The organism is Pseudomonas sp. B21-028 (genome assembly GCF_024749045.1).
Lineage (GTDB): Bacteria > Pseudomonadota > Gammaproteobacteria > Pseudomonadales > Pseudomonadaceae > Aquipseudomonas.
The window spans coordinates 2061388-2118935 of sequence record NZ_CP087184.1 but is presented as its reverse complement, the minus strand read 5'-3'; the positions used below and the strand labels follow the sequence as shown (position 1 = coordinate 2118935).

Here is a 57548-nt window from a genome sequence, read left to right as displayed (position 1 = left end):
TCGACTTGCACGTAAGCGTCTCGGGGTTTCTGGATCGTGTTCATTTCAGGCCTCGCGGTTTCCGGTTTCGATGGCCCTCAAGCTACCCCCGGGATTTCCTCGCACCTATCCAGAATTGGCAATTGCGCCAGCCCTTGCCCCCTTGCCGAAATTGGCTATTGGCCCAGACGTTATGCCCTTAGCTTCTGCCTCGTAGACCACCCAACGGGCACGTCTCGTCATCTATGAGGAACTTGAAAATGGCTAAAACAATAACGGTAATCGGCACCGGCATGATGGGCTCGGGCCTGGCCAGCACACTGCTGGCGGCCGGTCGCAACGTCACGGTATGGGACGGTCGCCCTGAAGCCACGCGTCATCTGGTCGCCAAGGGCGCGACGCTGGCCCACTCCTTCGTCGACGCTGTGCATGCCAGCGAACTGACCATCATGATCATCAGCAGTGCGGCCGGCGGTGCAGCGCTCATCGAGCGCAATATTGCCGACCTGGACCTGAGTGGCCGCTTCATCGCCAACCTCAGCACGGCAATGCCCGAAGACGGCGAGCGCTACCGAGCCGTCGTTGAAAGCCACGGCGGCACCTTCATCAACGCGGCGATTTCGTCGTACCCGGATCTGATTGGTGGCCCCTACACGGCCATCCAATACGCCTGCGCGCCGGCCGTGTGGGAAGCAATCGCGGACACCGTAAAACCCATGGCACCCCAGGGCACGATCTATACCGGGGAAAACCTGAGCGTGCCGCCCATTGTCGACGCGGCGATGACAGGCAGTTTCTACGCCGTCGGCCTGGCCGGATTTCTCGAAGCGGCGGCCTACGCCAAGACGCAAGGTGTGAATGCCGGGCAGTTGTCCGAGTTTGCCGACAAGATGCTGGACCTGCTGCGTTACAAAGTGCAGAAAAGCATCAAGGAAATTGAAGCGAATGAGTTCGGCACCATCCAGGCGACGGTCAACGTGTATCTGGATGCCGTCATCCAATGGCGGGACGCGCTGAAGGCGAGCGGCCTACGGGCCAGCCATATTTCGGCCTTGGCCGATGATCTGACCGTTGCCCGGGACGCCGGTCATGGTGAGCTGGGGTTCAACGCCCAATATCTGGTTGCCAAGGTAAAGAAATAATCGCTCAGAGCTCTGTGGCGAAGGAGCTTTTTTCGCAGGGCTGTCCAGCAGCCCTTTTCCCGGCACCGCGCCACTCAGTGCGGATGCCGGTGCGCCCCCAGACGCCCCACTGTCTGTGAAGGCAGTTCCCCAAAGAACTCCTGGTAATACTTCGAAAATCTCCCGAGATGACTGAAACCCGCATCGAGCGCCGCGCCCTGGATGGTTTCCAAAGGCGACTGCACGAGCAGCTTGCGGGCCGTGTTCAATCGCACCGACCTGATGTAGTTCAGAGGCGTCATGCCCAGGACGTCCTCAAAGCTGTACTGAAGGGTCCTGCGGCTGATCCGCAGATGATTGCACAGGTCCAGCACGCCAATATTTTCATCCTGCAGATGCCGGGCAAAGAACTCGCAACTCCTCTCAACGATATACGTGCGCGTGGACGGCGGAACCACGAAGCGAGAAGAACCGGTGTCGAAGTCCAGGATCTCCTGCACGCAGGCGAATACATTGGCGAGGCTCGAACGATCGGCCGCGTCCGCGCAGCCTGATTGCACATGGCTCAGATGCAATTTCAGGTTCAATTCGAAATCGATCTGCGTTTCGGAGGACGGCTGGATAAAACGCTCAAAGGGTTTCGCGTCGATGTTCAGGTGGCCATCGGTCCTGAACCGTTCCAGGAAGTCCGATTTCTTCACCGTCAGCATCAGGGCTTCGATAGGTGCCCTCGACACGGAGTGAAACGAGCGACCGGAAGAAATATGGAAGGTACTGGCGTTCACGTATCGGCCATTGAGCAATACGTCTTCTCTGGACCGCACGTTGACGATGACGATTGAATCGAGCGGCACATGGCAGATCTGCTCGATGTAGGGGCTCTCCATCGTCTCACGGGTGACTTGCACTTTTCCCGCAATTGAATGGCTGGCTATTGCCCCGTGAAAACGGGCTCTTTTCTCAAGCTGGTGATAGCGATTGTCATCCCACTCTTCCAAGCCACCGGCATGTTCGAACGCATCATGGGATTCCAGGAAACGGAACTGGGTGTCGGCTTGACGGGTTGGCATGGGCATGACACGGGACTCGCAGATACAGGGTCGACGTTCATCTCGTAGCAATCTTCATACCGCGAAGGACTCACGAGGAGCCTTCAGTGCATCAGGACAGGTCCCGGATGGCCGCTCAAGGTCTATACCAAGCCCCTGGTACATGACCACGAATGCCCCTTTTCAGAATAAAACCCGTCGTTGTTCGAGCAGTCGCGCCATCACCGGAACAAAAAATTGGTCATATGACCCAGTTTGATGTGTTTTTACTCAACAGCATGCGTTCGTTTCGAGAAGAAACGACACACTCATGGGCAAACACGCTTTCCGCCTGGCGTTGTTATTCGTCGCCGTTATCGATTGCCAAAAATGGATACGGCGTAACAGGGGGCGGGCGTAGGCTGGACTCAAGGGCGTTGTCGGACACATCCCGACAGCGCCCGGAAACATTGATTACCGCTGTCATAATAATTCTTCCAGAACAGCCAAAGCGGACGGCATCACAAGAACTCGTCCAGAGAGCTACGACATGAGCAAAGCTGACGTTGAACACAGCACGGGAATGATAAGTACAAGCGCGAGCTTGAACAGGGATCTGTTGAAACAACTGGAGGCCCTGAACCAGGCCGAACACACCTCTTCCGAATGCTGGAGCAGTGGTGCATCACTGGTTCGAGAGGCGTCTTTATGGATCCTCTTCGGGGCTGCCCTGTGGGTCGGTACCTTGCTGGCTGTAGGAGCAAACGCATGAACAGTTCAAACAGCGTCGAACAAGAAGCCCTGGCGGGCCGCTTGCCCGTTCTGGCCGGCAATCGGGTCTACAAGACCTACGGTTCTTTCCTTTGGACATGCTGCGCATTCAGTGCAGCGACCTGGGCCTTCCTGATCGGCAGCTACCTGCCGTTCGTGGGGGATTGGCGACTGGGGGTGATGGGCTACACCATCGGCTTGATCATCGGCATGGCGTTGGTGTCGCTGGCCTCCGGCGTCCCGAGTTTCAAATACGGCACCGACCCCATCGACACCGCCAAACCTTCGTTCGGCTACCGTGGCATCGTCATTCCGCTGTTCGGGCTGCTGGCCACGTTGATCGGTTGGTCCTATGTGGTGGAAGCGCTCACTGCCAGGGGAGCCGCGAACGTAGCGGCCACTATCACGGGCAGTCAGGTGACGGGAGACTCCCATGAGCATCTGGTGATTGGTGTCGCACTGGCGGCGCTGCTCCTGGTCTGGGTCATCGCGAGCAAGGGGCCGAAGTTGTTCGAACGCCTCAACGGTTTCATCGGGCCTTTACACATGCTGATCACCTTGGTGATGTTCGGCATCCTCGTGCACAAATTCGGTCTGGAAAACCTGTGGCACAACCAGTTGCCAGCCGACCAGATGCTTTCCCACGACCCTGTCCAGGGCTTGGCGCTGGCCGTCGAGTTTGGTGTTTCCAACGCCATGACCTGGTGGCCGGTCATGGGCGGCCTCACCCGTCTGGTCAAACATAAGAATCACGTCATGGGGCCGTCCATTATCGGCGTGGGCATTCTCGGCGCCGCCGTTGTTTCCACTGTCGCGGCGCTCGCGGCCATCAGTGCCGGCACCTATGACCCGACGATCTGGATGATCGCCGTGGGCGGGCCGATATTCGGCTCGGTCGTCATGACCATCGTGCTGACGGCCAATATCGCCACCATGGTCGTGATGATCTATCTGGCAGGGGTCTCGATCCAGCAAGTGAAGTTTTTCGCGCGCTTGAAGTGGGAGTTGCTTCTCGCCTTGTTGCTGTTGCCGGGCTTGTACTTCGCGTTCGAAACCGAATGGTTGTTATCCAACGTGATGAGCTGGCTGTCCTATAACGGCGTGATGTTCGTGGGCATCTCGGGCATTACCCTGGTGGACTATTTCGTCTTGAGACGTGAACAGCTCGACGCGCCCAGCCTGTTCGCCACTCATCACAGTCATTACGCCTATTGGGGTGGGGTCAACTGGGTGGCCGTCGTGATCAGCATCGCTGCAGTGGCGGGATACCTCGCGCTGTACAACCCGGTAACGGTGGCGATGAGTGAATCGTTCCGATACTTCGGCGCCTCCATACCGGTGATTGCCATATCCGGGCTGGCCTATTACCTGGCGGCCCGTATGATCCTGGCTCCCCTGGGCAAAGGTCATTACGCCCGCGCAGTGGTCTTGAGCCAACCCACGCTGGATCCCCAACCCAAACCCGGGACCTTGAAAGTCAGCCTTTGACTGCCACTGGGGGTGCGCTTCAGGCACCCTCGCTTTGGCCTGGAGGCGCAGGCATCAAGGTCATTGACCAGAAAGCGATGGCGGTTTCAATCAATTGCTCGCGCATGCCAGTCGTGGCGTTCACTTGGTCCTGATAGAAAAAATTGCCATCGATCTGGGTGGCGATCAACGCGGCGTAGATGGAGACCTGAGCAGTGGGCAATGCAGGGTTGACCTCTCGGATGAGCTGGCGGAAGCCTTCGAGAAACCTGTCGTATTGGTTGGCCATCAGCGCCTTGATGGCCGGGTCGTGACTGGCCAGCGCCCCCATCTGGAAGAAGAACCTGGCCGTTTCAGCGTCGAATGTCGCGGCCGAATTTTCACGTATCGCCACGGCCAGGCGCTCCATCGGCGTCTCTGCAGATGAACGCTCTACCAACAGGTCGACCCGGTGAACGAAGAACTCGAGCTTTGCCTTGATCATTTCAAAGCAGAGCTTTTCGGTACTGCCACAGTAATGTTGGAGGTTGTTCAGGCTGATGCCCAGTTCCTTGGCCACTTTCCTGGCTGAAAACTGTGCATAGCCATCCCTGACAAAGATCATTGCAGCGACTTCGTTGATCTCTTCGATTCGCTTGAGTCGTTTCCCTACCCGACTGTAAGGACTGGTCGCTCCCACGTCTTCGGACTCCAGGCTTCGTTCACGCGCCATTACGAACTTCCTTTGCGGATTACAACCTTTAACAATTTTTCCCGGTAGAAACCTAAACACATTCAAGAGCAAGCCGATAGGTTTCGAATATCCCATCTCCCAAGGATTGAACATGATTACCCTCGATGCCCAGCGCTCCAGTGCTCTCCCGCTCCTCACGACCAGCGTAGAACCCAGGAAGTCCACGGATGAAGTGGCACAGGCGCCTGCGAACAAATCGTCTGGCGGCACGCAGGTCGAGGGGGTGAAGGTTTCGCTGTCTGGCGTCGGCCTTCAAAAAGCCGCGAATGAGCGCGCCACCAATGCCAACAAGGATATTGAAGAAAGCGGACTGCCTGATCAGGCACAGAAGATCCTGAAAATGATTCGGGAGCTGAAGCAGAAAATCGAAGAAAAGCAGTTAGAAATGCAGGCACTCATGGCCGATCAAAGTATGTCCCCGGAAACCAAGCAGGCGAAAGTCGGCGCGTTGCAAGCGACGCTCTCGACACTCACCGCCAGCCTGGTGACAGCGAGCGCCGCTCTGGACAAACTGAGCAAGAATGGAACCCTGTCTGCTGCCCAGGCACAACAGGCCACCAAGCTGGCCATGAAAAGCTGAACCCGCTTCCCCGCCCGCGCCTCGACATCTTCCATTGCCGATATTGGCTAGGTCGCAAAACCTCGGCCAAGTAGGGTTGCCTCAGTTCATTCATACGGGCTGAGGAAATGAAAAATGAAAAGACTTGAAGGAAAAGTGGCGCTGATTTCCGGCGCCGCGTCAGGCATCGGCGCGGCCAGTGCCATACGCTTTGCAGACGAAGGCGCCGGGATCGTCATTTGCGACATCGACGAGACAAAAGCCGGATCGATGCTGGAAACCATTCGGGCTTCAGGAGGCAAAGTCCTGTTCTGTCGTCTGGACGTTCGGGATGAAAGCCAATGGGCTGCCGCTTTTACGGCAGCACTGACGCAGTTCGGGAGCGTCGATATCGTCATGAACAGCGCCGGCATAGCCGTAGCAGGCAATGTGGAAAGCATGAGTTTCGATGAGTGGAACAAGGAACTGTCGGTCAACCTTCATGGGACTTTCCTTGGCATGAAACAGGCATTCAAGCACTTACAGGAAAGAGGCGGATCGATCATCAACCTGTCTTCTATCGAAGGCATCGTGGGTCATCCTGAATACGTGGCCTACTGCGCCGGGAAAGGGGCCATTCGCAACCTCACCAAATCCGCCGCGCTACACGCTGGACGCCAAGGCTACCGAATCCGAGTCAACAGCATTCATCCTGGATACATCACCACGCCGATGGTAGGCAACGACCCCGTCGAACTGGAGCGATTGCGCAGGCTGCACCCTATCGGCTTTCTGGGAGAAGCAATCGACATTGCGAACATGGCTCTCTTCCTGGCTTCAGATGAGTCACGTTTTGCGACGGGCGCGGAGTTCGTGATCGATGGCGGATTTCTTGCGCAATGAGCGGATGGCATTCTCATCCCCAGTCAGAGCTTTCCTTCGTAGTACTGGGCCATGTGATCAACGAACACGCGGACCTTGAGAGGTAGATTCCGGGCATGCGGGTACAGCGCATAGTAATGCCTCATCCCCAGGGTGTATTCCGGCAGAATCCGCACCAACCTTCCCTTCAGCAGATCGTCCCGTACCGTCGCCAGGGTAAACGCAGCGATTCCCCCACCGGACAAGGCGCACGCGTGCAAAGCGGTGATGGTGTCCGTATGAAAAGCACTGTCGCAATCCAGTGTCATTGACTCCCCTCCTTCGCTGACCAACGACCACTGGGTAGCCGACGCATACGTCAGTAACCGGTGCTCATTGAGCTCAACGACGCTGCGCGCAAGACCGTACTTGGATACATAGCCCGGCGCCGCCACCAACACCTGCGGTGACACGCTGAGCAAGCGGGCGACAAGGCTGCTATCGGCCAGCGGCCCGCAAATCCGCAACGCCACGTCGAAGCCATCGGCCACCAGGTCGACAAGGGGATCGGAGCAGGACAGATCGACCCGAATGTCCGGATAGCGTTGCTGGAAGGCCGGCAACCAATGAGCCAGCTCCAACGTACCGGTTACCAGAGGCACGCTGATTCGCAGCAGTCCGGAAGGACGCTCCTGCTCCTGGGTGGCGGCGCGGGAGGCGGCCTCGACGCGGTCCAGGATATCCACGCAAGCCGCGTAGTACCTTTCGCCGGCCGCGGTCAGACTCATGCGCCGGGTATTGCGATTGAGCAGACGCACGCCCAGCGCGCTTTCCAATTGCTGCAAGTGTCTGGACACCGAGGAGTGAGTGGTGCCCAGCCGCTCGGCTGCGGCTGAAAACCCCTGGGTCTCCACAATGCAACGGAACACGCCCATGGCGAGCATCTGATTCATATCGACTTAACGCACCGGCAACTTGATGATCTGCTCGGTGGTCATGACATCACCGAAGGTATCCTCGACTTCGGCCAACGCGGCCTTGTGCAAGGCGTCTTTGTCGATCGCCTCACCGTTGACCCGGGTAATCGCACGAGTTGCCGACGCATCGGAGGCGACCAGTACGTTGTAGCCCAGGGGCGCCGCATCCCGGGCGGCACCCGCCACGCACGCGTGGGTCATGAGACCGGAAATGATCAGGTTCTCGATACCGGCGCGCTTCAGACGCGCGTCCAGGTCGGTACTGCCGAAGACGCTGACGGTGGTTTTCTGCAACACCACATCCTGGGCCCTGGGCTGCATATCCGGGTGGAACTTCACGGTCTCACCGTCCTTCGCGAACACTGCAGAACCTGCAGGGGCGATGTGCTGGACATGGAAAACCGGCATCTTGTGGTCATCGGCAAAGGCAATCAGCTTACGGGTATTGGCCAGCGCGGCAGCGCCATCAGGAATCGGCATCTTACCGGTGAAGTATTCGTTCTGAAAATCAATCACAAGTAACGCGGTTTTACCAACGGGCAATTGGCTGGTCGGCGTTGCGCCTGACATGGCCCGAATGGTTGGGTGGTTTTCAGCGAGTGCGCCGCTGCTGGCGACAATGCCGGAAAATGCACAGGCGGCGAGAAAACGGCGGGTGAATCGTTGCATGGGAATTTCCTTCCTGGTTGTTGAGGAAAGGAATGCTAGAAGGAGGGTCCGGTGCTTGAACACAGCGGGGATGGCACAGAACCTGTTCGGGATCTGCACAAATAAAGCGTGCTGCGACGGAGGGAACCAGGGTGATCGGAATTGAGTAGGCAAAGGAGCGAAATCAACGGACCTGTAGTTCTCAAGTACCTGAAACGGTGCCGCCCACAACTATCCGTTTCCCGACCTTCTCCCCCACCTCCAACGCCTGCCCATCCCGTTGCTTACCCTGCCGAGCCTGCCCCACCAGCCGGGGAATCAATTCCCCCTCGGGCAAGTGCTGCCAGAAACGCCCGGGCATGTGCTGCCGCAGCGCTTGCGGATTGACCCGCGCCGGGTTGAAGGTATGCCGGTAGTAAGTACGCCATAACTCGGCGTCAGGGTCTTCAGCGTGACGCGCCCATTGCTGCCACTGCAAAGGACAATGGCGCTGGTAGTCCAGGGTCTGACCATCGAAGCGGATGCCATCGCGAGGTGTTGCTATCAGCCAGCGTTGTCGGCCCAGCCGCTCGGCAAAATGGCCGCTCGCGCTTTCGAGGATGTCATGGGCCGGCTCGTGAAATGCCACGAGGTCCAGTTGCAACTGCTCGGCGAGCGCCTTTGGCAAGGGTGTGAAGCGCACAAACGCATGGAGGTGATGGGCCTCGCGGCTGACTTGCTTGATCCGTCGCTGCAATTCACTGCCCAGGCGATCACCGGCGAGCATCGCCGTGCGGTCGCCATGGGCAACGCGCCAGAGCACTTCGTACAACAGGCTCCAGCGTTGTTCACCCTGGTAACGGCCGGCCTGTTCGAGCTGGATCAACAAGGCCGCCGGCACGCGCGCAGAGAACGGACCCGGGCCTGGCGGCAACGGCGTCGGCACGGCCAGCAGGTCAGCCACGGGGCCTTGGGTCCAGGTCACCTCAGCGGGGTCGATGCCATGGCCGAGCAGCTTGCGAGCCTGATCGCGCCATATCAGGAAATCGTCCTGGCAATCCAGCGCGATCATCCCCACAAGCCCATTTGCGTGGGCCCTTGGGGCTCACGCAAGCGCGCCCGCAGCAGGCCGCTGCGCATCTGAGCCTCGGCGGGCCGATAGTCGCTGGTGACGATGAACGGTCGCGCCTTTTCCAACACGCAGCGCAACTGCACCAGATCGTCGTAGCGGATCCGCCGTTCCCGGCGCAGCGCCACCAGGCGTTGCACGCTGCGCAGGCCAACCCCTGGAATACGCGCCAGCAACGCGGGTTCGGCACGGTTGATGTCAAGGGGGAATACTTCACGGTTCGCCAGTGCCCAGGCCAGCTTCGGATCGATGTCCAGGTCCAGGTTGCCGGCGCCACCCAGGATTTCTCCCGCCTTGTAGCCGTAGCCGCGCATGAGAAAGTCAGCCTGGTACAACCGGTGTTCGCGCAGCAACGGCGGCGCTGCCAACGGCACGCTGGCGGGGCTGTCGGGGATGGGACTGAAAGCTGAATAGTAGACCCGCCGCAGGCCGTACCCCTGGTAGAGCGACTCGGCGTTCTGCAGGATCGCATGATCGTCCGTGGCATCGGCCCCGACGATCACCTGGGTGCTCTGCCCGGCCGGGGCGAAGCGAGGCGCGCGTACTTCCCCCGCCACCGCTTGTTGCCCTTGATGGATGGTGCCCATGGCCTGGCGGATCGTGACCAGTTGCTTCTCCGGCGCCAGGCGCTTGAGACTGGCTTCGCTGGATAACTCGATGTTCACGCTGAGGCGATCGGCCAGTCGCCCGGCCTCCTCGATCAGCAGCGGATCGGCATCGGGAATGGTCTTGAGGTGGATATAGCCCCGGAACTGATGCACCTCCCGCAACAGGCGCGCCACGCGTACCAGTTGCTCCATGGTGTAGTCGGCCGACCGAATGATGCCGGAACTCAGGAATAGTCCGCTGATGCAGTTGCGACGATAGAAATCCAGAGTCAGGCGCACCACTTCCTCCGGCGTGAAGCGCGCCCTCGGCACGTTGCTGGAGCGGCGGTTGACGCAATACTGGCAGTCGTAGAGGCAGAAATTGGTCAGCAGCACCTTGAGCAGCGAGACGCAGCGTCCATCCGGCGTGTAGCTATGGCAGATGCCCATACCGTCCGTGGCTCCCAACCCGTCACGTCCGCGAGAGCTGCGCTTGGGTGCACCACTGCTGGCGCAGGAGGCGTCATACTTGGCAGCATCGGCGAGAATGCCGAGCTTGGCGATCAGTTGCATGGGAGGGCTCTCGATACTGGTTATGCGTACAGTATTTGGAGAAGCATGGCGATGCAAGCGCCATTGGTCATCGATGGGTTATAATCCGCTCACCCACGCGATTTGAGGTGCAGCCCCATGGGCACTATCAGCCTTGAAACCAAGAAGGCCTACGCGGCCAGAACCCGTCGGTCCAACTATGCGGCCAGCCTGCGCCTGGAAGGCTTCAAAGTGACCTTCTCCGATGGCGACTGCAAAATGCCGACCCGTGAAGAAGTCTTGAAAACTTTCACCAAGACCCAGGCCTGATGCCAGACAAATATGGAGTCGGTGAGGACGCCTATTGCTACGCCGGCTCCACGGTCCTTCGCAACAAACTCGACATCCGTGACGAACCCACTTTAAGCGAAGCCGAACAACAACTGACGGCCATCGCGGCGGACCTCGTCGAATTCAGCCCTCCCCCTTACGACCTGGCCTACCTCCAGGGCATCCACAGGCTGCTGTTCTCGGATTTGTACGAATGGGCCGGAGAGCTGCGTACCGTCGGGATGGCCAAACAAGACACTCGCTTCTGTCAGCCACAGTTCATGGAGAAGGAAGCTGGCAAGATCTTCCAGAACATGGCGACTGCCAACTGGTTTGAAGGCATGAATCGGGCGGAATTGATCGTTGCCGTTGCCGATGCCTATTCCGATATCAACGTTGTCCACCCCTTTCGCGAAGGCAATGGCCGTGCCCAGCGCATCCTCTTCGAGCACCTCATCATGAATACCGGGTTTGAAATCAGTTGGTGGGGCATTGAAAAAGAGGAATGGATCGTCGCAAACATTGCCGCGTATCACTGCACCCTCGGGCCCATGGAGCAGGTGTTCGAAAAGTGCATTGGCGATGCAATCCACCCAAATCAACTCAACATCATTCCGATGCAGAATGGAAAACCATAATGAAATATCGCTGCATCAAGTATTGGGGCATTTTGATCCTGGGGGCACTATCGACATATTTCATCTCCGTAGAGGGCTTTTATGCTGTCAATGAACAGGATCGCGGCGTGGTACTGCGCAACGGTAAATTCCTGAAAGTGGCACAACCTGGCCCAGGTTGGAAAATCCCTTTCGTGGATCAAGTGACTACTGTTTCGATGCAAAACAATCTGATCTACTGGCCAGCTTTACAAGCAAGAACTGAAGACCTGGACGTGATGGATCTGGAGGTTTCCATCGTTTGGCGAGTCGCGCCGGACGAGGTTCAGAGCATGTATAAAAAATACACCACGCTCGAAGCGGTCGAAAACATCTTGCTTATCCCCAAAATAACGGAGCAAGCCAGGCTAATCGTCTCTCACTACAACACAGAGCAGGCGTTGAAAAACCGGGAGACGTTCGTTCGCGGTTTCTCATCCGCGATCAGAGCCGCGATTGACGGCCCCGTCCTCATTGAGAGCATCGATATCGGAAATGTGCACATGGAAAGCATCCATATTGAATAGCTGTTATCCGGTTTCAAACTGGCTTGCATTATAAATTCCCAGAGACATGACAATGCGTCGCAACGTTTGCTTTATAGGCTCAGGATTAGCAGCAACCTTCGCAGCCTGTGTGCTGGCAAGCCTCTCTTTCTACACCATCAGCGAAAGAGAGCTCGGCCTGGTCCTGCGTAATGGCAAAATCAGTTCCGTTGCAGGTCCCGGATTGGGCTGGCGACTGCCCGTTATTGACAAGGTGCTCCGGATCCCAAGTCAAAATAGCATTTTGAGCATTGCGGACGTCCATAACTACACCGCAGACCTTCATGAATTCAGAACTGACGTATCCGTCGCCTGGCATGTGGCGCCGGACAGGATTGGGGACATCTACACTCAGTACAACGACATCCAATCGGTGGAGCTGGCGTTTATCAAGCCACGAGTTTCCAGCCAGATCGGCTTGGTCATGTCGCGCTATAAAGGTATCCAGATGTTCGAACACCCCGACAGGTTCATAAAGGATGCTTCTACCGCAATTAAAGAAGCCGTCGGTGCGTTGGTAATCATCGATAGCGTGAATTTTGAAAAGCTCGTGCTAGCGGATCTGGATCGATCGGCCTCTTCCAACGAAGCCGCCGCCACGGCGGTGGCGCCTGAAACCGTCAGGAATTGAACTGGAAATCGTCAGGCTATTGGCAGCGTGCCATACCGTGTGGTTAGCTGCCCGCATTTCCCAGCCCTTTAACTACTGAAGCCATGATGAACTTTACCCAGCCTCGCTTGAGATTGCTGTCGCTACTGAGTGTGACCTTGTTAGTGGTGGGCTGCGCGTCCTATTACTTGTTTCGCCAGAACATCGCGCCGACAAGTGAAAGCTTCGCCGCCGAGGACATGAACGAAGGCGGCATAGAGGACATCGGCACGCTGACGCGGCCTGATGTGGAGAAACGCCTGAACTACTTGATCCATGACACCCTTGAAACCCTTGAAGCTGTAGAGCTGATCACCCAGTCGGAACTCAGCCTGACCATTGACGGAGCCCAACCCGCCGGTGAGCAGGAACTGCAATACGAAGAGCTGTTCGTGCCTTTCACCAGTGCACAGGTGAAAGCTGCGCTGGCGTCGATCCAGGACCTGCGTTTTGTTCAAAGGTTGTTTGCCGATGGTTCCGAAATAAGGCTTGATACCAGCCGCCTCGATCCGCTCTGGAAACGCGCAGCCACGCCGGATGAGCACGCGGCCGAACAGTACCGTCCGGAGCGTTTACGTTTTCGGGATGGCAGCGAGAAACTTTTCGCCGACATCAATGTGCAACCCAAAGCAGACTCGGACGACATCGTCCTGTCTGATGATTACATTGCACTGCCCATCAACAAACCCTTGGCCAGTTTCGATCTGAAGGTCGCTTACCGCAGCTATCCGGCATTCAAGAAAGTGGTTCTGGATAAGGATCATCCACAGGTCACCCTGGACGACGGCCAACACTTCCAACTAACCGCCCTTGGTGACTCAAGTGCCTCACTGCGGCTAAGTACGCCCAAGACAACAACCTTCGTGGTGCAGGGTTTGACCGACGAAGGCAAGGCGCTTTACAGCAACGGCAACAACACGCGCTCCTTCCCTTCGGAGAGCGATATCGAAGCATTGCGTGACTACTACAAAGCCCTGCGACAGACCAAGGACGATCTCGACCAGTTCAAGACCAGTCAAGCGATCCAGCAGCGGCTGGAACAAGTAACCGAAGCGCTTTCAAAACAGGCTGGACCACTGAAAAACACCGAGGCCGATTACCGCTTCGAAGCGACCCCGCAACGCATCGTCATTCATGTGCTTGAGCCGATGGAAGACAACGTTGCCGTTTTTGGCCAAGTGCAGAACATTCTTGCGGAGCAAGCGCGTTACATTGCTTTTGACCGGAAGTCCGACCGCTACGGCTTCATCGATCAGACCGGGCAATGGCTGATCAAACCACGTTGGGTACAGGTACAGGAAAGCGGGGTGGCGGGTATCTATTGGGTGCTTGCGATGGAAAAATCCGCCAACTCACAAGCAGACTCCCGGGAAGCAGTGGGCAAGACGGCTTACTTCCCTGCTGGCAGCAATAAACCTGTCAATCTGCCGTTCGAACATATTACGCAGATCATGGACAACGGCCTGCTGTTGGTGGAGCGTGAAACCAACGGCCCCTACGGACTTTACGACTCAGGAAATCACCGTTTCATATTGCCGATGAAGTTCGTGAATCCCACGGTAACCAGTAGCCTGTTCATCGCCCGTCTCGGTAACAAGACCTATGCCACGGAAGGCGAATATGGCGCCTATACCCTCGCTGGCAAGGAAGTTCTGCCACCCCGATTCTCCGACATACAGCAAAGCGGTAACTATCTCTATACAAACTCAGCCGATCAGAACCGACAGGACGTTTTCGACCTGGAAGGCAAACGGATCAACCTCCAGGGCTACAACGCGATAGGCCACTTTGTTGACGAGCAGCCACTGCTGGTGCAGGACGTTCGAAGTAAAAAGTTCGCCTTTATCAACCGCCAGGGGACGTTGCTGCCGATCAAGTTACCCTATGACGAAGTGGAGCCATTTTCCAACGGCATGGCGGTGGTCGGGCGCGATAGTAGCTACGGCGCCATCGACTTGAAGGGTACCCTGCAGATTCCACTGGAATACACCACGATCAACTCGTTCCAAACCCGCTACGCAGCCGCCGTTCGTGCCGGCGACAGTGGACTGGTGTTGATCAGCCAGAACAACAAACTGGTCAAGAAACTCGGTTCCTATACCAGTCTGAAAGTCTCTGATAACAGCAATGAAGCCCGCTACTATGTGAGGAATCCGGACAACCCTGACGAATCCCTGGTCTATGACGCCGATGGCAATCGCGTGGATAAAGAAGAATAACGACTGACCTGCCCGAACGCACACAACCAAGCGAAGTACCGTTGACGTATTTATTTCGCTCGCGGGGCATGTCGGCAATAAACTCGAAAACACTGCAAGCCGCTCTCCTCTGCTGGGCGGCGTTGCTGACCTCCTCAAGGACACCTGTATGACTCTCTCGCCGTCACGCGCTCTCTTCTTCGTCTCCAGTCTCCTGACCAGCTCCCTGTGCTTCGCCGAAGCCGAACCGACCGATGGCAGCTTGATCAAGGACTCAACCAAAGCCGCCGTTTCATCGTTCATCACCGCTGGAAAAAACCTGTTGGGCGGTGTGAACGAAGGTGTACTCGATGGCCGCGAATCAGCCCAGGGCACCGATGGTGCAGCGATCATTTCCTCCGGCGAACAAATGAAAGAGCGTATTAGCGTCGAGGTGCTGAAACTGGAGCCCAGCGATGACAACCTTACAGTCACTCTCGGTTTCAAGAACAGTACCGACGCGCAACTGCGCCTGATCAACCTCAGGCAGACGGGTGTTTTGTTGGCTATTGACCAGGCAGGTTATGCCAACAGCCTCAAAGCGATGGAAAACCCCGATGAAGTCACTGTTCCACCCAAGGCCGCCGTGCGGCAGAAGTTCATCTTCGACGGGCAGAACGAACCCGTCAGTTCTGTACGGGTGTGGGGTCAGGATTATCAGTTGAAAAAATGATGCTATCGGGCCAGAAGAGGGAGCAAGCTACTTCCTCCTCTCCACATGAAACGCCGACGATGAACACGATAACGACGTTCTCTGCCAATAGAAAAGGCCGAGACTTTGTCGTGGGCGATATTCATGGACACTTCAAACTTCTAAAGTCGCTTCTGGTTCACGCCAACTTCAGTGCTGAACAGGATCGTATTTTCTCTGTTGGCGATCTGATTGACCGCGGCCCGGAATCCCTGGAGGTGATGAACTGGCTAGCGGAACCCTGGTTTCACGCGGTCCGGGGTAATCACGAACAGATGCTCATCGACTGTGTGTCCGGACAGGGAGACATTGCCAGACACACCCGAAACGGCGGAGCCTGGCTCTATGAGCTGGCAGCCACGACCCAACATGAATTGTCCAACGCTCTTCAGAAACTTCCACTGATCATTGAAGTTGACCTGGAGGACGGAAGAAAAATCGGCATCGTGCACGCCGAAGCCCCGTTACTACAGGACGATGATGACTGGCAGACCGCCAAAGACGCCTTATCCGGACATTTTGGAGAAGACATCCGCCACCGCGCTCTGCAAACAGCCTTGTACGCCCGAGGGAAAATCGAACAACAGAATAATGACCTCATCAAGGGAATAAGCCGGCTTTATGTAGGGCACTCAACCGTATCGAGCGTCACCTGCCTGGGTAATGTCGTCTACATCGACACCGGCTGTTCCTTTCACGATGGTGCTTTGAGTCTTGTAGAACTCGATGCGGACACCGCAACCTGCGTAACAATGCGCCCATAGTCGCCTGCGCACCGGACGCGGCTCCACGCAGGAGTTCTGTACGAGTGTTGGGGGGTTGCGCAAATCGAGTCGGCAGTCGAAGAAGCGGGTAGATTTTCAGCCAAGAACAGGTGGCGGCGATGCGCGCCCGGCGTTGGAGCCGGACCACTACCTTGCGACATCCCCTTCCGACAGCGCACTCTTATCCCTGATAAACTGCCACTTCCGTCTCGCAGATCCAGATTTCCCAATGCCCATAGCCCCAGCTTCGTTGTCTCGCCGTTTTTCCGTTGCCCCCATGATGGATTGGACAGACCCCCACTGCCGCTACTTCCTGCGCATCCTCTCCAAAAACGCCCTCCTCTACACCGAAATGGTCACCACCGGCGCCCTGCTCAACGGCGACCATGAGCGCTTCCTGCGTCATCACGAAACCGAACATCCCCTGGCGCTTCAGTTGGGCGGCAGCGTTCCGGGGGATCTGGCCGCCTGCGCGAAGATGGCCCAGGAGCATGGCTATGACGAGGTCAATCTCAATGTCGGCTGCCCAAGCGATCGGGTGCAAAACAACATGATCGGCGCGTGCCTGATGGGGCATCCCGGGTTGGTGGCCGATTGTGTGAAGGCGATGCGTGATGCGGTGTCGATCCCGGTGACGGTCAAGCACCGGATCGGGATCAACGGGCGGGACAGCTATGAACAACTGTGCGAGTTCGTTGGTACGGTGCGTGAGTCCGGTTGCACGAGTTTTACCGTGCATGCGCGGATCGCGATCCTGGAGGGGCTGTCGCCGAAGGAGAATCGTGACATCCCGCCCTTGCGGTATGACGTGGTGGCGCGGTTGAAGGCGGATTTTCCGGAGCTGGAGATTGTGCTCAACGGCGGGATCAAGACCCTCGAGGCGTGCCATGAGCATCTGCAGATCTTCGACGGTGTGATGCTGGGGCGCGAGGCGTACCATAACCCCTACCTGCTGGCCGAGGTGGATCAGCAGCTATTCGGCAGCACCGCGCCGGTCATTACCCGGGCCGAGGCGCTGGCACAGTTGCGGCCCTATATCGCCCATCACCTGGCCTCTGGCGGGGCGATGCACCACATCACCCGCCACGTGCTGGGCCTGGGCACTGGCTTTCCAGGGGCGCGACGGTTTCGGCAACTGTTGTCGGTGGATATCCACAAGAGCAAGGATCCGTTGGCGCTGCTGGATCAGGCGGCGGGGTTGCTGGAAGGGCGCTGACGGTCATTTTCGTTGAACCTGCGCGCGGTTTTGGCATCGTATCTACCGGTACCTGCCCCGCCCTTTCAAACAGCCGTTTTCAGGTTGTTGCCACAGGGGCCATCGATCCCCGCACACGCCCTTGAGTGGCCGCCGGCCCTCGGGTAATGTCAACAGACCCATAGGACAGAGCACGCTCATGACTTCCAAGCTGGAACAACTCAAGCAATTCACCACCGTCGTGGCCGACACTGGCGACTTCGAAGCCATTGCCCGGGTCAAGCCGGTAGATGCCACCACCAACCCCTCCCTGCTGCTGAAGGCCTCGGCGATGCACGGCTATGCCGAGCTGTTGAACGCCTGCGTGGCGGACTGCAAGGGCGATGTGGGCCTGGCCAGCGACCGCTTCGGCGTGGCGGTCGGCCAAGAGATCCTGAAAGTGATTCCAGGGCGCATTTCCACCGAAGTGGACGCACGCCTGTCGTTCGACACCGATGCCATGTTGAAGCGTGCCCATCGCCTGGTCGAACTGTACGACAAGGCCGGCATCGGCCGTGATCGCGTGCTGATCAAGATCGCTTCGACCTGGGAAGGCATCCGCGCCGCGGAGCAGCTGGAGCGTGAAGGTATCCAATGCAACCTGACCCTGCTGTTCTCCTTCGCCCAGGCAGCGGCCTGTGCCGACGCCGGGGTGTTCCTGATTTCGCCGTTCGTGGGACGTATCTACGACTGGTACAAGAAGGCCAACGGCAACGACTACACCGGCGCCGATGATCCAGGCGTCCAGTCGGTGACACGCATCTACAACTACTACAAGGCCAATGACTACAAGACCGTGGTCATGGGCGCCAGCTTCCGCAATCTCAATCAGATCGAGCAACTGGCCGGTTGCGACCGCTTGACGGTCAGCCCGGATCTGCTGGAAAAACTGGCCGCCGACGAAGGCAAGCTGGAACGCAAGCTGGCACCGGGGCAAACCGGTGAAGCGCGCTTGAGCCTCAATGAAGCGCAGTTCCGCTGGTTGTCCAACGAGGACGCCATGGCCACCGAGAAGCTGGCGGAAGGTATCCGTCAGTTTGCCCGGGACCAGGAGAAGCTCGAAGCGTTGCTGCAGGCCAAGCTCTGAGTTGATTCAAAGGTATGCAAAAGGGGGCGAACCTTGATGGGTTCGCCCCCTTTTTTATGTGCTGGGGAATGACTTGGCTTTGCTAGGAGATCAGTGACTGAGTAGACGCCATCGCGAGCAGGCTCGCTCCCACAAGTTTCGCGTAGCCCCCATCAAATGAGTACAGCCCCAATCCCTGTGGGAGCGAGCCTGCTCGCGATGGGGCCCGCCAGATCATCCCTGGATCAGGGCCGCTCCAGCGCGTTCACCAGGTCATGGAACGCTTCACGATTGGATTCGTTCAGTCCCATGAGGATCTTGTGGGCTTCGAGCACCTTGATCCGCACCTCTTCCTCGGACTGGTCCTGGTCAGGCAGGTCATCCAGGCACTCAGGGCACGGCACCGGGTCGCCCACGATGTTGAACACCTGGTCGAAGCCCATCGATTGCAGCAGACGGGTAATGTCGTTATGGGTGGTGACGACGGTGGGCAGCAGGCCGACCTTCTGCCGCGACAGGATCGACAACTTGGCCAGCAGGCCAAGGGTGGTGCTGTCGATGCTGCGGGTTTCGGTCAGGTCGATCACGATGGCGCTGAAATTCAGCGCGGTGAAGATCCGCTCAATAGTCGCATCCAGCGCCGAACACAGGGTCAGGCGCACTTCACCGACAAACTTCAGGACAAATGTGCCGTCCTGCTCGGCGAACTGGATTCTACCAGTACTCATCAAAGGTTCCTGCTCAACACTAACAGGGCGATATCATCCGGCATCTCCCCTAGCGTGGCTAATCCAAACACTTGGCGCAAGCCTTCCAGGCTGCCGCCCGCTGCACTCACCCGTTCAGGCAAGGCCGCTTCTTTCTCTTTGAGTGTAGGCTCTGTCAAAAGATCCAGAATGCCATCAGACATCAGCGTCAAGCTGAATACCGGCGGCAACTCCAGCACGTGGTCTTCGTAGGTCGCCTCGTTGAACAGGCCCACCGGCAAACCACGCCCTTCCAGATACCGGACACTGTCTGGCGTATACAACACAGGCAACGGCAGGTGACCGCCGATGCTATAGGTCAACAAGCCCGTTTCCTCGTCGATGACTCCACCGACCATGGTGACGTGTTTACCCAGCTTACAACTGATCAGGCCCCGGTTGATATGCCCCAGGACCTCGGAAGGCTTGAACTCCGGCAGCGTGCCGTTGCGCTTGGACTCGAACAGCAGGCGCGTGGTCATGAACTTCAACAGCACCGTGACGAAAGCCGACGAGGCACCATGGCCGGAGACATCCGCCAGGTAGAACGCCACGCGTCGCTCATCGACGCGGAAATAGTCCACGAAATCCCCCGACAGGTACAACGACGGGATGATCTGGTGGGCAAAACGGAAATCGTCAACGGACCAGGGGCTGACCGGCAGCATGTTCATCTGCACCTGGCGCCCGGCGTTCTGGTCTTCCTGGAGCAGGTTGAGGCTGGCTTCCAGCTCGCGGTTGGCAGTTTCCAGCTTTTCGCGATAGCGCTGGTTTTCAACCAGCAGCCGCGAACGGTCCAGGGCCCGGCGCACCGAGTGCTCGAGCACCGCCAGGTCTTCGAGAGGCTTGATCAGGTAATCCGCCGCGCCCAGGCGCAATGCCTCGACCGCGTCATTCATCACGCCCGCGCCCGACACCACGATGACCGGTGTCTGTGAGGAAATCTCGGTGACCTGGCGAATGAGTTCAAGTCCGCCCATCTGCGGCATGCGCAGGTCGCAGATGACCAGGTCGGGCTTGTCTTGCTCGAATACCTGAAGACCCTGTTGGCCGTTGCTGGCCTGCAGGACGCTGAAACCACTGTCTTCCAAGTAGGCTGCGAGACTGGCTCGCACCACTTCGTCATCATCGATTATCAGCAGCGTGGCACTGGTTTTTGGCATGTGGGCAAACGGCGCCAGAATTAGGTTGGCGTAGTCGGCTCGGCCATCTGGCCTCGCACGCACTACTGGATTCGCTTTCTAGCCTCTCTGTCGTACCGGCTTCAGGCCTTTGCCCTACACACGATTACATCAGAGGTGCCCTTCTAAGGCGCAGACGGTACTCCCATCCGCGGGGCGTTTCAAGCTCATGCGGATAGCCGCTTGCCGTCTTTATTTGTCAAAGTACAGAGAGTTATAAGAACCGAGCGGAGCGTAACTCAATGGAAGGTCAAACCGGCCAGACATAGCGCAAAAACACGAAAGGCGGCCATCAAGGCCGCCCTCCGCTGGTCTCTGGATCGAATCAGAAATCGTCTTCGACCTGACCGTCCTTGACCTTGAACTCGCGGTTTTGCAAGTAGGCATTACGGATGAACACATACTTGTCGCCGCTCACCAGCTTCTCGGCCGACAAGAGGCTGGCACGGGTATCGACGACGTTCAGGCCGAAGATCGAATTACGCACCGACACATCATCGATGTAGGGATAAGGCGTGGTGTAGTTGTCGACGAACTTGGCCGGCGCATCGCGCAGGGTGCTTGGCCCCAGCAACGGCAGCATCACGTAAGGGCCGCTGCCCACGCCCCAATAGCCGAGGGTCTGGCCAAAATCTTCATCGCTACGCTGCAGGCCCATCTTGGTGCCGACGTCGAAGAAGCCCAGCAAGCCGAACGTGGTGTTGAAGATCAGCCGGGCCGTGTCGACCCCGGCGGCGGCCGGCTTGGCCTGCAACAGGTCGTTGGCCAGGTTGCCCACGTCGCCGATGTTACGGAACATGTTGTGGATGCCGTCTTCAAGGAACTGCGGCGTCACGTATTGATAACCCTGGGCCAATGGCTTGAGCGCGTAGGTATCAACGGTGTCGTTGAAGGTGAAGATCGGACGGTTGATGCTTTCCCATGGATCTTCTTCCGTAGCGGCCTGAGCGGCGAACGGCACCAGCAGCACACTGGCGGAAAGAAACAGCTGAGCTAGGCGATGGCTCCAGCGCATAAGGGAAAACTCCTTGGTTTATTCGGGCAAGGGCGCCGAGCCCAGGCGGTAGATGGCGGGTAGTATAAAGTGGAAAGCGTCGAGAGGCAGCATGGAAAAAGAAGCTGCTCGTAGGACTTTTCCACAATCCGCGCCTTTCATTTCCCTGTCACCGGTCTGTCATTGAAGCACGTTAGGCTCGGCTTATTTCAAGGATGATTCCAATGCCCCGCGCCGAAGCCCTGCCCCTCCCCGTTCCCAGCTTCACTGCCGTACTGTTTGGCCTTAGCGGATGCCTGGTGGACTTCGGGGCACGCATTCGCGACCCAGGGGCAACACCGGCTGATCACGCACAGCCGACACCCGGTGCCCTCGAAAGCCTGCGGCACTTGCAACTTCAGGACATCCCCTGCGCCTGGCTCGATGAACTGTCGCCTGCCGTCAGTCACGGTCTGGCGGCGTCGCTGCCAACGTGGATCAAATCGCCGCAACTTCCTGCAACAAATAATCCGTGGCCGGCCCCCCATGCCTGCTGGCAGGCACTGATGGCGTTGAACGTCCAGCAGCTGGACGGCTGCGTATTGGTCAGCGGCGAACCCCGTCTGCTTCAGTCAGGGCTCAACGCCGGCCTGTGGACCATCGGATTGGCCTCCTGCGGCTCGCTATGTGGCCTGACACCCAGCGAATGGCAAGCCCTGAGCCAACAGCAGCGGGAAAACAGGCGCGCCAAGGCCACGGTGCAGCTATTCAGCCTGGGGGTGCATTCGGTCATCGATCATCTGGGCGAACTGGATACCTGCCTGGCAGACATCAGCCTGCGTCGGCTCAAAGGCGAGAAGCCCTGACCGGGATCATGCAGGGAACGTGAGGGTGGATTACTCTTAGGGCAAGCCATGGACTTTTGACGCACTGCCGCGGTCCATGGCTGTGCTTATCAATTATGGGAGTTAATGCCAATGGCGCGCCTCGAACTGCAAGAACAACTCAATGCCCTGCGCGAGCAATTGGACCAGAACCCGCCCCTGTCCGAACCTGAGCGCGAAAACCTGCAACAACTGATGGCTCAGATCGAAGCCGAAATCCAACTGGAGAACACCCTTCAGGACACCAGCCTGGTGGATGGCGTGAACCTGGCCGTGGAACGCTTCGAAGTCAGCCACCCGGCCGTTGCAGGGACGTTGCGCAACATCATGCTGACGCTGGGCAACATGGGGATCTGATCGGCAGATGCGATTCCCTGTGGGAGCGGGCTTGCTCGCGAAAGCGCTGGATCAGCAGCCTTAGCGTTGCCTGACACACTGCATTCGCGAGCAAGCCCGCTCCCACAACAGTTCCGGGACGGCCATGAAAATCATGTGCAACCCAGATCCCACAGGACTGCCCAAACTGGGTGGTTACTGCCGAACCAGGCGCTGGTTCGGCAGTTGCACGCTTTCAGTACTGCGATAGGGGTTGATGTCCAGCCCGCCACGCCGGACATACCGCGCATACACCGTCAATTTTTCCGGCTTGAGCAAGCGCTGCAGATCGAGAAAGATCCGCTCCACGCATTGTTCATGGAAATCCGAATGCTGGCGGAAGCTGACGATGTAGGCCAGCAGGCTGGCCGGGTCCAGCGCCGCGCCGCGATACTCCACGACAACGCTGCCCCAATCCGGCTGACTGGTCACCGGGCAGTTCGATTTGAGCAAGTGACTGTGCAGGCTCTCTTCGACGATGCGCGACTCATCGCATTGCAACAGCTCCGGACGAGGGTGTGCGTAGGAGTCGACGCTGATATCCAGGTCGTCGATGCAAACGCCAGGCAGTGCCACGACGCCCTCCCGTTCCACGTCCTTGAGGCTGCGAACCCGCACCTGCACCGGTTTTCCCGCAGCGGCCGAGAGGTCCTGGCGCAGGGTCGCTTCCAGGCTCGCGGTATCGGCGAACGGGGTCTGGTTCAAGGAGTTGAGGTACAGCTTGAACGACTTGGACTCGATGATGTTCGGGGAGTCCGCCGGGATGGCGAACTCGCCGATCGCCACCACCGGCTTGCCGGACGGCAACAGCCACGACAGCTCGAAACAGTTCCAGAAATCCACGCCTTTGTATGGCAGCGTGTCGGCCGTCAGGCCCAGCTCCGCCCATTTTGCGGTGCGCGGGATCGGGAACAGCAGTGACGGCGTGTACGTGGCGATGTATTCGCTGGATTTGCCCAGCGGCGAATGTTCGGCTGCGGGATTCATGAGGGAAACCTGACTGAATAATCAGCGGATTCTATCAGCCTTTGCCCAAGCCTTTGAGTGCTTACTGTCTGACGGTCAGGTCATCCCTTCATCCCGGCCGGGTAATGGGCAGGGGTCATGGACCACGGCGGCGCACTGGAGGCCAGGGCACATGTGGTCAGGATCAGACACTTTCCCATCAACATGTGGATAATATTCAACTTGCGCAAAACTCTATCCCGACTTGGTTGCCCGTTGACTGACGGCCTGATTACAACTTTGTCAGCTTGCGCCGCAGCGGTGCCTGCCGCGGTATAACCCCGTGCCGAAACCTGTCCCGAGCTGCCCTATGAAACTGCTGATCGTCGAAGACCAAACGAAAACCGGCCAATACCTGCGCCAAGGCCTGGGCGAAGCCGGGTTCAACGCTGACCTGGTGACCGACGGCGTCAGCGGCCAGCAACTGGCCCTGAGCGGCGACTACGCCTTGCTGATCCTCGACGTGATGCTGCCCGGTCGCGACGGCTGGCAGATTCTGCAAGCGGTCCGTGGGGCCGGACTGGATACCCCCGTGCTGTTCCTGACGGCGCGGGACGCGGTGCAGGACCGGGTACACGGCCTGGAACTGGGCGCCGACGATTACCTGGTCAAGCCCTTCGCCTTTTCCGAGTTGCTGGCACGGGTCCGCAGTCTGTTGCGCCGGGGCGCTTCGACGCCCCAGGAAACCAGCCTGCAACTGGCGGACCTGCGCCTGGACCTGATCCGCCGACGTGTCGAACGCAGCGGCCGGCGCATCGACCTCACCGCGAAGGAGTTCGCCCTGCTGGAAATGCTCCTGCGTCGTCAGGGCGAGGTACTGCCCAAGTCCTTGATCGCCTCCCAGGTCTGGGACATGAATTTCGACAGTGATACCAACGTCATCGAAGTCGCGATCCGGCGGCTGCGGCTCAAGATCGACGATGAATTCCCCGGCAAGCTCATCCACACCGTGCGGGGCATGGGCTATGTACTCGAAGAGCGCAGCCTGTGAAGGGCCGTTGGTCGTTGAGCAGCCGGTTGGCACTGCTGTTCGCCGCCTGTACCGCCGTGGTGTCGTTGTTTGCCGGGGTACTGTTCAGCCGCGCCAGCGAGGCGCATTTCGTCGAGCTGGACCAGCAGTTGCTCGAAGGCAAGCTGATCGGCCTGCGCCGCGCCCTGCAGGACCTCGATGCCGAACAGACCCAGCGCCGCCTGGAAGATGAACTGAGCCGACAGGCCGACCTGGCCCTGCGCATCAAAGGCAGCGACGGCGCGCACTGGTACGACAGCTCGATCCGGATTCCGGCCCGGCTGCCCGAAGCTCCCGGCCTTTCCACTCTCAGCGACGCCGACACCGATTACCGAGTCCTGAACGCAGCGCTGTACCCCGAGCGCCCGGACTCGCCGCAACTGACGCTGCTGCTGGACATCACCCACCACCAGCATTTCCTGCAACGCATGCAGCGCCTGATCTGGCTGACCGTTGGCTTGTCGGCACTGGCAACCGCCCTTCTCGGCGCCTGGGTTGCCCGACGCGGTTTGCAGCCGCTGCGACGCATGGGCGCAATCGCTGGCGGGGTTTCGGCGCGCTCACTCAACGCCCGGTTGCCCGAAGACCACATGCCTGCCGAACTGGCGGAGTTGGCCCACAGCATCAACGCCATGCTCGGACGCCTTGATGACGCTTTTCAACGGCTTTCGGCGTTCTCCGCCGACATCGCCCATGAACTGCGTACACCGCTATCGAACCTGCTGACCCACACCCAGGTCACCCTCACCCGCGAGCGCACATTGGAGGACTACCGCGAGACGTTGCACAGCAACCTCGAAGAGCTGCAATGGATGGCCCAACTGGTCAACGACATGCTCTACCTGGCCAAGGCCGACCATGGCCTGCTGGCGCCCCACCGCGAACCGCTGGAGCTGGCGCAGGAAGTGGATGTGCTGCTGGAGTTTTTCGCGCCGCTGGCCGAAGACGTCCAGGTTCGCTTGAGCCGCGAGGGCAATGGTCGTCTGGCGGGAGATCGCGGCATGTTGCGCCGAGCCCTGTCCAATTTGCTGGACAATGCCCTGCGCTTTACTCCCAGAGGCGGTGAAGTACGGGTGCGAATTGTCGAGACGGCCCAGGCATTGAACGTGAGCGTGGAGAACAGCGGCGAAGGTATCCCGGCGGACTTGCTGCCGCGCCTGTTCGACCGTTTCTACCGCGCCGACCCGGCCCGCCGGGAAGGCAGCAGCGAACATGCAGGCCTGGGCCTGGCGATCACCCGCTCGATCATCCGCGCCCATGGCGGAGAGATTCGGTGTGAGTCAGCCGAGGGCTGGACGCGGTTCGTGATTGAGTTGCCGAAAGAAGGTTGAGCCGAACGCCAACCCTTTGTGGCGAGGGGATTTATCCCCGCTGGGCTGCGAAGCAGCCCTAAAAACTGCCACGCGGAGTGTCAGGGTGAATCGGAATTTATTCCGGGGGCTGCTTCGCAGCCCAGCGGGGATAAATCCCCTCGCCACAGGGGGCCGCGCTGGCCTTACGAATACCGCAACGCCTGCGCCGGCTCGATCTTCGCCGCGCGCCACGCCGGGTAGACGGTGGCCAGGAAGCTCAGGATGAAGCCTGCCGCGCAGATCAGCACCACGTCGCCGCGCTGAAGCTCCGACGGCAGGTTGCTGACGAAGTACACGTCGGAACTGAAGATGTGCTGGCCGGTGACCCGCTCCAGCCAACCCACCAGTTCACTGACATTCAGTGCCGCGATCACTCCCAGCACACCGCCGATCACCGTGCCGACGATACCGATCACCGTGCCCTGAACCATGAAGATCGCCATGATCTGCCGTGGCGTGGCGCCAATGGTACGGAGGATCGCGATGTCCGCGCCCTTATCGTTTACCACCATGATCAGCGTGGCGATGATGTTGAACGCCGCCACTGCGACGATCATCAGCAACAACAGGCCGATCATGGTCTTTTCCATTTTCATGGCACTGAACAGGCTGCCCTGGGTGTGGGTCCAGTCATCAGCCTTGTAGTCCACGCCCAGACCCGTGGCGATATCACCGGACACCTTTGGCGCCGCGTACAGGTCCTTCACCGCCAGACGCACGCTCTGCACCTGGTTCGGCTGCCAGTGCTGCATCTGTGCGGCATCGGCCAGATGGATCAGGGCCATGGAACCATCCAGCTCGGCGCCGACCTTGAACACGCCGACCACGTTCAGCCGTTGCATCCGCGGCGTGATACCGCCCGGCGCGGTGCTGATTTCCGGCACGATCAGGGTCAGCTTGTCGCCAACGTTCAGGCGGAAGCGCCGGGCGGTGATTTCACCGATCACCACGCCGAACTCACCCGGTTTCAAGGCATCGAGCCGCCCCTGGACGATGTGTTGGGCGACGATGGATACCTTGCCTTCCTGGGCCGGATCGACGCCGCTGATCTGGATCGGCTGCATCGAACCCTTGTAACTCAGCATGCCTTCCATCTCGGTGAACGGCACGGCGGCGGTCACCTCGGGATTTTTCAGCGCGGCGGCAGCCACCGGCTGCCAGTCATCGATCGGATTGACCCCGACGATGGTGGCATGGGGCACCATGCCGAGGATGCGCGAGCTCATTTCGCGCTGGAAGCCGTTCATCACCGACAGCACGACGATCATCGCCAGCACACCCAGGGCGAGGCCGATCATCGAGGTCATGGAGATGAACGAAACAAAGCGATTGCGGCGCTTTGCGCGGGTATAGCGCGTGCCGATGAAGATCGATAACGGTCTGAACATTCGCGGAGCACCGTAGAAAAATTAAAGACCCGGCGCGTATCACCAGCGCCGGGTTGCGGGCGGTCAGATGGGCGTGAGGCAACCTTCCTGCAAATGCAGGACGCGATCCATCTGCCGGGCCAGGTTCATGTCGTGGGTCACCACCAGGAACGCGGTGCGCATCGAGGTGCTGAGTTCCAGCATCAGGTCCTGGATGCCCTGGGCGGTGTGGGAGTCGAGGTTACCGGTGGGCTCGTCGAGCATCACCAGGCCAGGCTTGTTGACCAGGGCCCGGGCGATCGCCACCCGCTGGCGCTCGCCGCCGGACAGTTCCGCCGGCTTGTGCTCCAGGCGATGGCCCAGCCCTACCCGCTCCAGCAACGCGGTAGCACGCTGGCGCGCCTCCGGAATCGCGGTGCGGCCGATCAACAGCGGCATGCAGACGTTTTCCAGGGCGGTGAACTCGGGCAGCAAATGGTGGAACTGGTAGACGAAGCCCAGGGAGCGGTTGCGCAACAGGCCACGGCCCTTCTCGTTCAGCGCCGAGAGTTCTTCCCCCGCCAGCCAGACGCTGCCGGCGCTCGGCGTATCGAGGCCGCCCAGCAGGTTGAGCAAGGTACTTTTGCCCGACCCGGAGGTACCGACAATCGCCACACGCTCACCGGGATGCAGCTCCAGTTGCAGGCCCGACAACACCACCACCGACTCCGGGCCTTCCTCGTAGGATTTGCCCAGGTTGCGGCAGCTCAAGATCGCTTTTTCACTCATGCCCGACTCACTCATAACGTAACGCCTCCGCAGGCTGGGTGCGCGCGGCACGCCAGGCTGGATACAGGGTGGCGAGGAAACTCAGGATCAACGCGGCGCCGCAGACCATCAACACATCGTCGGCCTGCAGTTGCGATGGCAGGTAGTCGATGAAATACACGTCGGCGTTGAGAAACTTGTGCCCGATCAGGCCTTCCAGGGCGGCAATCGCCGCGCTGACGTTCAGCGCGGCGAACATCCCGACCAGGGCACCGACCAGCGTACCGATCACACCAATGACAGTGCCCTGGACCATGAAGATGCGCATGATCTGCCCCGGCGTGGCGCCCAGGGTCCGCAGGATGGCGATATCGCCTTTCTTGTCATTCACCACCATCACCAGCGTGGAGATGATGTTGAACGCAGCGACGGCGACGATCAGCAGCAACAGCAGGCCGATCATGGCCTTTTCCATGCGGATCGCCTGGTACAGGTTGCCGTGGGTGCGGGTCCAGTCCCGGGCGTAGTAGCGGTCTTCGCCGAGCTGCTGGGCGATAGTCCACGCGGCACGCGGCGCCTGGAACAGGTCGTCGAACTTCAGCCGCAGCCCCTGGACCTGGTCCGGTTTCCAGCGATGCAGGCGCGCCAGGTCCTGGAGGTTGGTGACGCCCAGGTAACCGTCCAGTTCCCCGGCGCCGACATGGAAGATGCCGACCACGGTAAAGCGCTTCATGCGCGGGAACACGCCGCCCGGGGTCACGGTGACTTCCGGCGCGACGAAGGTCAGCTTGTCGCCAATGGCCACGCCCAGCTTGGTCGCGGCCTTGTCGCCGATCACGATGCCGAAGCTGCCCGGCGCCAGGTCGTCGAGCCGACCCTGCTGCATGAAGTTGTCGATGATCGACACCTGTCGCTCCAGCCCCGGATCGATGCCATTGAGCAGAACCTTGGACACCTTGCCGTCGTGGGTCAGCAGCCCCTGCATCTGGGTGAACGGCGCAACGGCCAGCACCTGCGGGTTCTGCTTGACCTTGGCGGCCAGGCTTGGCCAGTCGCTGATGGCTTCGCCGGATTCGATGGTGGCGTGGGGCACCATGCCTAGCACGCGGGTGCGCATTTCATGGTCGAAGCCGTTCATCACCGACAACACGACGATCATCACGACCACGCCAAGGGCCAGCCCGATGATGGATGTCAGGGAAATGAACGATACGAAATGATTGCGACGTTTTGCACGGGTATAACGCGTGCCGATGAATACGAAGAGAGGTCTGAACATGTCGGGGCTTGTTCGGAGGGAAAAGGAACGTCCTTGTGGCGGGGGTCTCAAACCAGCTTTACACTCAGACCACCGCCGCTACCATGGGTTCGCCATGTCGACATTAGATGAAGAAGATCGCCGCGAATACTACCGTATCGAGGACACGATCGCACTGGAAATTCGGCCCCTCTCCATTCCTGAAGCTGCTGACCAGGAAGTGTTGCAGGATCCCTCTCCATTGTTCAATCTGCTCAGTGAACTGCACCTGAGCGAGTTCGAGTCACAGCACCTGCTGCGCCAGATCAGCGAGCGCGAACGCAGCATTGCGGCCTACCTCAAGGTCATGAACAAACGTATCGACCTGCTCAGCCAGGTCATTGCCCTGACCGTGCTCGGCGAGATCGGCGAGCCGCAACCGGTGATCATTTCCGAAGGTGGCATCGACTTTCAGTCGCCCACCCCCATCGCCATCGGCGCGCACCTGTCGATCAAAATGGTGCTCATGCCCCAGGCCCTGGGGCTGTTGCTGCGGGCGCGGGTCACCCATTGCGACCCCAAGGGCGACGGCTACGACGTGGGCACCGAGTTCGAACGCCCGACCGACGCCCAGCGCCAGCTGCTGGCCCGTCACATCCTGCAGAAACAGGCGCAAGAACGCCGCCTGGCGCGGGAACTGAACGAATCAGGTATCAATAAGGAAGAACCGTGACCCTCATTTATGGCCACCGCGGCGCCAAGGGCGAAGCACCGGAAAATACCCTGACCGGCTTTCAGGAATGTCTCAAGCACGGTGTACGCCGCTGCGAACTGGACCTGCACCTGTCCATGGACGGCGAGTTGATGGTGATCCATGACCCGACCCTCAAGCGCACGACCGATCGCCGGGGCAAGGTGGTGGAGCACTCCGCCGCCGAACTGGCGACCTACGATGCGCGCAAGGGTGGTCCGGGCTGGATCACGCCATGCCCGATCCCGCGCCTGGAAGAGCTGTTCGAGCAGTGTGACTTCGAGCATTGGCAACTGGAGGTCAAGAGCGCCTCACGCACCCGGGCGGCGGCCACGGTGCTGGGAATCCGCGAGATGGCCCAACGCTTCGGCCTGTTGGACAAAGTCACCATCACCTCCAGTTCCCGGGAAGTGCTCAAGGCCGCGCTGGAGTTGACCCCGGACATCTCCCGCGGACTGGTAGCCGAATACGCCTGGCTCGACCCGCTGAAGGTCGCCCAGAGTTACGGTTGTGAGATTCTCGCGTTGAACTGGACCTTGTGCACGCCCGAGCGCCTGATCAAGGCGCAGCGCCAGGGGCTGCATGTGTCGGTGTGGACCGTCAACGAGCCCGCGCTGATGCGCAGACTCGCCGACTTTGGCGCTGACAGCCTGATTACAGACTTTCCCGGTTTGGCCACCGCCACCCTCGAGAAAGGCTGAAATCGGTCTCCCCGGCCGGCTCAGGCCACCGGCCGGAGCCGCTCAAAAAAGCCGGTTGAGCCCGTCATAGGCCGCTACCCGATAGGCTTCGGCCATGGTCGGGTAGTTGAACGTGGTGTTGACGAAGTACTTCAGCGTGTTCAGCTCACCCGGCTGGTTCATGATCGCCTGGCCGATGTGAACGATCTCCGAAGCCTGGTAACCGAAGCAGTGCACGCCGAGCACTTCCAGCGTCTCGCGATGGAACAGGATCTTCAACATGCCTTGCGGCTCGCCGGCGATCTGCGCCCGCGCCATGCTCTTGAAGAAGGCCTTGCCCACTTCATAAGGCACCTTGGCCTGGGTCAGCTCCTGCTCGTTCTTGCCGATCGAGCTGATTTCCGGAATGGTGTAGATACCGGTCGGCACGTCGTTGACGAAGCGCCAACTGCCGTTGTCGACGATGCTGCCGGCGGCCGAACGGCCCTGGTCGTGGGCGGCACTGGCCAGGCTCGGCCAGCCGATCACGTCACCGGCACCGTAGATGTTCGGCACGCAGGTACGGTAGTTCTCGTCGACTTCGATCTGGCCGCGGCTGTTGACCTTCACGCCGATGTTCTCCAGGCCCAGGGCATCGGTATTGCCGGTGCGACCGTTGCACCAGAGCAAGGCGTCGGCCTTGATCTTCTTGCCGGACTTGAGGTGCAGGATCACGCCGTTATCCACGCCTTCGACGCGGTCGTAATCCTCGTTGTGGCGCACCGTGATGTGGTTGTTGCTGAAGTGATAGCTCAGAGCCTGGGAGATTTCCGAGTCCAGGAAGCTCAGCAGCTGGCCACGGTTGTCTACCAGCTCCACCAGCACACCCAGGCCGCTGAAGATCGACGCGTATTCGCAACCGATCACCCCGGCGCCGTAGACAATGAGCTTGCGCGGGGTGTGCCCGAGGCTGAGGATGGTGTCGCTATCGTAGATACGCGCGTGGTTGAAATCGATGTCGGCCGGACGATAAGGACGCGAGCCGGTGGCGATGATGATGTGCTTGGCCACCAGTTTTTCCACCACGCCATTGCCGCACACCACTTCCACGGTCTGCTCGTCGGCAAAGCTGCCGGTGCCGAAGAACACGTCGACACGGTTGCGGGCGTAGTAGCCGGTACGCGAGGCCACCTGCTTGGAGATCACCTTCTCAGCGCTCTTGAGCACGTCGGGGAAGGAAAACCAGCGCGGCTCGCCGATGGCCCGGAACATCGGGTTGGTGTTGAACTGCATGATCTGCCGGACCGAGTGACGCAAGGCCTTGGACGGGATGGTACCCAAGTGGGTGCAGTTGCCGCCGACCTGGCGACGGCTGTCGACCATTGCCACCTTGCGTCCTGCCTTGGCGGCGTTCATTGCCGCGCCTTCTCCCGCCGGGCCGGAACCCAGTACCACCACGTCGTAGTTGTAGACAGCCATGCGTACTCCTCAGAACAGGCCGCGGCACCCGATGTGGCACCGACGGCTAAATCACGCCGGGTTGCGGCATGAAGGAACAATTTTGAGCCGGTTCACGCGCCCGGCCGCAGTCTATCGAAGCGTCAACGCCGCGCACATTACCCCTTGGTCGCGTCGTAGGCTAGTTTTGCTGCGCTATTTCGCCACACCTACCCTTTCACCAAGCTGTCATCCTCGCAGTTCATCAAGGCTTGCGTGGATCCATGTGGCGAGGGAGCTTGCTCCCGCTTGAGTGCGAAGCGCTCACAAAAGGGGGCTGCTGCGCAGCCCAGCGGGAGCAAGCTCCCTCGCCACAGGACATCTACACTCAACATTTGCTGTGATCATTTGTTTTTCCCGCTGCTGATCCGTTCAAACGCATCATTGGTACGGCTGACGAAACGATTTTTGTCCCGCAGCACGAAAAATACCCCAATGTCATGTTTCCGGGCATAGTCCCAACCCCGTTCAGGCCCAAGAATCAGCAACAGCGTCGACAGTCCATCGGCCATCAACGCTGAAGGATGAATTACTGTGACGGACGCCAGCTTGTGTCGGATCGGTGCACCGGTGCTTGCGTCGAGGGTGTGGGAGTAACGCGTTCCGTCCTGCTCGAAATATCGGCGGTAGTCGCCGGAAGTTGAAACGCCGTAGCCATTGACCTCGATGACACGCTCGGCCACTTGCTGGTCATCCCGAGGCGCCTCCAGCGCGACACGCCACGCCGAGCCATCAGGCTTGCGCCCGGCCGCCTTGAGTTCTCCGGTGGCTTCGACCAGGTAACTGTCGATGCCCAGGGCCTGGAGCCGGGCGGCGATCCGGTCGACGGCATAACCGGCGGCGACACTGTTGAAATCGACTTCCACGGCAGCATCCTTGCACAGCCGGTCGCCCTCGATACGCAAGTGGCCATGGCCGACGCGCTGGCGCACCCGGGCCAGGGCCTCGGCGCCTGGCACTTTTTCTTCCCGGGACTGGGGACCGAAGCCCCACAGGTTCAACAGCGGCTCCACCGTCAGGTCAAAAGCGCCATCGCTTTGCGAGGACAGCTGTTCCCCCACGCGAATCAACTCCAGCACCGGGGCAGGCATGACCTGGCAACCGTTGGCCGGCAGTGCATTGAAACGTTCGATGTCCGAATCGCTGCGGTAGGTGGAAAACTGCTGATCTACGTCCGCAAGGATCTGTTCCACCTCGGCCTGCACCGCTGTCGGGTCGGGCGTGGCCGAGCGTCTGACGTACTGGATGGAATAGTGGCTACCCATGGTCGGGCCGTCGAAACGCTCCAGGGTTTCGCCGTTGCCGCAGCCGGACAAAACACCTGCCAGGACCCCAAGCATCCCCCATCGTCCAGTTAACAAATCTTCATCCCCCCTCAAAACCGCGACAGCCATTATGGACCTCAGTGTCCGCCAGTCCAGATGCAACAACCTGTGGGGCCTGGCCTGTGGGAGCAAAGCCTGCTCGCGACGCAAACGACACGGTCCACCTGCAAGACCGAGTCATTGTTCATCGCGAGCAAGCTTTGCTCCCACAGACTCGTTCCCACAGGTACTGCGTTTCCAACAAGATTTACCAGAGTGAGTACCTACACATGTCTTCCAATACGAGCAACGGCAAGGCGATTTTTCGCGTTGTCAGCGGCAACTTCCTGGAGATGTTCGACTTCATGGTCTATGGCTTCTACGCCACGGCCATCGCCAAGACGTTCTTCCCCACCGACAGTGCTTTCGCCTCGCTGATGCTGTCCCTGGCCACCTTCGGCGCCGGGTTCCTGATGCGCCCGCTGGGGGCGATCTTTCTCGGCGCCTACATCGACCGCCATGGTCGCCGCAAAGGCCTGATCATCACCCTTGCGATGATGGCTGCCGGCACCTTACTGATCGCCTGCGTACCGGGCTACGCCACCCTGGGCGTGGTAGCACCGTTGCTGGTGCTGCTGGGGCGGTTGCTGCAAGGTTTCTCCGCGGGGGTCGAGCTCGGTGGAGTGTCGGTGTACCTGGCGGAAATCTCCACACCCGGGCGCAAGGGCTTCTTTGTCAGTTGGCAATCCGCCAGCCAACAGGCTGCCGTGGTGTTCGCCGGGCTCCTGGGGGTTGGCCTCAATCATTGGTTGAGCCCGCAGGAAATGGGTGATTGGGGCTGGCGTGTGCCGTTCCTGGTGGGTTGCATGATCGTACCGGCGATCTTCGTGATCCGTCGCTCCTTGGAGGAAACGCCTGAATTCAAGGCGAGAAAACACCGCCCTACCCTGTCGGAAATCATCCGCTCCATTGGTCAGAATTTTGGCATCGTCTTGGCCGGCATGGCGCTGGTGGTGATGACCACGGTGTCGTTCTACCTGATCACAGCCTACACACCGACCTTCGGTAAATCCGAGTTGAACCTGTCGGACCTGGATGCGTTGCTGGTCACCGTGTGCATTGGCCTGTCGAATTTCTTCTGGCTGCCGGTCATGGGGGCATTTTCCGACAAGGTCGGACGCAAGCCCCTGCTGCTCGCCGCAACGATCCTGGCAATCCTGACGGCCTATCCGGCGCTGTCCTGGCTGGTGGCGAACCCCAGCTTCAGCCATCTGCTGATCGTCGAGCTGTGGTTGTCGTTCCTGTATGGATCCTACAACGGCGCCATGGTGGTGGCCTTGACGGAAATCATGCCGGTGGAAGTGCGCACCACCGGGTTCTCCCTGGCCTACAGCCTGGCGACCGCGACCTTCGGCGGATTCACACCGGCGGCCTGTACTTATCTGATCCATGTGCTGGGCAACAAGGCGGCGCCGGGGATATGGCTCAGTGGTGCGGCGGTGCTGGGGCTGATTGCTACCCTGGTGCTGTTCAAGGGCAATCGTCATGAACTGCGGACTGCACAGGCTTCAGTCGTCAGCGGCGCCTGACCAACCGCTATCGCGAGCAGGCTCGCTCCCACAGGATGTACGCAGTCAAATGTGGGAGCGGGCTTGCTCCGGGCGGCGATCCGACGAAGAGGCCAGTTCAGGCACCCTAAAAACAACAGACAAAAAAACGCCCCGACAAGTCGGGGCGTTTTTTATGGGCGGTTAGCGCTTAGCGTGGGAACGCTGGCGGGTTCACACCGGCCATGTCTTCCATCACGCGGACCACCTGGCAGCTGTAACCGAACTCGTTGTCGTACCAGACGTACAGAACAACGCGGTTGTCTTGGCTGATGGTTGCTTCAGCATCCACGACACCGGCGTGGCGCGAGCCCACGAAGTCGGTGGACACCACTTCCTGGGAATTGACGAAGTCGATCTGCTTATGCAGATCGGAGTGCAGCGCCATGTAGCGCAGGTACTCGTTCATCTCTTCACGGGTGGCGGCTTTCTCAAGGTTCAGGTTGAGAATGGCCATCGACACGTTAGGCGTCGGCACACGAATCGCATTGCCGGTCAGCTTGCCGGCCAGTTCAGGCAGGGCCTTGGCGGCGGCGGTGGCGGCACCGGTCTCGGTGATGACCATGTTCAGCGCGGCGCTGCGGCCACGACGATCGCCTTTGTGGAAGTTGTCGATCAGGTTCTGGTCGTTGGTGTACGAGTGAACTGTTTCGACGTGACCGTTGACGATGCCGAACTTGTCGTTCACTGCCTTGAGCACCGGCACGATGGCGTTGGTGGTGCAAGAGGCGGCGGAGACGATCTTGTCGTCCGCGGTGATGTCGCCGTGGTTGATGCCATGAACGATGTTCTTCAGCTTGCCCTTGCCAGGCGCGGTCAGGACAACGCGATCGACACCCGGGCAGGCCAGGTGCTGGCCCAGACCGTCGGCGTCACGCCATACACCGGTGTTGTCCACCAGCAGCGCATCCTTGATCCCGTACTGGGTGTAGTCCACCTCGGTCGGGTTCTTCGCGTAGATCACCTGGATCAGGTTGCCGTTGGCGGTGATGGTGTTGTTTTCTTCGTCGATGGTGATGGTGCCGTTGAACGAACCATGGACCGAGTCACGGCGCAGCAGGCTGGCACGCTTGGTCAGGTCGTTCTCGGCGCCCTTGCGCACCACGATGGCCCGCAGACGCAGGCCGTCGCCACCACCGGTTTTCTCGATCAGGATGCGCGCCAGCAGACGGCCGATACGACCGAAGCCGTACAGGACCACGTCAGTGCCTTTGCGAGCCGAAACGTTCTGCTGGCCAACCACATCAGCCATCTCTTCACGCACGAACTGCTCGGCGCTACGGCCATTGCCTTCGTTGCGGAATTTGAACGCCAACTTGCCCAGGTCCACCGAAGCCGCGCCGAGCTTGAGCTCGCTCATGGCTTTGAGCAGAGGGAATGTTTCGTGGACGGAGAGTTCGCTGTCGTCGGAAGAACGGTGGCGAGCAAAGCGGTGCGCCTTGAGAATCGCGATGACAGACTGGTTGATCAGGCTGCGGCCATAGATCGAGCTCACCACGTTGTTATTGCGGTAGAGCTGACCGATGAGAGGGATCATCGCTTCGGCGAGTGCTTCACGATCAATCCATTCACCAAGACACTGGTCGGGCTTCTGAGTCACGGGAACCTTCCACATGTAGGGGCTGAAAAAGGGGCTACATTATGCCGCCGAGTCCACGCCGGAGCAATGCGCGCCTGTCGCGCCGTGGTTTTCCCCTCTGCCCGGGTAGTCTGCGACTGACAGCCGCCCCTTTACCCCGCTACAATTGTCGACTTTGTCGCAACGCTTGGAGCTCAACCTTCCGTGCCCGTTCTGCGTCTTCCGCTTCTCCCTGCCACGGCAGGTAAACAGCACTGGGGCAACCTGCCCGGTGCCGCCCTGAGCCTGGCCATTGCCGAGGCCGCCAGCGCTGCCAAGCGCTTCACCCTGCTGTTGACCGCCGACAGCCAGAGCGCCGAGCGGCTCGAGCAGGAGCTGGGTTTCTTCGCCCCGGATCTGCCGGTTCTGCATTTTCCGGACTGGGAAACCCTGCCCTACGACCTGTTCTCGCCGCACCAGGACATCATTTCCCAGCGAATCGCCAGCCTTTATCGGTTGCCGGAGCTCAGTCATGGCGTTTTGGTAGTGCCCATCACCACGGCCCTACATCGCCTGGCCCCGACCCGGTTCCTGCTCGGCAGCAGCCTGGTGCTGGATATCGGCCAGAAGCTGGATGTGGAGCAGATGCGCACCCGACTGGAGGCCAGCGGCTACCGTTGCGTCGACACCGTGTACGAACACGGCGAGTTCGCGGTACGTGGCGCCTTGATCGACCTGTTCCCGATGGGCAGCAAGCTGCCTTATCGCATCGACCTGTTCGATGACGAAATCGAGACCCTGCGTACCTTCGATCCGGAAAACCAGCGCTCCATCGACAAGGTCCAGTCGGTGCGCCTGTTGCCCGCCAAGGAATTCCCGCTGCAGAAGGATGCGGTGACCCGCTTCAAGGCGCGCTTTCGCGAGCGCTTCGACGTGGACTTCCGTCGCTGCCCGATCTTCCAGGACCTGAGCAGCGGGATCACCCCCGCCGGCATCGAGTATTACCTGCCGCTGTTCTTCGACGAGACCTCCACCCTATTCGACTACCTGCCCCAGGACACTCAGGTGTTCTCGTTGCCCGGCATCGAACAGGCTGCGGAAAACTTCTGGAACGACGTGCGCAATCGCTACGAAGAACGTCGCGTCGACCCGTCCCGTCCTTTATTGCCGCCCGCCGAGTTGTTCCTGCCGGTGGAAGACTGCTTTGCCCGGCTCAAGAACTGGCCGCGCGTGGTGGCAAGCCAGCAAGATGTGGAGACCGGCGTCGGCCGTGAGCGCTTTCCCGCCAAGGCCCTGCCGGACCTGGCGATCGAAGCCAAGGCCACCCAGCCATTGGCGGCGCTGGCCGGTTTTCTCGACGAGTTTCCCGGTCGCGTGCTGTTTACCGCCGAATCCGCCGGGCGGCGCGAAGTGCTGCTGGAATTGCTCGATCGCCTGAAGCTGCGGCCGAAAACGGTCGACAGCTGGCCGGATTTCGTCGCGAGCAAGGATCGCCTGGCAATCACCATCGCGCCGCTGGACGAAGGCTTGGTACTCGACGATCCGGCGCTGGCGCTGGTGGCCGAAAGCCCGTTGTTCGGCCAGCGCGTCATGCAGCGCCGACGCCGTGAGAAACGCGCCGACGCGGCCAACGACGCCGTTATCAAGAACCTCACCGAGCTGCGCGAAGGCGCGCCGGTGGTGCACATCGACCACGGCGTGGGCCGCTACCTGGGCCTGGCGACACTGGAAATCGACAACCAAGCGGCCGAATTCCTCACCCTGGAATACGCCGAAGGCGCCAAGCTCTACGTGCCGGTGGCGAACCTGCACCTGATCGCACGCTACACCGGCAGCGACGATGCCCTGGCCCCGCTGCATCGCCTGGGCTCGGAAACCTGGCAGAAGGCCAAGCGCAAGGCCGCCGAGCAGGTGCGCGACGTGGCTGCCGAACTGCTGGACATCTACGCCCGCCGCGCCGCGCGCGAGGGTTATGCCTTCGCCGACCCGAAAGCCGACTACGAAACCTTCAGCGCCGGTTTCCCGTTCGAGGAAACCGTCGACCAGCAGACCACCATCGAAGCCGTGCGCGCCGACATGCTCGCGCCCAAACCGATGGACCGGCTGGTGTGCGGCGATGTCGGCTTCGGCAAGACCGAAGTGGCGATGCGCGCCGCGTTCATCGCCGTGCACAGCGGCAAGCAGGTCGCCATCCTGGTGCCAACCACCCTGCTCGCCCAACAGCACTACAACAGCTTCCGCGACCGCTTCGCCGATTGGCCGGTCAGCGTGGAAGTCATGAGCCGCTTCAAGTCCACCAAGGAAGTGAACGCAGCCGTCGCCGATCTGGCCGAGGGCAAGATCGACATCGTCATCGGCACGCACAAGCTGCTGCAGGACGATGTGAAGATCAAGAACCTCGGGCTGGTGATCATCGACGAAGAACACCGCTTTGGTGTCCGCCAGAAAGAACAGCTCAAGGCCCTGCGCAGCGAAGTCGACATCCTGACCCTGACCGCCACGCCGATTCCGCGCACGCTGAACATGGCGGTGTCGGGCATGCGCGACCTGTCGATCATCGCCACGCCGCCGGCTCGTCGCCTGTCGGTGCGCACTTTCGTCATGGAGCAGAACAAGAGCACGGTCAAGGAAGCCCTGCTGCGCGAGCTGCTGCGCGGCGGCCAGGTCTATTATCTGCACAACGACGTGAAGACCATCGAGAAGTGCGCCGCCGACCTGGCCGAGCTGGTGCCGGAAGCACGGATCGGCATCGGCCACGGGCAGATGCGCGAACGTGAACTCGAACAGGTGATGAGCGACTTCTACCACAAGCGCTTCAACGTGCTGATCGCCTCGACCATCATCGAGACCGGCATCGACGTGCCGAGCGCCAACACCATCATCATCGAGCGGGCCGACAAGTTCGGCCTGGCCCAGTTGCACCAGTTGCGCGGCCGGGTCGGGCGCAGTCACCACCAGGCCTATGCCTACCTGCTGACGCCGCCGCGCCAGCAGATCACTCCCGACGCGGAAAAACGCCTGGAGGCCATCGCCAATACCCAGGACCTGGGGGCCGGTTTCGTGCTCGCCACCAACGACCTGGAAATCCGCGGTGCCGGTGAACTGCTGGGGGACGGACAGAGCGGCCAGATCCAGGCCGTCGGCTTCACGCTGTACATGGAAATGCTGGAGCGGGCGGTCAAGTCGATCCGCAAGGGCGAACAGCCGAACCTCGACCAGCCCCTGGGCGGCGGGCCGGAAATCAACCTGCGGGTGCCGGCGCTGATCCCGGAGGATTACCTGCCGGATGTCCATGCGCGACTGATTCTCTACAAGCGCATTGCCTCGGCCACCAACGAGGAAGAACTCAAGGACCTGCAAGTGGAGATGATCGACCGCTTCGGCCTGCTGCCGGAACCGACCAAGAACCTGGTGCGCACGACGCTGCTCAAGCTCCAGGCCGAACAACTGGGCATCAAGAAAGTCGATGGCGGCCCCAATGGCGGTCGGATCGAGTTCGAGGCCCAGACCCCGGTCGATCCGCTGGTACTGATCAAGCTGATCCAGGGCCAGCCCAAGCGCTACAAGTTCGAAGGCGCCACGATGTTCAAGTTCATGGTGCCCATGGAGCGCCCGGAAGAACGTTTCAATACCGTAGAAGCGCTGTTCGAGCGCCTCACCCCGACCACTGCTTGAAGGACGCCCCATGCGCCTGTTTCGCTCACTGACCTTGTTGCTGACCCTGGTCGCTCCCATGGCGTTTGCCGATGATCTGTATCAGGTTGAAATGATTCTGCTGCGCCAGAACGCCGAACCGGTGATTATGAGCCGCGCCGCGCCGGAAGACTGGGACGCCGGCGCGCAACGCCTGCCCATCGACAGCCAGCGCACCCCGGCGCTGGGGCACATCGTGGAGAAACTCAACGCCAGCGGCCAATACACGGTATTGATGCACAAGGCGTGGCAGCAGACCCTCGGGGATCAGGGCACCAAGGTCGCCATCAGCGACGGCGCCGAACAGTTCGGTCAATTTCCCATCGAAGGCACCCTGGAGCTGAAACTGGGACGCTTCACCGACGTGGATGCCGACTTCTGGATCAACCGGATCGATGCCAATGGCCTGGTCACCGCAAGTGAACGCCTGAAGCAGAACAGCCACACCAAGAACGGCCAGCTCAACTACCTGGACAATGGCCAGCTGGCCTTGCTGATCAAGATCACCTCGCTGACCGCGCCCGCTCCTCGGCAGGCACCTGACGTCATTCCGGACTGATCGGCGCGCCTATGCCCTCGCCCCTGAGCAAACCCCTGGCACCTTCCTGGGTCAATCGATTCAAGGAGCAGAGCCTGGAGCGCGGGCGCCGCTACGCGCTGGAGAACCGTGTCAGGATCGTCGAGGCCGGAGAAAGTACCATCACCGCCAGTTGCGAAGGCTCTGGCGGCAGTGTTTATCGTCAAACCATTCGCCTTAAAGAGTCAGCCAAAGGCACGCTGATCCTGCTCGAAGCCGCGTGCTCCTGTCCGGTGCGCATCAACTGCAAGCACTGCGCGGCGGTGTTGCTGCAGGTCCAGGAAACCCTGGCCTATCCGGCTGCCGAGAAAGACGCCCAGTTGCTGGAGAAACTCCAGGCGGTGCTGGACAGTCGCAGCCCCAAGGCCCCGCCGCAAGTGCTGGTGGACAACGTCCAACCGATGCCCCGCCTGTGGCTGGCGAGCATCGAATTCAGCGCCTTCGAGCCGCGTAACGGCAAGATGCAGCGCTACATCCAACACCGCGCCGCCCTGTCCTTCAGCTACCTGGACGAGTACGTCAGCGGCCAACGCAACACTGATGTGCTGATTCGCCAGGAAACCCAAACGCTGCGGATAAAACGCCACACCGATGTGGAACAGTCCTACCGCGAGCAGCTACGAATCCTCGGCTTCAAGATCGCGACCCGACAAAGCAAGGCCCTGCCGGAAAGTGCCGGCGAACTGTACGAGATGGTCAACGACAGCGCCTGGCTGACGTTCACCCTCAATGATCTGCCAAAACTGCGCAGCCAGGGCTGGGAGCTGCAGATCGACGAGGACTTCGGCTTCGATCTGACCGCCGTGGATGACTGGTACGCCACTGTCGAGGAAACGCCGGAGCGGGACTGGTTCGACCTGGAATTGGGGATCATCGTCAACGGCGAGCGACTGAGCCTGTTACCGATCCTGCTGAACCTGATGCGCTCGCACATCGAACTGTTCAACCCGGAGCGGCTGGCCAGGCGCCGCGATGACGAACTCATCCTGGTCAACTTGCCGAACCGTCCGAATTCGGAGTTCGGCCCGCAACAAGTGGCCCTGCCCTACGGCCGGCTGAAGCCGGTACTGGCCACCCTGGGCGAGTTCTACCTGAACGAACCCGGCACCACCAAGCTGCGCCTGAACAGCGCGGACGCCTTGCGCCTCAATCCGCTGCAAGACATGCCTCTGCGCTGGGAAGGCGGCGAACACATTCGCGGCCTGGCCCAACGCCTGCGAGACATCAAGGACTACACAACCACCGTACCGGAGGGCCTGAACGCGACGCTACGGCCTTATCAACTCGAAGGCTTGAGCTGGATGCAGTCGCTGCGGCAACTGGAAGTCGGCGGCATCCTCGCGGACGACATGGGCCTGGGCAAGACTCTGCAGACCCTGGCGCACATTCTCAGCGAAAAAAAACGCCGGTCGCCTCGACCGTCCCTGCATGGTGGTGATGCCCACCAGCCTGATTCCCAACTGGCTCGACGAGGCGGCTCACTTCACACCACAACTGAAGGTGCTGGCCCTGTATGGTGCCGGACGCAAGAAGCACTTCGAACGGCTGGCCGATTACGACCTGGTGCTCACCACCTACGCCTTGCTGCCCAAGGACATTGAACGCCTGAAAGCGCAGCCACTGCACGTGCTGATCCTCGACGAAGCCCAATACATCAAGAACCCCACCAGCAAGGCCGCCCAGGCCTCTCGTGAGCTCGACGCCCGGCAGCGGCTGTGCTTGTCCGGTACCCCCCTGGAAAATCACCTCGGCGAGCTGTGGTCACTGTTTCACTTCCTGCTGCCCGGATGGCTCGGTGACGTGAAGAGCTTCAATCGCGACTACCGCGTGCCCATCGAAAAGCGCGGCAGCGACGTCAGGCTGCAACACCTCAATGGCCGGGTAAAACCCTTCCTGTTGCGCAGGACCAAGGAGCAGGTGGCGACGGAGTTGCCACCCAAGACCGAGATCGTCCACTGGGTCGAACTCAGCGATGCCCAGCGGGACGTCTACGAAACCATGCGCCTGGCCATGGACAAGAAGGTACGCGACGAAATCACCCGCAAGGGCGTCGCCCGCAGCCAGATCATCATTCTCGAAGCGCTGCTCAAGCTGCGCCAGGTGTGCTGCGACCTGCGACTGATCAGCGACGCCCCGCCCGCTCGAGGCAGCACCTCGGGCAAGCTCGACAGCCTGATGGACATGTTGGAGGAGTTGTTTGAAGAAGGTCGGCGGGTGCTGCTGTTTTCCCAGTTCACGTCCATGTTGGCACTCATTGAAGACGAGCTGAAAAAACGCGGCGTGGACTACGCCATCCTGACCGGCCAGACCCGGGACCGACGTACACCCGTCAAGGACTTCCAGAGCGGCAAGCGCCAGATTTTCCTGATCAGCCTCAAGGCGGGTGGCGTGGGCCTGAACCTGACCGAAGCCGACACGGTGATCCACTACGACCCGTGGTGGAACCCCGCGACGGAAAACCAGGCGACTGACCGGGCTTATCGCATCGGCCAGGAGAAGCCGGTATTCGTCTACAAGCTGATCGCCCGGGGCACCGTGGAAGAAAAAATCCAGCTGCTGCAAAAGGAAAAATCCGACCTCGCCGCCGGCGTGCTCGACGGCCGCGTAGCCGGCGACTGGAAACTGCAGAGCGACGATATCGAGGCACTCTTTGCGCCGTTGCCGGATAAGCTGGAGAAGCGCTGAGACCCGTTGGTGGCGGCCCGATACCTATGGAAGCCGAGCTTGCTCGCGATAGCGGTGTCCCAGGCCACTGCGATGTTGAATGGTCTGGCGCCATCGCGAGCAGGCTCGCTCCCACTGGTTTCGCGTCGTGCAAACATGGCGGGTACACCGCAGTTCCAGTGTGGGAGCGAGCCTGCTCGCGATAGCGTTACATCAACACCCGCGCGAGGGTCGACTTCACCTTCCCCATCCCGTCATGCAGCGCCTGCTCGATCTCCGCCATGGTGATCACTGCCGTGGACTTGCCCGCCGCCGGGTTCACCACCAGGGCCAGGCAGGCATAGTCCAGCTCCAGTTCGCGGGCCAGGGCCGCTTCCGGCATGCCGGTCATGCCGACGATGTCGCAACCGTCGCGTTCCAGGCGGGCGATTTCGGCCACGGTTTCCAGGCGTGGCCCCTGGGTGCAGGCGTATACACCATGGCTGCTGTAGCCACAGCCTTCGGCGGCCAGGGCGGCGATCAACTTCTGGCGCAGCGACTCGCTGTAGGGGTAACTGAAATCGATGTGGGTGACCGCTTCCAGATCGTCGGCGAAATAAGTGTGCTGGCGACCGCTGGTGTAGTCGATCAGTTGATGAGGTACGCAGAAGTGCCCGGTGCCCATCGCCGCATGGATCCCGCCCACGGCATTGACCGCCAGGATTGCCTCGGCGCCGGCCTGCTTCAGCGCCCAGAGATTGGCGCGATAGTTGACCTGATGGGGCGGTAACCGGTGGGGGTGGCCATGGCGGGCCAGGAACAACACTTCGCGTCCGGCGTAGTCGCCGATCTGGACCTCGGCCGACGGTGCACCATACGGCGTATCCACCGCCAGGGACCGGCGAATGGTCAGGCCTTCGAGCTGGGTCAGGCCAGTGCCGCCGATAATTGCGTAAACGGTCATGACAAAACGTCCTTAATCAATCAATTGGGCGGCTTTTAGCGCGCCGATTGCCGTCAACCAGCGGGGATCCTGGCGGTATTCAGTGGTGGCGAAGGCCTGGCCGCGCATGCGTGCAATCCGCGCCGACGGCTTGACCTTCAGGCGCTGGGCAGCGCTCAAGGCCAGCTCCGCGGCGGCGCGGTCGTTGCACACCAGGCCCATGTCGCAACCGGCCGACAACGCGGCCTCGATGCGACTGGCCGCATCGCCGACCACATGGGCGCCAGCCATCGACAGGTCATCGCTGAAAATCACGCCGTCGAATTGCAGTTCGCCACGCAGGATGTCCTGCAGCCAGCGCCGGGAAAAACCTGCCGGGTTGGCATCGACCTGGGGATAGATCACGTGGGCCGGCATCACCGCGGCCAGTTGCTTGCTCAATCGGGCAAAGGGCACCAGGTCATTGGCGCGAATCTGCGCGAGGCTGCGTTCGTCGTTGGGAATCGCCACGTGGGAGTCGGCCTCGGCCCAGCCATGGCCGGGGAAATGCTTGCCGGTCGCCGCCATGCCGGCCGCTCGCATGCCGCGAATGAATGCACCAACCAACAACGCGACACGCTCCGGATCGCCTTCGAAGGCACGACTGCCGACCACCGCACTGCGCTGATAATCGAGGTCCAGCACCGGGGCAAAGCTCAGGTCGAGACCCACCGCCAGCACTTCGGTCGCCATGATCCAGCCGCACTGCTCGGCCAGGTATTCGGCATTCGGGTTGTCGGCAATCGCCCGCATCGCCGGCAACCGCACAAACCCCTGGCGCAGACGCTGAACGCGACCGCCTTCCTGATCGACCGCCAGCAACAGGTCAGGACGAACGGCACGGATCGACGCGCTCAGTTCCCGCACCTGACGTGGATGCTCGATATTGCGAGCAAAAATGATCAACCCACCCACTTCCGGCTGACGCAACAGGTGGCGATCTTCGGCCGTCAGCCAGGTACCGGCGACGTCCACCATCAACGAGCCTTGCAGGCCAGCAGTCATAGCATTTCCTTAGTAACGATGAACCCACACGGCAGCACAGGCACGACCGCGCCACCGGGCACCAGGCCCGGCAGGTCGCGGTCGTGCAATGACATTTGAAACGGATTCGAAACGAGAGTCGGCATGGGCGGCTAGCTTAGCGGATGTGGGCAGCCGCGCCCACCCGTTCACGCCTTGGCGAGGGCCGGCGTGGATTTGTTGCGCGGACGCAACTGGGCGGCCGCCATGGCGTCATCGGTAACGCCGCTTTCGGCGCGCATGCCGGCCGCCAGGAAGGGCACCATCAGGCGCATCACTTGTTCGATGGAAGTATTCACACCAAAGTCGGTTTCGGCGATCGCCCTCAGGGCCTTGATGCCGGACATGCTGAACGCCGCGGCGCCAAGCATGAAGTGCACGCGCCAGAACAGCTCGATCGGCGGGATCCGGGGTGCAGCTTCGTTGACCAGGAGCATATAGCGGCGGAACACCTTGCCGTACATGTCCTCCAGGTAACGCCGCAGGTGACCCTGGCTCTGGCTGAATGCCAGGCCCAACAGGCGCATGAAGATGGACAGGTCGTTGCCACTGCGCGGTTGCACGGCGAGCGCCTGCTCGACCAGCATCTCCAGCAGCTCTTCCAGGGTAGGCTTGACGTCGGGCTTGGCCTGGCGACGCTCCAGTTCACGGTCGAGGCTGAGACAGAAAGGCCCGAGGAATCGCGAAAACACCGCCTGGATCAGCGCCTTCTTCGAACCGAAGTGATAGTTCACTGCCGCCAGGTTGACCCCGGCCTTGCTGGTGATCAGGCGCAACGAGGTTTCGGCGAAACCTTTTTCCGCGAACAGCTGTTCCGCAGCATCGAGAATGCGTTCAACGGTTTCCGACTGGGCCATGGTTACTCCGCCTGACAAACACTTGTTTGAAACATACGTTTCGACCTTGGGGTTGTCAAGCCTGGCGGGACGTTTTGCGAACGCCCGGTCAGCTATTTAACCACACCTTTGCCAGGCTGTAGCCCCAGCGGCTTCAACCACTCGACCGACCATCCAGCGGCCCGCGAAAAAAGGAGGATTGCCAAGTGCCGCTCACTGTATATAATCCCAGTCACTGTATAAAAAGACAGAGCGATCAATATGCTAAAGCTGACGCCACGCCAAGCAGAGATTCTGGCCTTCATCAAGCGCTGCCTCGAGGACAACGGCTATCCGCCGACCCGCGCGGAAATCGCTCAGGAACTGGGCTTCAAGTCGCCAAACGCGGCTGAAGAGCACCTCAAGGCACTTGCCCGCAAGGGCGCGATTGAAATGACCCCGGGCGCATCTCGCGGCATTCGCATTCCCGGCTTCGAAGCCAAGGCCGACGAAACCACCCTGCCGATCATCGGTCGCGTAGCGGCGGGCGCTCCGATCCTCGCCCAGCAGCATGTCGAGGAATCCTGCAACATCAACCCTGCCTTCTTCCATCCGCGCGCCGATTATCTTCTTCGCGTACACGGCATGAGCATGAAGGACATCGGCATCTTCGACGGCGACCTGCTGGCGGTGCACACCACTCGCGAAGCCCGCAACGGCCAGATCGTGGTGGCACGTATCGGTGACGAAGTCACCGTCAAGCGCTTCAAGCGCGATGGCAGCAAGGTCTGGCTGATTGCCGAGAACCCTGAATTCGCACCCATCGAAGTGGACCTGCAAGAACAGGATCTGGTCATCGAAGGCTTGAGCGTCGGCGTCATCCGCCGCTAAAGGAGGCTTTATGCAGTTCCCTCACACACCACAGCACACGCAACTTCCGTTGTTCGAGGCTTTCATGGCCCAGCCGCTGGTTCCAGTCCTGAAAGATGTGATTGAAGCGCCTTGGGGCGTCGAGCCCGAGGCCTTCAGTGAACTGTCACTGCGTGGTGCAGCCGGGAACTGCCTGAATCTGCTGGCACCGATCCTGCGGGAACTGAGCCAGGACCAGGAAGCCCGCTGGTTGACGCTGATCGCACCGCCGGCCAGTGTCACACAGGCCTGGTTACGGGACGCGGGTCTTAATCGCGAGCGAATCCTGCTGCTGCAACCACGGGGCACCCAGAGCGCTCAACAGCTGACTTGCGAAGCCTTGCGCCTGGGTCGCAGCCATACGGTGGTCAGCTGGCTCAACCCGTTGAGTTCAACGGCACGCCAACAATTGATCAGCGCCGCTCGCACCGGGGACGCACAAAGCCTGAACATTCGGTTGGGCTAAGACAAACACAGGGGCTTCTCCAGGACAGGGAAGCCAGGCAGCAGCACTACTTATGGGAAACCGACAAACGGGATCAATGCAGAACCCGCGGCCCCTCTTCTTCCTTGCTGTTGAATTCGCCTTCAACCAGGCGCCCTGCCATCTGGACACCCACACTCAGCATCGCCTTGGCGACTTCGACGTGTTGGCCTTGCAGGAACGCCTTGGCATCTTCGGAGAAGCTCAGAGTCACCAGGGAACCCTCGTCCTCAGCCCTGCGCAGCTCGATACGGCCATCAGGAAGTTCGACAATTTCTAGAAAGGACGTTGGCATAAAAGTCTGTTCTCCACGAAAGGCGAGGATTATATAGTCATCGGCCAGGCTTCGCTCGGGATCTTGACCAAGCGTTATCAATAAGGGGCTTGGGCTGAAAGAAAATTCAGCACTCGTTCAACCCTTCACGGAAGCGTAACGCCAGGCTCTTGAGGTTCTGACGCCAGCTCTCCAGCTCTTCCCGACTGAGCTCCTGCTCGGGCTCTTCTTCATCCAGATTGACCGCCACGATCAACGGCTGGGTCACGTCACCCTTGGGCTTACGAGGGGCCCGTGGCGGCTGGAACAGCGCCGCATAGGCTGCCAGCAACTTGGCCAGCCAGGTTTCCGGGTTCTGAGCCAGCTCGATCATTTCAGCCAGTTCCGGGATGGCAATCTCCTGCAGCACTTCCCGGGTCAGCAGCAGTTCGGCCCGCGGGGCGCTCGCCAGGGGCAGTCGATAGAAACCGGCTATTTCATGGCACAAACCCAGTAACGCACCGTACAGGTGAAACAGGGCCGACTCGCGTCCAGCCTGGAGCAGCGCCGGGGAGTTCATCGCGCGCCCATCCTCGGTCCTGGCGAGCGCTTCGAGCGACAGGCCGGCGAAGTAGATTTTCTGGTTGGTGCGGGTATAGAGCTCGTGGGCCATGACGGCATTCTCCCAACGACATGAAAGCTTCACGCAAGGGCAACAGTGTCGTGGATCAACCAAGACCACTGCAAGCCAAAACAATCACTCAACGATCAAGCGGAACCTCTGTGGGAGCGAGCCTGCTCGCGATAGCAGCGTCACGGTCAGCATTGATGCTGCTGACCAACCGCTATCGCGAGCAGGCTCGCTCCCACAGTTTTTATCTGACTGATCTGGGGAGGCACCTTGCCTCCATCCATCAGCGCTTGTCTTCCACCGTCCATTTACCGCCGTCGTAGTACGCCTTCCAGCCCGTAGGCTTGCCGTCGACCTCGGTCTGCACGTACTGCTCCTTGGTCTTGCGGCTGTAGCGAATCACCGCCGGGCGTCCGTCCGGATCCTTCTGCGGTGCTTCGCAGAGGAAATGGTACTTAGGATCGATCTCGTCCTTGTGCGGCAAGAGCTCCATTACCAAGGGTGCGCGGGTCTCGCGGTTTTTCGGGAACTGGCTGGCCGCCAGGAACAGGCCGGACGCACCGTCGCGCAGGATGTAGGTGTCGTTGACCTTCTCGCACTTGAGCTCCGGCATCTTCACCGGGTCCATCTTCGGCGGCGCGGCGTCACCGCTCCTGAGCAGCTTGCGGGTGTTCTTGCAGGTCGGGTTGGTACAGCCGAAGAACTTGCCGAAACGGCCGGTCTTGAGTTGCATCTCGCTGCCACACTTGTCGCATTCCAGGCTCGGCCCTTCATAGCCCTTGATGCGATAGGTGCCCTCTTCGATTTCATAGCCCGCGCAATCCGGGTTGTTACCGCAGATGTGCAGTTTGCGCTTTTCGTCCAGCAGGTAGGCATCCATCGCCGTGCTGCAAATCGGGCAGCGATGCTTGCCGCGCAGTACCAGGGATTCGGACTCACCCTCGTCATCCGCGGCGATTTCATCGCCGGGCACCAGGTTGACCGTCGCCTTGCAGCGTTCCTTGGGCGGCAGGCTGTAGCCCGAGCACCCCAGGAAGACCCCGGTGGACGCCGTACGGATCTGCATCGGCCGACCGCAGGTCAGGCACGGAATGTCGGTCATCACCGGCTGGTTGGCCCGCATGCCGCTGTCAGGGCTTTCAGCCACTTCGAGTTTTTTCTTGAAGTCGCCGTAGAACTCGTCGAGAACGTTCTTCCAGTCCCGCTCACCTTGGGCCACATCGTCGAGATGCTCTTCCATGCCGGCGGTGAAGCCGTAGTCCATCAGGTTCGAGAAGCTTTCGGACAACCGCTCGGTAACGATGTCGCCCATCTTTTCCGAATAGAACCGACGGTTGTGCAGCGCCACGTAGCCGCGATCCTGGATCGTCGAAATGATCGCCGCGTAGGTCGAAGGACGACCGATACCGCGTTTTTCCATTTCCTTGACCAGGCTGGCTTCCGAGTAACGGGCCGGCGGCTTGGTGAAATGCTGGGTCGGATCGAGCTTGATCAGCTTCATCACGTCGCCCTGGGCCATGTCCGGCAAGACGTCGTCGTCCCCAGGCTTGGTAATCTGCGGCATGACGCGGGTATAACCGTCGAACTTCAGGATGCGGCCCTTGGCGCGCAGCTCGAAATCTCCGGCACCGACGCTGACGGTGGTAGACAGGTACTGCGCCGGCAGCATCTGGCAAGCCAGGAACTGGCGCCAGATCAGCTCGTAGAGACGCTCGGCATCACGCTCCATGCCCGACAACTTGCTTGGCTCGGTGTTGGCATCGGAAGGACGAATCGCTTCGTGAGCCTCTTGGGCGCCTTCCTTGCTGCTGTAGACGTTCGGCGTGTCCGGCAGGTACTTCTTGCCGAACTCGCTTTCTATATAAGTACGCGCCATCGCCACGGCATCAGCCGAGAGGTTGGTCGAGTCGGTACGCATATAGGTGATGTAGCCGGCTTCATAAAGACGCTGGGCCATCATCATGGTTTTCTTCACACCGAAGCCCAGGCGGTTGCTCGCGGCCTGTTGCAGTGTGGACGTGATGAACGGTGCCGATGGCTTGCTGCTGGTCGGCTTGTCTTCACGCTTGACGATGCTGTAGGTGGATGCCTTGAGCTTCTCCAGGGCAGCCATGGCCTGGGCTTCGTTCAGCGGCTTGAAGGCTTCGCCTTTTTCCCGGGCCACTTCGAAGCGCACGTTGGCGCCTTTGGCTGTGCCAAGGTCCGCATGGACTTCCCAGTATTCTTCAGGGATGAACGCGCGGATCTCCCGCTCGCGTTCCACCACCAGCTTCACCGCCACCGACTGCACCCGCCCAGCCGACAGGCCACGGGCGATCTTGGCCCACAGCAATGGCGAAACCATGTAGCCCACGACGCGGTCGAGGAAGCGACGCGCCTGCTGAGCATTGACCCGGTCTATGTCCAGCTCACCCGGCTCGGAGAACGCTTCCTGGATGGCTTTCTTGGTGATTTCGTTAAACACCACGCGCTTGTAGCGGCTGTCATCACCACCGATGGCTTCGCGCAGGTGCCAGGCAATGGCTTCCCCTTCGCGGTCCAAGTCCGTCGCGAGATAGATGGTGTCGGCATCCTTGGCGAGCCGGCGCAGCTCCTCGATGACCTTTTCCTTGCCCGGAAGGATCTCGTACTTGGCTTTCCAGCCGTGTTCCGGATCGACCCCCATGCGTGAGACCAGTTGCTTGCGCGCCTTTTCCTTTGGCGACAGCGCCGGCGCTTCACCAGCAGCCGCCTTGCCGCGCTTGGCGGCTGGCTCCTTGCTGGCGCTAGCCGAACCGCTGGTGGGCAGGTCTCGGATATGGCCGATACTCGACTTCACCACGTATTGGTTGCCCAGATACTTGTTGATGGTCTTGGCCTTAGCCGGGGATTCCACAATGACCAGCGATTTGCCCATGGATCAGAAAATTCCTGAATTCTAAAAAGTGAAAGGCGGTTGGCGCCTGACGCGGCACCGCTATATATAGTGGCTGCAAGGTGAGGTCAAGCGCAGGGTTGCCCGCAAGTTGGCCTCAAGGCTTGGGAAAAATGCTCTCTTCGGCCTGCACCAAAGCAAAGCGCGGCACTTGTTCGCCGTCAACCTCGACGGACTCCTGGAACATGCTCAAGGGACGCACCCAAAAGCCGTAATCGCCATACAGGGCTTGATAGAAGACCACTTCTTCCTCAGTCTCGGAATGCCGCGCAATGCTGAATACGCGGTACTGCGGACCTTTGTAATGCTGGTAGAGCCCAGGTTGTATCGGCATGCTTCGGCCCTCGCTGAAATCTTTTCAAAATAAAAACAAATTTTTTTACTAAACCCGCAAAAACAAAAAACCGGGGCACTTGGCCCCGGCTTCCATCGACGCAACGCTTAGACGCGTTCGAAGACAGTGGCGATGCCCTGACCGAGGCCAATGCACATGGTGGACACGCCAAAAGTGCCGCCGTTCTGTTTCATGACGTTCAGCAACGTGCCGGAGATACGCGCACCGGAGCAACCGAACGGATGACCCAGGGCGATCGCGCCGCCGTGCAGGTTAACCTTCTCGTTCATCTTGTCGAGCACTTTCAGATCTTTCAGCACGGGCAGTGCCTGCGCGGCGAACGCTTCGTTGAGCTCGAAGAAGTCGATATCGGCAATGCTCAGGCCGGCACGCTTCAAGGCTTTCTGCGTAGCCGGTACTGGACCATAGCCCATGATCGCCGGGTCCACACCCGCCACGGCCATCGAACGGATCACCGCCATCGGCTGGATGCCCAGGTCCTGGGCGCGCTGGGCCGACATCACGATCATGCACGAAGCACCGTCAGTGATCTGCGACGAGGTACCGGCCGTCACGGTGCCGCCCTTGGGGTTGAAGGCAGGCTTGAGGGCCGCCAGGCTTTCGAGGGTGGTTTCCGGACGAATGGTTTCGTCGTAGTCGAACAGTTTCAGGAAACCGTTCTCGTCGTAACCCTGCATCGGGATGATCTCGTCCTTGAATTTGCCTTCCACGGTCGCCTTGTGGGCGAGTTGATGGGAACGCACGCCGAAGGCGTCCTGCTGTTCGCGGGTGATGCCGTGCATCTTGCCAAGCATCTCCGCAGTCAGACCCATCATGCCCGAGGCTTTTGCCGCGTACAGCGACATGTGCGGGTTCGGATCGACGCCGTGCATCATGCTCACGTGGCCCATGTGCTCGACACCGCCGACGACGAACACATCACCGTTACCGGTCATGATCGCCTGGGCAGCGGTGTGCAGCGCGCTCATGGACGAACCGCACAGGCGGCTGACGGTCTGACCCGCCGCGGTGTGAGGGATCTGTGTCATCAGCGACGCCATGCGGGCGATGTTCCAGCCCTGCTCCAGGGTCTGGTTCACACAGCCCCAGATCACGTCCTCGACTTCGTTCGGGTCGACCTTGACGTTGCGTTCCAGCAGTTTGCTGATCAGGTGCGCCGACATGTCCTCGGCGCGGGTGTTGCGGTGCATGCCGCCCTTGGAGCGGCCCATCGGCGTACGACCGAAGTCGACAATCACGACGTCTCTAGGATTCAAGCTCATAAATGTTCTCTCGCTCTAGTCGTTGGGCGCTTAACCGAAGAAGCTCTGGCCGTTCTTGGCCATTTCACGCAGCTTCGCGGTGGGGTGGTACAGCGCGCCCAGATCAGCGTACTGGTCAGCCAGGGCAACGAACTCGGCCACACCGATCGAATCGATGTAGCGCAGCGCACCGCCACGGAATGGAGGGAAACCGATACCGTAGACCAGACCCATGTCGGCTTCGGCGGCAGTTTCGACAATGCCGTCTTCCAGGCAACGCACGGTTTCGAGGCACAGTGGGATCATCATCCAGTTGATGATGTCCTCGTCGGTGACTTCGCGCTGCTCGTAGACGATCGGCTTGAGCACTTCCAGCACCGACGGATCGGCCACTTTCTTCTGCTTGCCGCGCTTGTCGGTCTCGTAGGCGTAGAAGCCCTTGCCGTTCTTCTGTCCCAGGCGCTTGGCTTCGTAGAGCACGTCGACGGCCGAACGACGGTCGTCCTTCATGCGGTCCGGGAAGCCTTCAGCCATGACGTCGCGACCGTGGTGGCCGGTGTCGATACCGACCACGTCCATCAGGTACGCCGGGCCCATCGGCCAGCCGAATTTCTCCATGATCTTGTCGATGCGCACGAAGTCCACGCCGGCGCTGACCAGCTTGGCGAAACCGCCGAAGTACGGGAACAGCACGCGGTTGACCAGGAAGCCCGGGCAGTCATTGACGACGATCGGGTTCTTGCCCATTTTCTTGGCGTAGGCCACGGTGGTGGCAACGGCCAGTTCGCTGGACTTCTCGCCACGGATCACTTCCACCAGCGGCATCATGTGCACCGGGTTGAAGAAGTGCATGCCGACGAAGTTTTCCGGACGCTTGAGGGCCTTGGCCAGCAGCGAGATGGAAATGGTCGAGGTGTTCGAGGCGAGGATCGTGTCCTCCTTGACCTTGTCTTCGACTTCAGCCAATACCGCTTGCTTGACCTTCGGGTTCTCGACGACCGCTTCGACCACCAGGTCGACATGGCCGAAATCACCGTAGGACAGGGTCGGACGAATGCCGTTGAGCACTTCGGCCATCTTCGCCGCGGTCATGCGACCTTTGTCGACGCGGCCCACCAGCAGCTTGGCGGCTTCGGCCAGGCCCTGTTCGATGCCGTGTTCGTTGATGTCCTTCATCAGGATCGGCGTGCCCTTGGACGCCGACTGATAGGCGATACCGCCCCCCATGATGCCTGCGCCCAACACGGCGGCCTGCTTCACGTCACGGGCGATTTCATCGTAGGCCTTGGCCTTTTTCTTCAGTTCCTGGTCATTGAGGAACAGACCGATCAGGCTTTGGGCCGCCGAAGTCTTGGCCAGTTTGACGAAACCGGCGGCTTCGACTTCCAGGGCCTTGTCGCGACCGAAGTTCGCGGCTTTCTGGATGGTCTTGATCGCTTCGACCGGCGCCGGGTAGTTCGGGCCCGCTTGGCCGGCCACAAAACCCTTGGCGGTTTCGAAAGCCATCATCTGCTCGATGGCGTTGAGCTTGAGCTTCTCCAGCTTCGGCTGACGCTTGGCCTTGTAGTCGAACTCGCCACTGATAGCGCGCTTGATCAATTCAAGGGCCGCTTCCTGGAGCTTGCCAGCTTCGACCACGGCATCCACGGCGCCGACCTTCAGCGCGTCTTCGGCACGGTTTTCCTTGCCGGCGGCAATCCATTCGATGGCGTTGTCGGCACCGATCAGGCGCGGCAGGCGCACGGTACCGCCGAAGCCCGGGTAGATGCCCAGCTTGACTTCCGGCAGGCCGATCTTGGCGGCGGAAGCCATGACGCGATAGTCCGCTGCCAGGCACATTTCCAGGCCGCCACCCAGGGCGATGCCGTTGATGGCCGCGACGGTCGGTACGTTGAGATCTTCGAAGTCACTGAAAATACGGTTGGCTTCGAGGTTGCCAGCGATCAGTTCGGCATCGGGCAGCTTGAAGTTGTCGACGAATTCGGTGATGTCGGCACCGACGATGAAAACGTCCTTGCCGCTGCTGACGATCACACCCTTGATCGAAGCGTCTGCCTTGATAGTGTCCACGGCCTGACGCAATTCATTCAGGGTTAGACGGTTGAACTTGTTGACGGACTCACCCTTGAGATCGAACTTCAGTTCGACGATGCCACTTTCAAGAGCCTTAACCGTGATGGCTTTACCTTCGTAAATCATCAACTGATCTCCACGATATGGAAGCTGAACAGTACACGTTGAACGCTGACCGCTGGTTCGGCATTGACGTTACCGTCGATGCTACGCCAATCCGCCAGGCACACCCGTCAACGCGATAGTCGGGGTTCTGTAGGAACGTTCGGAAAATACAAACGCTCAATTCATACGCCCGTTTGATTTGGGTACGTCACCTTCACGGAATTTCCGACAATTGTCAATCGCCCTAAACAGGGCCTTGGACGCGACTTGACGGTCATTTCCATTACCCTGCGGGTCCGCAACACGGCGCCGCATGTGCGAACATTCATAAGATCAATAATTAGAAAAGTCGCCCTAATTCCGGGCGCGATGGTTACAAGCGGCTATGCTGGCGGATACGTATTGAAAGCGCTTGGCGCGAGGGCGTTACGAACGAACGCCCGGATTTGAATTGGTTTACGGCCTGCCTGGCCAACCCGCCCGACGAGACTGTCGGGCTTTTTTATGGGTCAGGCCAGGGCCTTGAGCACCGCCGCAATATCCTGCAAAACAGCGGCTTCGCCCTTCTCGCCCCAGTACAGGGTGATCATTTGCCGGTCGGCTTCGACCTTGAAGACGTTGGCCGGCAGTTTCCGGAAGTGCTCGAGCAACGGCTCGTCATGGCAAACCTCCCGCCACTGGTTGACCCAGACGCCCGGTGCGCTTTGCCAGTAACTCCAGCAAGCCGGCTGCTTGCCGCACCGGGGCCGATGGTATTGCGCACAGGGGTTGGGGGGTTGTGGATCGAGCCAGTGCGGCCACTCCTGGGGGGCCAATTGCATGGCCAGGCCGAGGCGACGGGCCTCCATGCGCAGGGCCATGCGACCGCTCTGTACACGGGACGGCCGCAACCATGCCAGGGGGCTCAATACCACCAACAGGATTGACACCACTATCCAGACCGTCATATCAGTACTCCCGAATTCTGATGAGCCATTGACCCATGTCGCCGTCAATGTGCTTGAAACCAGCCATACTTAACCGTATCGCCATTCTCTGGAGTGCTTTTCATGTACTACGAACACATCCTGGTCGCCGTCGACCTCACTGAAGAATGCGATCCCGTCATCAAACGCGCTCGCGCCCTGTGCGATGGCCGAGAGACCAAACTGTCACTGGTGCATATCGTCGAGCCGATGGCCATGGCCTTTGGCGGCGATGTCCCCATGGACCTTTCCCAATTGCAGCAACAGCAGTTCGACCAGGCCAAGGAACGCCTTGACCGCCTGATCGTGAAATACCCGGACTTGAAACGGGAAAACAGCCACCTGACCTACGGCCAGCCGCGCCAGGAGATCCATCACCTGGCCAAGGAGCAGGGTTGCGACCTGATCGTGGTCGGCAGTCATGGACGCCATGGCCTGGCGCTGCTGCTGGGCTCCACCGCCAACGACGTGCTGCATGGCGCGCCCTGCGATGTGCTGGCGGTGCACCTGGTCAAGCGCGCATAGCTGCCATGAGACCCCGTGGGAGCGAGCCTGCTCGCGATGACGTCAGCACCGTCGACATCCCTGTTTGCTGACACACCGCTATCGCGAGCAGGCTCGCTCCCACAGAGGGCCGCCTTTCAAATCAGGCATCCAGCTCGGCCCAACGCTCCACCAGCGCATCCAGTTCAGCCTGCAACTGCTCCAGATGCGCAATCACCTTGGCGGTTTCCGCAGCCGGCCGCTGGTAGAAACCGGCATCGGCCATCTCTGCCTGCACCGCGGCGATCTGTGCTTCCTTGGCATCGATATCGCCCGGCAATGCTTCCAGCTCGCGCTGTAGCTTGTAGCTGAGCTTCTTCTTGGCTGGGGCCGGGGCTGCGGCGGCTACCGGAGCAGGCTCGGCCTTGACCACGGCCGAACTCAGGTCGGCTTTGCCGGACTTGCTCTCGGTCACACCCAGAAGGCGTGGCGAGCCGCCCTGGCGCAGCCAGTCCTGATACCCGCCGACGTATTCGCGAACCCGACCTTCACCTTCGAATACCAGGGTGCTGGTGACCACGTTGTCGAGGAATGCCCGGTCGTGGCTGACCATCAGCACGGTGCCGTTG

Annotated in this window: 53 protein-coding genes and 1 pseudogene (2 of these 54 only partly in view); 26 read left to right on the top strand and 28 right to left on the bottom strand. The window is 60.2% G+C overall.

Annotated elements, in window-relative coordinates; genetic code table 11:
• A protein-coding gene (locus LOY35_RS09640; protein WP_258632094.1) for a cupin domain-containing protein crosses the window boundary here: on the bottom strand, positions 1–44 show its 5' portion. It extends 403 nt beyond the left edge of the window; 44 of the gene's 447 nt are visible here — the first part of the coding sequence; its start codon is at positions 42–44; its stop codon lies off the left edge, out of view.
• A 195-nt stretch (positions 45–239) separates the two neighbouring features.
• Between LOY35_RS09640 and LOY35_RS09635 the strand changes: the two genes are divergently transcribed.
• The gene (locus tag LOY35_RS09635; protein WP_258632093.1) at positions 240–1121 is read left to right on the top strand and encodes an NAD(P)-binding domain-containing protein; all 882 of its coding nucleotides are present in this window, start codon (positions 240–242) and stop codon (positions 1119–1121) included.
• Positions 1122–1195: 74 nt separating this feature from the next.
• On the opposite strand, the gene LOY35_RS09630 is transcribed toward LOY35_RS09635, so the two are convergent.
• Positions 1196–2176 carry a helix-turn-helix domain-containing protein gene (locus LOY35_RS09630; RefSeq protein WP_258632092.1) on the bottom strand — a complete coding sequence of 327 codons (981 nt, stop codon included), beginning with the start codon at positions 2174–2176 and terminating at the stop codon, positions 1196–1198.
• Positions 2177–2896: 720 nt separating this feature from the next.
• Between LOY35_RS09630 and LOY35_RS09625 the strand changes: the two genes are divergently transcribed.
• Positions 2897–4387: a cytosine permease gene (locus tag LOY35_RS09625; RefSeq protein ID WP_258632091.1), complete on the top strand. Its 1491-nt coding sequence runs from the start codon at positions 2897–2899 to the stop codon at positions 4385–4387.
• A 19-nt stretch (positions 4388–4406) separates the two neighbouring features.
• Here LOY35_RS09625 and LOY35_RS09620 read toward each other — a convergent pair whose 3' ends face one another.
• Positions 4407–5192, bottom strand: a complete 786-nt coding sequence (locus LOY35_RS09620) for a TetR/AcrR family transcriptional regulator (RefSeq protein ID WP_258632090.1) — start codon at positions 5190–5192, stop codon at positions 4407–4409.
• Here LOY35_RS09620 and LOY35_RS09615 point away from each other — a divergent pair.
• Both LOY35_RS09615 and LOY35_RS09610 read left to right on the top strand, forming a co-directional pair.
• The gene (locus LOY35_RS09615; protein ID WP_258632089.1) at positions 5191–5679 is read left to right on the top strand and encodes a hypothetical protein; all 489 of its coding nucleotides are present in this window, start codon (positions 5191–5193) and stop codon (positions 5677–5679) included. The genes LOY35_RS09620 and LOY35_RS09615 overlap by 2 nt on opposite strands.
• Positions 5680–5793: 114 nt before the next feature.
• Positions 5794–6540 (top strand): SDR family oxidoreductase, encoded by a 747-nt coding sequence (locus tag LOY35_RS09610; RefSeq protein ID WP_258632088.1) that lies wholly within the window; start codon positions 5794–5796, stop codon positions 6538–6540.
• A gap of 23 nt (positions 6541–6563) precedes the next feature.
• Here LOY35_RS09610 and LOY35_RS09605 read toward each other — a convergent pair whose 3' ends face one another.
• From LOY35_RS09605 to LOY35_RS09590, 4 genes are all read right to left on the bottom strand, one after another.
• Positions 6564–7451: a LysR family transcriptional regulator gene (locus LOY35_RS09605; protein WP_258632087.1), complete on the bottom strand. Its 888-nt coding sequence runs from the start codon at positions 7449–7451 to the stop codon at positions 6564–6566.
• Positions 7452–7457: 6 nt separating this feature from the next.
• Complete coding sequence (locus LOY35_RS09600; RefSeq protein ID WP_258632086.1) at positions 7458–8144, bottom strand: cysteine hydrolase family protein; 687 nt, start codon at positions 8142–8144, stop codon at positions 7458–7460.
• 181 nt (positions 8145–8325) lie between these two features.
• On the bottom strand, positions 8326–9174 hold the full coding sequence (locus LOY35_RS09595; RefSeq protein WP_258632085.1) for a TIGR03915 family putative DNA repair protein: 849 nt from the start codon (positions 9172–9174) through the stop codon (positions 8326–8328).
• Positions 9171–10391, bottom strand: a complete 1221-nt coding sequence (locus LOY35_RS09590; protein WP_258632084.1) for a putative DNA modification/repair radical SAM protein — start codon at positions 10389–10391, stop codon at positions 9171–9173. The genes LOY35_RS09595 and LOY35_RS09590 overlap by 4 nt, the downstream gene beginning before the upstream one ends.
• A 117-nt stretch (positions 10392–10508) precedes the next feature.
• Here LOY35_RS09590 and LOY35_RS09585 point away from each other — a divergent pair, with 117 nt between their 5' ends.
• From LOY35_RS09585 to tal, 9 genes are all read left to right on the top strand, one after another.
• A complete protein-coding gene (locus LOY35_RS09585; protein WP_258632083.1) occupies positions 10509–10679 on the top strand; it encodes a YhfG family protein in 171 nt (56 codons plus the stop codon).
• On the top strand, positions 10679–11317 hold the full coding sequence (locus tag LOY35_RS09580) for a putative adenosine monophosphate-protein transferase Fic (RefSeq protein WP_258632082.1): 639 nt from the start codon (positions 10679–10681) through the stop codon (positions 11315–11317). Before LOY35_RS09585 ends, LOY35_RS09580 begins: the two co-directional genes overlap by 1 nt.
• Complete coding sequence (locus tag LOY35_RS09575) at positions 11317–11862, top strand: SPFH domain-containing protein (protein WP_258632081.1); 546 nt, start codon at positions 11317–11319, stop codon at positions 11860–11862. Before LOY35_RS09580 ends, LOY35_RS09575 begins: the two co-directional genes overlap by 1 nt.
• 52 nt (positions 11863–11914) lie before the next feature.
• Positions 11915–12511 (top strand): SPFH domain-containing protein, encoded by a 597-nt coding sequence (locus tag LOY35_RS09570; protein WP_258632080.1) that lies wholly within the window; start codon positions 11915–11917, stop codon positions 12509–12511.
• 86 nt (positions 12512–12597) lie between these two features.
• Complete coding sequence (locus LOY35_RS09565; protein ID WP_309475912.1) at positions 12598–14748, top strand: WG repeat-containing protein; 2151 nt, start codon at positions 12598–12600, stop codon at positions 14746–14748.
• A gap of 148 nt (positions 14749–14896) precedes the next feature.
• Positions 14897–15439, top strand: coding sequence for a hypothetical protein (locus tag LOY35_RS09560; RefSeq protein ID WP_258632078.1), 543 nt, complete (start codon positions 14897–14899; stop codon positions 15437–15439).
• Between the two features lie 59 nt (positions 15440–15498).
• The gene (locus LOY35_RS09555) at positions 15499–16221 is read left to right on the top strand and encodes a metallophosphoesterase (RefSeq protein WP_258632077.1); all 723 of its coding nucleotides are present in this window, start codon (positions 15499–15501) and stop codon (positions 16219–16221) included.
• Positions 16222–16450: 229 nt separating this feature from the next.
• A complete protein-coding gene (dusA, locus tag LOY35_RS09550; protein WP_258632076.1) occupies positions 16451–17437 on the top strand; it encodes a tRNA dihydrouridine(20/20a) synthase DusA in 987 nt (328 codons plus the stop codon).
• A gap of 178 nt (positions 17438–17615) precedes the next feature.
• Positions 17616–18542, top strand: a complete 927-nt coding sequence (gene tal / locus LOY35_RS09545; RefSeq protein WP_258632075.1) for a transaldolase — start codon at positions 17616–17618, stop codon at positions 18540–18542.
• A gap of 224 nt (positions 18543–18766) precedes the next feature.
• Here tal and rssC read toward each other — a convergent pair whose 3' ends face one another.
• The 3 genes from rssC to LOY35_RS09530 all read right to left on the bottom strand — a co-directional run bounded on the left by rssC (position 18767) and on the right by LOY35_RS09530 (position 21463).
• Positions 18767–19249, bottom strand: coding sequence for an anti-sigma factor antagonist RssC (gene rssC / locus LOY35_RS09540; protein ID WP_041021915.1), 483 nt, complete (start codon positions 19247–19249; stop codon positions 18767–18769).
• A complete protein-coding gene (rssB, locus tag LOY35_RS09535; RefSeq protein WP_258632074.1) occupies positions 19249–20430 on the bottom strand; it encodes a two-component system response regulator RssB in 1182 nt (393 codons plus the stop codon). The genes rssC and rssB overlap by 1 nt, the downstream gene beginning before the upstream one ends.
• A 343-nt stretch (positions 20431–20773) precedes the next feature.
• Entirely contained in the window at positions 20774–21463 is a 690-nt protein-coding gene (locus LOY35_RS09530) for a VacJ family lipoprotein (protein ID WP_041021913.1), read from the bottom strand.
• Positions 21464–21666: 203 nt separating this feature from the next.
• Here LOY35_RS09530 and LOY35_RS09525 point away from each other — a divergent pair, with 203 nt between their 5' ends.
• Together LOY35_RS09525 and LOY35_RS09520 are read left to right on the top strand one after the other, a co-directional pair.
• Complete coding sequence (locus LOY35_RS09525; protein WP_258632073.1) at positions 21667–22287, top strand: HAD family phosphatase; 621 nt, start codon at positions 21667–21669, stop codon at positions 22285–22287.
• 111 nt (positions 22288–22398) lie between these two features.
• Positions 22399–22662 (top strand): DUF4404 family protein, encoded by a 264-nt coding sequence (locus tag LOY35_RS09520; protein WP_258632072.1) that lies wholly within the window; start codon positions 22399–22401, stop codon positions 22660–22662.
• Positions 22663–22836: 174 nt separating this feature from the next.
• Here the strand turns inward: LOY35_RS09520 and queF are convergent, their stop codons facing one another.
• A complete protein-coding gene (gene queF, locus LOY35_RS09515; RefSeq protein ID WP_258632071.1) occupies positions 22837–23667 on the bottom strand; it encodes an NADPH-dependent 7-cyano-7-deazaguanine reductase QueF in 831 nt (276 codons plus the stop codon).
• Between the two features lie 328 nt (positions 23668–23995).
• Here queF and LOY35_RS09510 point away from each other — a divergent pair, with 328 nt between their 5' ends.
• Both LOY35_RS09510 and LOY35_RS09505 read left to right on the top strand, forming a co-directional pair.
• Positions 23996–24676 (top strand): heavy metal response regulator transcription factor, encoded by a 681-nt coding sequence (locus LOY35_RS09510; RefSeq protein ID WP_258632070.1) that lies wholly within the window; start codon positions 23996–23998, stop codon positions 24674–24676.
• Positions 24673–26025, top strand: coding sequence for a heavy metal sensor histidine kinase (locus LOY35_RS09505; RefSeq protein ID WP_258632069.1), 1353 nt, complete (start codon positions 24673–24675; stop codon positions 26023–26025). Before LOY35_RS09510 ends, LOY35_RS09505 begins: the two co-directional genes overlap by 4 nt.
• A gap of 164 nt (positions 26026–26189) precedes the next feature.
• Here the strand turns inward: LOY35_RS09505 and LOY35_RS09500 are convergent, their stop codons facing one another.
• The 3 genes from LOY35_RS09500 to LOY35_RS09490 form a co-directional block, all read right to left on the bottom strand.
• Positions 26190–27434, bottom strand: coding sequence for a lipoprotein-releasing ABC transporter permease subunit (locus tag LOY35_RS09500; RefSeq protein ID WP_258632068.1), 1245 nt, complete (start codon positions 27432–27434; stop codon positions 26190–26192).
• 63 nt (positions 27435–27497) lie between these two features.
• A complete protein-coding gene (gene lolD / locus LOY35_RS09495) occupies positions 27498–28181 on the bottom strand; it encodes a lipoprotein-releasing ABC transporter ATP-binding protein LolD (RefSeq protein ID WP_177329223.1) in 684 nt (227 codons plus the stop codon).
• Between the two features lie 7 nt (positions 28182–28188).
• Positions 28189–29439: a lipoprotein-releasing ABC transporter permease subunit gene (locus tag LOY35_RS09490; protein ID WP_258632067.1), complete on the bottom strand. Its 1251-nt coding sequence runs from the start codon at positions 29437–29439 to the stop codon at positions 28189–28191.
• 94 nt (positions 29440–29533) lie between these two features.
• On the opposite strand from LOY35_RS09490, the gene LOY35_RS09485 reads away from it, so the two are divergent.
• Together LOY35_RS09485 and LOY35_RS09480 are read left to right on the top strand one after the other, a co-directional pair.
• Positions 29534–30130, top strand: a complete 597-nt coding sequence (locus tag LOY35_RS09485) for a PilZ domain-containing protein (protein WP_258632066.1) — start codon at positions 29534–29536, stop codon at positions 30128–30130.
• On the top strand, positions 30127–30849 hold the full coding sequence (locus LOY35_RS09480) for a glycerophosphodiester phosphodiesterase family protein (RefSeq protein ID WP_258632065.1): 723 nt from the start codon (positions 30127–30129) through the stop codon (positions 30847–30849). Before LOY35_RS09485 ends, LOY35_RS09480 begins: the two co-directional genes overlap by 4 nt.
• Before the next feature lie 42 nt (positions 30850–30891).
• Here the strand turns inward: LOY35_RS09480 and sthA are convergent, their stop codons facing one another.
• Positions 30892–32286, bottom strand: coding sequence for a Si-specific NAD(P)(+) transhydrogenase (gene sthA, locus LOY35_RS09475; protein WP_258632064.1), 1395 nt, complete (start codon positions 32284–32286; stop codon positions 30892–30894).
• Between the two features lie 362 nt (positions 32287–32648).
• Complete coding sequence (locus tag LOY35_RS09470) at positions 32649–33644, bottom strand: FAD:protein FMN transferase (RefSeq protein ID WP_258632063.1); 996 nt, start codon at positions 33642–33644, stop codon at positions 32649–32651.
• 254 nt (positions 33645–33898) lie between these two features.
• Here LOY35_RS09470 and LOY35_RS09465 point away from each other — a divergent pair, with 254 nt between their 5' ends.
• Positions 33899–35197, top strand: a complete 1299-nt coding sequence (locus LOY35_RS09465) for an MFS transporter (protein ID WP_258632062.1) — start codon at positions 33899–33901, stop codon at positions 35195–35197.
• Positions 35198–35366: 169 nt separating this feature from the next.
• Here the strand turns inward: LOY35_RS09465 and LOY35_RS09460 are convergent, their stop codons facing one another.
• Positions 35367–36830, bottom strand: a complete 1464-nt coding sequence (locus tag LOY35_RS09460) for a glyceraldehyde-3-phosphate dehydrogenase (RefSeq protein WP_041020650.1) — start codon at positions 36828–36830, stop codon at positions 35367–35369.
• Positions 36831–36998: 168 nt separating this feature from the next.
• Between LOY35_RS09460 and mfd the strand changes: the two genes are divergently transcribed.
• The 3 genes and pseudogenes from mfd to LOY35_RS09445 all read left to right on the top strand — a co-directional run bounded on the left by mfd (position 36999) and on the right by LOY35_RS09445 (position 43728).
• Positions 36999–40448 (top strand): transcription-repair coupling factor, encoded by a 3450-nt coding sequence (mfd, locus tag LOY35_RS09455; RefSeq protein ID WP_258632061.1) that lies wholly within the window; start codon positions 36999–37001, stop codon positions 40446–40448.
• A gap of 10 nt (positions 40449–40458) precedes the next feature.
• Complete coding sequence (locus tag LOY35_RS09450; protein WP_258632060.1) at positions 40459–41025, top strand: peptidoglycan binding protein CsiV; 567 nt, start codon at positions 40459–40461, stop codon at positions 41023–41025.
• Positions 41026–41036: 11 nt separating this feature from the next.
• Positions 41037–43728, top strand: a pseudogene (locus LOY35_RS09445) (SNF2-related protein).
• Between the two features lie 187 nt (positions 43729–43915).
• On the opposite strand, the gene LOY35_RS09440 reads toward LOY35_RS09445, so the two are convergent.
• The 3 genes from LOY35_RS09440 to LOY35_RS09430 all read right to left on the bottom strand — a co-directional run bounded on the left by LOY35_RS09440 (position 43916) and on the right by LOY35_RS09430 (position 46548).
• A complete protein-coding gene (locus tag LOY35_RS09440; RefSeq protein WP_258632059.1) occupies positions 43916–44650 on the bottom strand; it encodes an S-methyl-5'-thioinosine phosphorylase in 735 nt (244 codons plus the stop codon).
• Positions 44651–44662: 12 nt separating this feature from the next.
• A complete protein-coding gene (gene nagZ, locus LOY35_RS09435; RefSeq protein WP_258633538.1) occupies positions 44663–45661 on the bottom strand; it encodes a beta-N-acetylhexosaminidase in 999 nt (332 codons plus the stop codon).
• A gap of 179 nt (positions 45662–45840) precedes the next feature.
• A complete protein-coding gene (locus LOY35_RS09430) occupies positions 45841–46548 on the bottom strand; it encodes a TetR/AcrR family transcriptional regulator (RefSeq protein WP_041022016.1) in 708 nt (235 codons plus the stop codon).
• A gap of 240 nt (positions 46549–46788) precedes the next feature.
• Between LOY35_RS09430 and lexA the strand changes: the two genes are divergently transcribed.
• Both lexA and sulA read left to right on the top strand, forming a co-directional pair.
• A complete protein-coding gene (gene lexA / locus LOY35_RS09425) occupies positions 46789–47397 on the top strand; it encodes a transcriptional repressor LexA (protein WP_024777918.1) in 609 nt (202 codons plus the stop codon).
• 10 nt (positions 47398–47407) lie between these two features.
• Positions 47408–47881, top strand: coding sequence for an SOS-induced cell division inhibitor SulA (gene sulA, locus LOY35_RS09420; protein WP_047703816.1), 474 nt, complete (start codon positions 47408–47410; stop codon positions 47879–47881).
• Between the two features lie 73 nt (positions 47882–47954).
• Here the strand turns inward: sulA and LOY35_RS09415 are convergent, their stop codons facing one another.
• The 7 genes from LOY35_RS09415 to LOY35_RS09385 form a co-directional block, all read right to left on the bottom strand.
• Positions 47955–48194, bottom strand: coding sequence for a hypothetical protein (locus LOY35_RS09415; RefSeq protein WP_258632058.1), 240 nt, complete (start codon positions 48192–48194; stop codon positions 47955–47957).
• A gap of 106 nt (positions 48195–48300) precedes the next feature.
• A complete protein-coding gene (locus tag LOY35_RS09410) occupies positions 48301–48825 on the bottom strand; it encodes a DUF6586 family protein (RefSeq protein ID WP_258632057.1) in 525 nt (174 codons plus the stop codon).
• 241 nt (positions 48826–49066) lie between these two features.
• Positions 49067–51679, bottom strand: a complete 2613-nt coding sequence (topA, locus tag LOY35_RS09405; protein ID WP_041020100.1) for a type I DNA topoisomerase — start codon at positions 51677–51679, stop codon at positions 49067–49069.
• A 115-nt stretch (positions 51680–51794) separates the two neighbouring features.
• On the bottom strand, positions 51795–52031 hold the full coding sequence (locus LOY35_RS09400) for a DUF1653 domain-containing protein (protein WP_041020099.1): 237 nt from the start codon (positions 52029–52031) through the stop codon (positions 51795–51797).
• Positions 52032–52138: 107 nt separating this feature from the next.
• Positions 52139–53314, bottom strand: a complete 1176-nt coding sequence (gene fadA, locus LOY35_RS09395) for an acetyl-CoA C-acyltransferase FadA (RefSeq protein WP_186636541.1) — start codon at positions 53312–53314, stop codon at positions 52139–52141.
• A gap of 30 nt (positions 53315–53344) precedes the next feature.
• On the bottom strand, positions 53345–55492 hold the full coding sequence (gene fadB, locus LOY35_RS09390; RefSeq protein ID WP_258632056.1) for a fatty acid oxidation complex subunit alpha FadB: 2148 nt from the start codon (positions 55490–55492) through the stop codon (positions 53345–53347).
• Positions 55493–55980: 488 nt separating this feature from the next.
• On the bottom strand, positions 55981–56418 hold the full coding sequence (locus tag LOY35_RS09385; protein ID WP_258632055.1) for a hypothetical protein: 438 nt from the start codon (positions 56416–56418) through the stop codon (positions 55981–55983).
• A 102-nt stretch (positions 56419–56520) separates the two neighbouring features.
• Here LOY35_RS09385 and LOY35_RS09380 point away from each other — a divergent pair, with 102 nt between their 5' ends.
• On the top strand, positions 56521–56961 hold the full coding sequence (locus LOY35_RS09380; RefSeq protein WP_024777909.1) for a universal stress protein: 441 nt from the start codon (positions 56521–56523) through the stop codon (positions 56959–56961).
• Between the two features lie 121 nt (positions 56962–57082).
• Here the strand turns inward: LOY35_RS09380 and LOY35_RS09375 are convergent, their stop codons facing one another.
• Positions 57083–57548: the 3' portion of an ATP-binding cassette domain-containing protein gene (locus tag LOY35_RS09375; RefSeq protein ID WP_258632054.1), read on the bottom strand. 1451 nt of this gene lie beyond the right edge of the window; the window shows 466 of its 1917 coding nt (coding positions 1452–1917); its start codon lies off the right edge, out of view; its stop codon occupies positions 57083–57085.

Coding starts and splice junctions, on each gene's coding strand:
- LOY35_RS09430 (WP_041022016.1), bottom strand. CDS start 46,548: ATGGCCCAGTCGGAAACCGTTGAACGCATTCTCGATGCTGCGGAACAG.
- rssB (WP_258632074.1), bottom strand. CDS start 20,430: ATGCCAAAAACCAGTGCCACGCTGCTGATAATCGATGATGACGAAGTG.
- LOY35_RS09615 (WP_258632089.1), top strand. CDS start 5,191: ATGATTACCCTCGATGCCCAGCGCTCCAGTGCTCTCCCGCTCCTCACG.
- LOY35_RS09380 (WP_024777909.1), top strand. CDS start 56,521: ATGTACTACGAACACATCCTGGTCGCCGTCGACCTCACTGAAGAATGC.
- fadB (WP_258632056.1), bottom strand. CDS start 55,492: ATGATTTACGAAGGTAAAGCCATCACGGTTAAGGCTCTTGAAAGTGGC.
- LOY35_RS09460 (WP_041020650.1), bottom strand. CDS start 36,830: ATGTGGAAGGTTCCCGTGACTCAGAAGCCCGACCAGTGTCTTGGTGAA.
- LOY35_RS09500 (WP_258632068.1), bottom strand. CDS start 27,434: ATGTTCAGACCGTTATCGATCTTCATCGGCACGCGCTATACCCGCGCA.
- queF (WP_258632071.1), bottom strand. CDS start 23,667: ATGAATCCCGCAGCCGAACATTCGCCGCTGGGCAAATCCAGCGAATAC.
- LOY35_RS09385 (WP_258632055.1), bottom strand. CDS start 56,418: ATGACGGTCTGGATAGTGGTGTCAATCCTGTTGGTGGTATTGAGCCCC.
- LOY35_RS09575 (WP_258632081.1), top strand. CDS start 11,317: ATGAAATATCGCTGCATCAAGTATTGGGGCATTTTGATCCTGGGGGCA.
- LOY35_RS09465 (WP_258632062.1), top strand. CDS start 33,899: ATGTCTTCCAATACGAGCAACGGCAAGGCGATTTTTCGCGTTGTCAGC.
- LOY35_RS09525 (WP_258632073.1), top strand. CDS start 21,667: ATGCCCCGCGCCGAAGCCCTGCCCCTCCCCGTTCCCAGCTTCACTGCC.
- LOY35_RS09520 (WP_258632072.1), top strand. CDS start 22,399: ATGGCGCGCCTCGAACTGCAAGAACAACTCAATGCCCTGCGCGAGCAA.
- LOY35_RS09625 (WP_258632091.1), top strand. CDS start 2,897: ATGAACAGTTCAAACAGCGTCGAACAAGAAGCCCTGGCGGGCCGCTTG.
- sthA (WP_258632064.1), bottom strand. CDS start 32,286: ATGGCTGTCTACAACTACGACGTGGTGGTACTGGGTTCCGGCCCGGCG.
- dusA (WP_258632076.1), top strand. CDS start 16,451: ATGCCCATAGCCCCAGCTTCGTTGTCTCGCCGTTTTTCCGTTGCCCCC.
- tal (WP_258632075.1), top strand. CDS start 17,616: ATGACTTCCAAGCTGGAACAACTCAAGCAATTCACCACCGTCGTGGCC.
- LOY35_RS09555 (WP_258632077.1), top strand. CDS start 15,499: ATGAACACGATAACGACGTTCTCTGCCAATAGAAAAGGCCGAGACTTT.
- sulA (WP_047703816.1), top strand. CDS start 47,408: ATGCAGTTCCCTCACACACCACAGCACACGCAACTTCCGTTGTTCGAG.
- LOY35_RS09490 (WP_258632067.1), bottom strand. CDS start 29,439: ATGTTCAGACCTCTCTTCGTATTCATCGGCACGCGTTATACCCGTGCA.
- LOY35_RS09620 (WP_258632090.1), bottom strand. CDS start 5,192: ATGTTCAATCCTTGGGAGATGGGATATTCGAAACCTATCGGCTTGCTC.
- LOY35_RS09585 (WP_258632083.1), top strand. CDS start 10,509: ATGGGCACTATCAGCCTTGAAACCAAGAAGGCCTACGCGGCCAGAACC.
- LOY35_RS09635 (WP_258632093.1), top strand. CDS start 240: ATGGCTAAAACAATAACGGTAATCGGCACCGGCATGATGGGCTCGGGC.
- lolD (WP_177329223.1), bottom strand. CDS start 28,181: ATGAGTGAAAAAGCGATCTTGAGCTGCCGCAACCTGGGCAAATCCTAC.
- LOY35_RS09590 (WP_258632084.1), bottom strand. CDS start 10,391: ATGCAACTGATCGCCAAGCTCGGCATTCTCGCCGATGCTGCCAAGTAT.
- rssC (WP_041021915.1), bottom strand. CDS start 19,249: ATGAGTACTGGTAGAATCCAGTTCGCCGAGCAGGACGGCACATTTGTC.
- LOY35_RS09630 (WP_258632092.1), bottom strand. CDS start 2,176: ATGCCCATGCCAACCCGTCAAGCCGACACCCAGTTCCGTTTCCTGGAA.
- LOY35_RS09560 (WP_258632078.1), top strand. CDS start 14,897: ATGACTCTCTCGCCGTCACGCGCTCTCTTCTTCGTCTCCAGTCTCCTG.
- fadA (WP_186636541.1), bottom strand. CDS start 53,314: ATGAGCTTGAATCCTAGAGACGTCGTGATTGTCGACTTCGGTCGTACG.
- LOY35_RS09440 (WP_258632059.1), bottom strand. CDS start 44,650: ATGACCGTTTACGCAATTATCGGCGGCACTGGCCTGACCCAGCTCGAA.
- LOY35_RS09570 (WP_258632080.1), top strand. CDS start 11,915: ATGCGTCGCAACGTTTGCTTTATAGGCTCAGGATTAGCAGCAACCTTC.
- LOY35_RS09415 (WP_258632058.1), bottom strand. CDS start 48,194: ATGCCAACGTCCTTTCTAGAAATTGTCGAACTTCCTGATGGCCGTATC.
- LOY35_RS09565 (WP_309475912.1), top strand. CDS start 12,598: ATGAACTTTACCCAGCCTCGCTTGAGATTGCTGTCGCTACTGAGTGTG.
- LOY35_RS09410 (WP_258632057.1), bottom strand. CDS start 48,825: ATGGCCCACGAGCTCTATACCCGCACCAACCAGAAAATCTACTTCGCC.
- LOY35_RS09580 (WP_258632082.1), top strand. CDS start 10,679: ATGCCAGACAAATATGGAGTCGGTGAGGACGCCTATTGCTACGCCGGC.
- LOY35_RS09485 (WP_258632066.1), top strand. CDS start 29,534: ATGTCGACATTAGATGAAGAAGATCGCCGCGAATACTACCGTATCGAG.
- LOY35_RS09470 (WP_258632063.1), bottom strand. CDS start 33,644: ATGCTTGGGGTCCTGGCAGGTGTTTTGTCCGGCTGCGGCAACGGCGAA.
- LOY35_RS09605 (WP_258632087.1), bottom strand. CDS start 7,451: ATGAATCAGATGCTCGCCATGGGCGTGTTCCGTTGCATTGTGGAGACC.
- LOY35_RS09510 (WP_258632070.1), top strand. CDS start 23,996: ATGAAACTGCTGATCGTCGAAGACCAAACGAAAACCGGCCAATACCTG.
- LOY35_RS09400 (WP_041020099.1), bottom strand. CDS start 52,031: ATGCCGATACAACCTGGGCTCTACCAGCATTACAAAGGTCCGCAGTAC.
- LOY35_RS09595 (WP_258632085.1), bottom strand. CDS start 9,174: ATGATCGCGCTGGATTGCCAGGACGATTTCCTGATATGGCGCGATCAG.
- LOY35_RS09600 (WP_258632086.1), bottom strand. CDS start 8,144: ATGCAACGATTCACCCGCCGTTTTCTCGCCGCCTGTGCATTTTCCGGC.
- LOY35_RS09530 (WP_041021913.1), bottom strand. CDS start 21,463: ATGCGCTGGAGCCATCGCCTAGCTCAGCTGTTTCTTTCCGCCAGTGTG.
- topA (WP_041020100.1), bottom strand. CDS start 51,679: ATGGGCAAATCGCTGGTCATTGTGGAATCCCCGGCTAAGGCCAAGACC.
- LOY35_RS09450 (WP_258632060.1), top strand. CDS start 40,459: ATGCGCCTGTTTCGCTCACTGACCTTGTTGCTGACCCTGGTCGCTCCC.
- LOY35_RS09610 (WP_258632088.1), top strand. CDS start 5,794: ATGAAAAGACTTGAAGGAAAAGTGGCGCTGATTTCCGGCGCCGCGTCA.
- lexA (WP_024777918.1), top strand. CDS start 46,789: ATGCTAAAGCTGACGCCACGCCAAGCAGAGATTCTGGCCTTCATCAAG.